The organism is Gemmobacter denitrificans, assembly GCF_036964905.1.
Classification (GTDB): domain Bacteria; phylum Pseudomonadota; class Alphaproteobacteria; order Rhodobacterales; family Rhodobacteraceae; genus Gemmobacter; species Gemmobacter denitrificans.
Window position 1 is genome coordinate 57,157 of record NZ_JBALHR010000011.1, and the last position, 57,232, is coordinate 114,388.

At 64.3% G+C, this 57,232-nt stretch carries 51 protein-coding genes and 5 pseudogenes (2 of these 56 running past the window's edge); 29 read left to right on the forward strand and 27 right to left on the reverse strand.

Annotated elements, in window-relative coordinates:
* The 3 genes in view from nikC to V6590_RS15780 are tightly spaced (at most 1 nt apart) and all read left to right on the forward strand, a layout consistent with a single transcriptional unit that may run on beyond the window.
* A protein-coding gene (gene nikC, locus V6590_RS15770; protein WP_335424644.1) for a nickel transporter permease crosses the window boundary here: on the forward strand, positions 1-576 show its 3' portion. 330 nt of this gene lie to the left of the window's left edge; only the last 576 of its 906 coding nucleotides appear in the window; the start codon falls outside the window, past its left edge; the stop codon is at positions 574-576.
* A complete protein-coding gene (locus V6590_RS15775) occupies positions 573-1,403 on the forward strand; it encodes an ABC transporter ATP-binding protein (RefSeq protein WP_335424645.1) in 831 nt (276 codons plus the stop codon). The genes nikC and V6590_RS15775 overlap by 4 nt, the downstream gene beginning before the upstream one ends.
* Before the next feature lies 1 nt (position 1,404).
* Complete coding sequence (locus tag V6590_RS15780; protein WP_335424646.1) at positions 1,405-2,151, forward strand: ABC transporter ATP-binding protein; 747 nt, start codon at positions 1,405-1,407, stop codon at positions 2,149-2,151.
* Positions 2,152-2,166: 15 nt separating this feature from the next.
* Here the strand turns inward: V6590_RS15780 and V6590_RS15785 are convergent, their stop codons facing one another.
* The 13 genes from V6590_RS15785 to ffh form a co-directional block, all read right to left on the reverse strand.
* Positions 2,167-2,874, reverse strand: coding sequence for a response regulator transcription factor (locus V6590_RS15785; protein WP_335424647.1), 708 nt, complete (start codon positions 2,872-2,874; stop codon positions 2,167-2,169).
* Entirely contained in the window at positions 2,871-4,778 is a 1,908-nt protein-coding gene (locus tag V6590_RS15790) for a hybrid sensor histidine kinase/response regulator (protein WP_335424648.1), read from the reverse strand. The genes V6590_RS15785 and V6590_RS15790 overlap by 4 nt, the downstream gene beginning before the upstream one ends.
* A 72-nt stretch (positions 4,779-4,850) precedes the next feature.
* Complete coding sequence (gene trmD / locus V6590_RS15795) at positions 4,851-5,669, reverse strand: tRNA (guanosine(37)-N1)-methyltransferase TrmD (RefSeq protein WP_335424649.1); 819 nt, start codon at positions 5,667-5,669, stop codon at positions 4,851-4,853.
* 69 nt (positions 5,670-5,738) lie between these two features.
* Complete coding sequence (locus V6590_RS15800; protein WP_335424650.1) at positions 5,739-6,668, reverse strand: hypothetical protein; 930 nt, start codon at positions 6,666-6,668, stop codon at positions 5,739-5,741.
* Positions 6,669-6,735: 67 nt separating this feature from the next.
* Positions 6,736-7,239 (reverse strand): ribosome maturation factor RimM, encoded by a 504-nt coding sequence (gene rimM, locus V6590_RS15805; RefSeq protein ID WP_335424651.1) that lies wholly within the window; start codon positions 7,237-7,239, stop codon positions 6,736-6,738.
* Between the two features lies 1 nt (position 7,240).
* Complete coding sequence (gene bluB, locus V6590_RS15810; RefSeq protein ID WP_335424652.1) at positions 7,241-7,873, reverse strand: 5,6-dimethylbenzimidazole synthase; 633 nt, start codon at positions 7,871-7,873, stop codon at positions 7,241-7,243.
* A 10-nt stretch (positions 7,874-7,883) separates the two neighbouring features.
* Positions 7,884-8,237, reverse strand: a complete 354-nt coding sequence (gene rpsP / locus V6590_RS15815; RefSeq protein WP_335424653.1) for a 30S ribosomal protein S16 — start codon at positions 8,235-8,237, stop codon at positions 7,884-7,886.
* A gap of 48 nt (positions 8,238-8,285) precedes the next feature.
* Positions 8,286-8,582 carry a chorismate mutase gene (locus V6590_RS15820; RefSeq protein WP_335424654.1) on the reverse strand — a complete coding sequence of 99 codons (297 nt, stop codon included), beginning with the start codon at positions 8,580-8,582 and terminating at the stop codon, positions 8,286-8,288.
* Complete coding sequence (locus V6590_RS15825; protein WP_335424655.1) at positions 8,579-9,085, reverse strand: GNAT family N-acetyltransferase; 507 nt, start codon at positions 9,083-9,085, stop codon at positions 8,579-8,581. The genes V6590_RS15820 and V6590_RS15825 overlap by 4 nt, the downstream gene beginning before the upstream one ends.
* A complete protein-coding gene (locus tag V6590_RS15830; protein WP_335424656.1) occupies positions 9,082-9,636 on the reverse strand; it encodes a GNAT family N-acetyltransferase in 555 nt (184 codons plus the stop codon). The genes V6590_RS15825 and V6590_RS15830 overlap by 4 nt, the downstream gene beginning before the upstream one ends.
* Positions 9,630-10,169: a GNAT family N-acetyltransferase gene (locus V6590_RS15835; RefSeq protein ID WP_335424657.1), complete on the reverse strand. Its 540-nt coding sequence runs from the start codon at positions 10,167-10,169 to the stop codon at positions 9,630-9,632. The genes V6590_RS15830 and V6590_RS15835 overlap by 7 nt, the downstream gene beginning before the upstream one ends.
* Complete coding sequence (locus V6590_RS15840) at positions 10,166-10,705, reverse strand: GNAT family N-acetyltransferase (RefSeq protein ID WP_335424658.1); 540 nt, start codon at positions 10,703-10,705, stop codon at positions 10,166-10,168. The genes V6590_RS15835 and V6590_RS15840 overlap by 4 nt, the downstream gene beginning before the upstream one ends.
* The gene (gene ffh / locus V6590_RS15845) at positions 10,702-12,207 is read right to left on the reverse strand and encodes a signal recognition particle protein (RefSeq protein ID WP_335424659.1); all 1,506 of its coding nucleotides are present in this window, start codon (positions 12,205-12,207) and stop codon (positions 10,702-10,704) included. The genes V6590_RS15840 and ffh overlap by 4 nt, the downstream gene beginning before the upstream one ends.
* Before the next feature lie 372 nt (positions 12,208-12,579).
* Between ffh and V6590_RS15850 the strand changes: the two genes are divergently transcribed.
* From V6590_RS15850 to V6590_RS15860, 3 genes are all read left to right on the forward strand, one after another.
* A complete protein-coding gene (locus tag V6590_RS15850; RefSeq protein ID WP_335424660.1) occupies positions 12,580-13,461 on the forward strand; it encodes a LysR family transcriptional regulator in 882 nt (293 codons plus the stop codon).
* Positions 13,462-13,481: 20 nt separating this feature from the next.
* Positions 13,482-14,363 carry a DMT family transporter gene (locus V6590_RS15855; RefSeq protein ID WP_335424661.1) on the forward strand — a complete coding sequence of 294 codons (882 nt, stop codon included), beginning with the start codon at positions 13,482-13,484 and terminating at the stop codon, positions 14,361-14,363.
* Positions 14,364-14,445: 82 nt separating this feature from the next.
* On the forward strand, positions 14,446-15,483 hold the full coding sequence (locus V6590_RS15860) for an LLM class flavin-dependent oxidoreductase (RefSeq protein WP_335424662.1): 1,038 nt from the start codon (positions 14,446-14,448) through the stop codon (positions 15,481-15,483).
* A 59-nt stretch (positions 15,484-15,542) separates the two neighbouring features.
* Here the strand turns inward: V6590_RS15860 and V6590_RS15865 are convergent, their stop codons facing one another.
* From V6590_RS15865 to V6590_RS15875, 3 genes are all read right to left on the reverse strand, one after another.
* Positions 15,543-15,917, reverse strand: a complete 375-nt coding sequence (locus tag V6590_RS15865; protein ID WP_335424663.1) for a hypothetical protein — start codon at positions 15,915-15,917, stop codon at positions 15,543-15,545.
* 10 nt (positions 15,918-15,927) lie between these two features.
* The gene (locus V6590_RS15870; RefSeq protein ID WP_335424664.1) at positions 15,928-16,704 is read right to left on the reverse strand and encodes a DUF6478 family protein; all 777 of its coding nucleotides are present in this window, start codon (positions 16,702-16,704) and stop codon (positions 15,928-15,930) included.
* Between the two features lie 118 nt (positions 16,705-16,822).
* A complete protein-coding gene (locus V6590_RS15875; protein ID WP_335424665.1) occupies positions 16,823-17,443 on the reverse strand; it encodes a cation transport ATPase in 621 nt (206 codons plus the stop codon).
* 157 nt (positions 17,444-17,600) lie between these two features.
* Between V6590_RS15875 and V6590_RS15880 the strand changes: the two genes are divergently transcribed.
* Entirely contained in the window at positions 17,601-18,065 is a 465-nt protein-coding gene (locus V6590_RS15880; RefSeq protein WP_335424666.1) for a heme-degrading domain-containing protein, read from the forward strand.
* 15 nt (positions 18,066-18,080) lie between these two features.
* Here the strand turns inward: V6590_RS15880 and V6590_RS15885 are convergent, their stop codons facing one another.
* From V6590_RS15885 to V6590_RS15900, 4 genes are all read right to left on the reverse strand, one after another.
* Entirely contained in the window at positions 18,081-18,713 is a 633-nt protein-coding gene (locus V6590_RS15885; protein ID WP_434063269.1) for a response regulator transcription factor, read from the reverse strand.
* Positions 18,710-22,666, reverse strand: coding sequence for a PAS domain S-box protein (locus tag V6590_RS15890; protein ID WP_335424667.1), 3,957 nt, complete (start codon positions 22,664-22,666; stop codon positions 18,710-18,712). Before V6590_RS15890 ends, V6590_RS15885 begins: the two co-directional genes overlap by 4 nt.
* Positions 22,667-22,730: 64 nt before the next feature.
* Positions 22,731-23,909 carry an FIST signal transduction protein gene (locus tag V6590_RS15895; RefSeq protein ID WP_335424668.1) on the reverse strand — a complete coding sequence of 393 codons (1,179 nt, stop codon included), beginning with the start codon at positions 23,907-23,909 and terminating at the stop codon, positions 22,731-22,733.
* A 347-nt stretch (positions 23,910-24,256) separates the two neighbouring features.
* Positions 24,257-24,784, reverse strand: a complete 528-nt coding sequence (locus V6590_RS15900; protein ID WP_335424669.1) for a hypothetical protein — start codon at positions 24,782-24,784, stop codon at positions 24,257-24,259.
* A 197-nt stretch (positions 24,785-24,981) separates the two neighbouring features.
* On the opposite strand from V6590_RS15900, the gene V6590_RS15905 reads away from it, so the two are divergent.
* From V6590_RS15905 to V6590_RS15935, 7 genes and pseudogenes are all read left to right on the forward strand, one after another.
* Entirely contained in the window at positions 24,982-26,010 is a 1,029-nt protein-coding gene (locus V6590_RS15905; protein ID WP_335424707.1) for a LacI family DNA-binding transcriptional regulator, read from the forward strand.
* Between the two features lie 66 nt (positions 26,011-26,076).
* Positions 26,077-26,286: pseudogene (locus V6590_RS15910) on the forward strand (hypothetical protein); the annotation flags it as partial.
* 145 nt (positions 26,287-26,431) lie between these two features.
* Positions 26,432-28,870, forward strand: coding sequence for a type I restriction-modification system subunit M (locus tag V6590_RS15915; protein ID WP_335424671.1), 2,439 nt, complete (start codon positions 26,432-26,434; stop codon positions 28,868-28,870).
* On the forward strand, positions 28,870-30,012 hold the full coding sequence (locus V6590_RS15920) for a restriction endonuclease subunit S (protein ID WP_335424708.1): 1,143 nt from the start codon (positions 28,870-28,872) through the stop codon (positions 30,010-30,012). The genes V6590_RS15915 and V6590_RS15920 overlap by 1 nt, the downstream gene beginning before the upstream one ends.
* Positions 30,013-30,043: 31 nt before the next feature.
* Positions 30,044-33,115 carry a type I restriction endonuclease subunit R gene (locus V6590_RS15925; RefSeq protein ID WP_335424672.1) on the forward strand — a complete coding sequence of 1,024 codons (3,072 nt, stop codon included), beginning with the start codon at positions 30,044-30,046 and terminating at the stop codon, positions 33,113-33,115.
* On the forward strand, positions 33,102-33,815 hold the full coding sequence (locus tag V6590_RS15930) for a M48 family metallopeptidase (RefSeq protein ID WP_335424673.1): 714 nt from the start codon (positions 33,102-33,104) through the stop codon (positions 33,813-33,815). The genes V6590_RS15925 and V6590_RS15930 overlap by 14 nt, the downstream gene beginning before the upstream one ends.
* A gap of 309 nt (positions 33,816-34,124) precedes the next feature.
* Positions 34,125-34,726: pseudogene (locus tag V6590_RS15935) on the forward strand (DNA methylase); the annotation flags it as partial.
* Positions 34,727-34,756: 30 nt separating this feature from the next.
* On the opposite strand, the gene V6590_RS15940 reads toward V6590_RS15935, so the two are convergent.
* From V6590_RS15940 to V6590_RS15950, 3 genes are read right to left on the reverse strand one after another with little or no spacing between them, the layout of a single operon-like run.
* Positions 34,757-35,692, reverse strand: a complete 936-nt coding sequence (locus tag V6590_RS15940) for a plasmid partitioning protein RepB C-terminal domain-containing protein (RefSeq protein ID WP_335424709.1) — start codon at positions 35,690-35,692, stop codon at positions 34,757-34,759.
* Positions 35,689-36,582 carry a ParB/RepB/Spo0J family partition protein gene (locus V6590_RS15945; RefSeq protein WP_335424674.1) on the reverse strand — a complete coding sequence of 298 codons (894 nt, stop codon included), beginning with the start codon at positions 36,580-36,582 and terminating at the stop codon, positions 35,689-35,691. Before V6590_RS15945 ends, V6590_RS15940 begins: the two co-directional genes overlap by 4 nt.
* Positions 36,576-38,153 carry a recombinase family protein gene (locus V6590_RS15950; RefSeq protein ID WP_335424675.1) on the reverse strand — a complete coding sequence of 526 codons (1,578 nt, stop codon included), beginning with the start codon at positions 38,151-38,153 and terminating at the stop codon, positions 36,576-36,578. The genes V6590_RS15945 and V6590_RS15950 overlap by 7 nt, the downstream gene beginning before the upstream one ends.
* A gap of 126 nt (positions 38,154-38,279) precedes the next feature.
* Here V6590_RS15950 and V6590_RS15955 point away from each other — a divergent pair, with 126 nt between their 5' ends.
* The gene (locus V6590_RS15955; RefSeq protein ID WP_074556212.1) at positions 38,280-38,666 is read left to right on the forward strand and encodes a hypothetical protein; all 387 of its coding nucleotides are present in this window, start codon (positions 38,280-38,282) and stop codon (positions 38,664-38,666) included.
* Positions 38,667-38,798: 132 nt separating this feature from the next.
* Positions 38,799-39,896, forward strand: coding sequence for a Fic family protein (locus V6590_RS15960; protein WP_335424676.1), 1,098 nt, complete (start codon positions 38,799-38,801; stop codon positions 39,894-39,896).
* 292 nt (positions 39,897-40,188) lie between these two features.
* Here the strand turns inward: V6590_RS15960 and V6590_RS20955 are convergent.
* The 3 genes and pseudogenes from V6590_RS20955 to V6590_RS15975 form a co-directional block, all read right to left on the reverse strand.
* Positions 40,189-40,734 (reverse strand): annotated as a pseudogene (locus V6590_RS20955) (hypothetical protein); the annotation flags it as partial.
* A 208-nt stretch (positions 40,735-40,942) separates the two neighbouring features.
* The gene (locus V6590_RS15970) at positions 40,943-41,899 is read right to left on the reverse strand and encodes an HNH endonuclease (protein WP_335424678.1); all 957 of its coding nucleotides are present in this window, start codon (positions 41,897-41,899) and stop codon (positions 40,943-40,945) included.
* Between the two features lie 479 nt (positions 41,900-42,378).
* Entirely contained in the window at positions 42,379-43,041 is a 663-nt protein-coding gene (locus tag V6590_RS15975) for a helix-turn-helix transcriptional regulator (protein WP_335424679.1), read from the reverse strand.
* A gap of 261 nt (positions 43,042-43,302) precedes the next feature.
* On the opposite strand from V6590_RS15975, the gene V6590_RS15980 reads away from it, so the two are divergent.
* The 7 genes and pseudogenes from V6590_RS15980 (at position 43,303) to V6590_RS16010 (ending at position 52,784) form a co-directional block, all read left to right on the forward strand.
* Entirely contained in the window at positions 43,303-44,565 is a 1,263-nt protein-coding gene (locus V6590_RS15980) for a site-specific DNA-methyltransferase (RefSeq protein WP_335424680.1), read from the forward strand.
* Positions 44,562-44,855, forward strand: a pseudogene (locus tag V6590_RS15985) (ParB/Srx family N-terminal domain-containing protein); the annotation flags it as partial. The gene V6590_RS15980 and the pseudogene V6590_RS15985, both read left to right, overlap by 4 nt.
* Positions 44,855-46,447 (forward strand): annotated as a pseudogene (locus V6590_RS15990) (DUF2793 domain-containing protein); the annotation flags it as partial. The pseudogenes V6590_RS15985 and V6590_RS15990, both read left to right, overlap by 1 nt.
* A 294-nt stretch (positions 46,448-46,741) precedes the next feature.
* Complete coding sequence (locus V6590_RS15995) at positions 46,742-47,422, forward strand: SOS response-associated peptidase (RefSeq protein WP_335424681.1); 681 nt, start codon at positions 46,742-46,744, stop codon at positions 47,420-47,422.
* Positions 47,412-48,014 carry an ImuA family protein gene (locus V6590_RS16000; RefSeq protein ID WP_335424682.1) on the forward strand — a complete coding sequence of 201 codons (603 nt, stop codon included), beginning with the start codon at positions 47,412-47,414 and terminating at the stop codon, positions 48,012-48,014. The genes V6590_RS15995 and V6590_RS16000 overlap by 11 nt, the downstream gene beginning before the upstream one ends.
* Positions 47,941-49,440, forward strand: coding sequence for a Y-family DNA polymerase (locus V6590_RS16005; protein WP_335424683.1), 1,500 nt, complete (start codon positions 47,941-47,943; stop codon positions 49,438-49,440). Before V6590_RS16000 ends, V6590_RS16005 begins: the two co-directional genes overlap by 74 nt.
* Complete coding sequence (locus V6590_RS16010) at positions 49,437-52,784, forward strand: error-prone DNA polymerase (RefSeq protein WP_335424684.1); 3,348 nt, start codon at positions 49,437-49,439, stop codon at positions 52,782-52,784. Before V6590_RS16005 ends, V6590_RS16010 begins: the two co-directional genes overlap by 4 nt.
* A gap of 1,195 nt (positions 52,785-53,979) precedes the next feature.
* Here the strand turns inward: V6590_RS16010 and V6590_RS20960 are convergent.
* Positions 53,980-54,144: a hypothetical protein gene (locus V6590_RS20960; RefSeq protein ID WP_434063273.1), complete on the reverse strand. Its 165-nt coding sequence runs from the start codon at positions 54,142-54,144 to the stop codon at positions 53,980-53,982.
* On the opposite strand from V6590_RS20960, the gene V6590_RS20965 reads away from it, so the two are divergent.
* The 6 genes from V6590_RS20965 to V6590_RS16040 all read left to right on the forward strand — a co-directional run.
* A complete protein-coding gene (locus V6590_RS20965) occupies positions 54,088-54,357 on the forward strand; it encodes a hypothetical protein (RefSeq protein ID WP_434063272.1) in 270 nt (89 codons plus the stop codon). The two genes, V6590_RS20960 and V6590_RS20965, sit on opposite strands and share 57 nt — an antisense overlap.
* On the forward strand, positions 54,315-54,569 hold the full coding sequence (locus tag V6590_RS16020) for a hypothetical protein (protein ID WP_434063270.1): 255 nt from the start codon (positions 54,315-54,317) through the stop codon (positions 54,567-54,569). Before V6590_RS20965 ends, V6590_RS16020 begins: the two co-directional genes overlap by 43 nt.
* Before the next feature lie 17 nt (positions 54,570-54,586).
* Positions 54,587-54,733 carry a hypothetical protein gene (locus V6590_RS16025; protein ID WP_169728723.1) on the forward strand — a complete coding sequence of 49 codons (147 nt, stop codon included), beginning with the start codon at positions 54,587-54,589 and terminating at the stop codon, positions 54,731-54,733.
* A gap of 68 nt (positions 54,734-54,801) precedes the next feature.
* Entirely contained in the window at positions 54,802-55,440 is a 639-nt protein-coding gene (locus V6590_RS16030) for an N-acetylmuramoyl-L-alanine amidase (protein ID WP_335424685.1), read from the forward strand.
* A gap of 23 nt (positions 55,441-55,463) precedes the next feature.
* Complete coding sequence (locus V6590_RS16035) at positions 55,464-55,658, forward strand: hypothetical protein (RefSeq protein WP_335424686.1); 195 nt, start codon at positions 55,464-55,466, stop codon at positions 55,656-55,658.
* A gap of 176 nt (positions 55,659-55,834) precedes the next feature.
* A protein-coding gene (locus tag V6590_RS16040) for a prohead protease/major capsid protein fusion protein (protein WP_335424687.1) crosses the window boundary here: on the forward strand, positions 55,835-57,232 show its 5' portion. The gene runs 537 nt beyond the window's last position; only the first 1,398 of its 1,935 coding nucleotides appear in the window; the start codon lies at positions 55,835-55,837; its stop codon lies beyond the right edge, outside the window.

Consider the following 57,232-nt stretch of genomic DNA (forward strand, 5'->3'; position numbering starts at 1 on the left):
ACGGCGCCGGTGCTGGGCCTGATCATCGGCACGGTGGCGGGCTATTTCGGCGGCTGGGTGGATGCGGTGTTGATGCGGGTGACCGATATCTTCCTCGCCTTCCCGCGCCTGATCCTGGCGCTGGCCCTTGTGGCCGTGCTGGGGCCGGGGATCGAGAATGCCGTGCTGGCCATCGCGCTGACCGCCTGGCCGCCCTATGCCCGGGTGGCGCGGGCCGAAACCCTGACCGTCCGCAATGCCGACTACATCGCCGCGATCCGCCTGCAAGGCGCCAGCGCCCCGCGCATCATCTGGGGCCATGTGGTGCCGATGTGCCTGCCTTCGGTCATCATTCGCGTCACGCTGGATATGGCCGGGGTGATCCTGATTGCGGCGGGCCTCGGGTTCCTCGGCCTTGGCGCGCAGCCGCCCTTGTCAGAGTGGGGCCTGATGATCTCGGCGGGCCGCAAATACCTGTTCGAGCAATGGTGGGTCGCCACCATGCCGGGCCTCGCTATCTTCATCGTCTCGCTGGGGTTCAACCTGTTGGGGGATGGTTTGCGCGACGTGCTGGACCCAAGGAGCAGCGGCAAATGACCCTTCTGTCGGTAAAGAACCTGCGCGTCACCTTTGATACCGAGGCGGGGAGGGTGGAGGCCGTGCGCGGCGTGTCCTTCAGCCTTGGGCGCGAGCGGCTCGGGATCGTGGGCGAAAGCGGTTCGGGCAAGACCATGACCGGGCGCTCGGTCCTGCGGCTGATCCGCCCGCCAGGGCGGATCGAGGCCGATGCGATGGAGTTTGACGGGCAAGACCTGATGAAACTCTCGGAACGGCAGATGCGCGCCTTGCGCGGGCCGCGCATCGCCATGGTGATGCAAGACCCGAAATACAGCCTGAACCCGGTGATGAAGGTGGGGGCGCAGCTGATGGAGGGGTTGCGCCAGCGCGACCGGCTGGGCCATGCGGCGGCGCGGGCCAAGGCCATCGCCGCGCTGGAGGCGGTGCAGATCCGCGACCCCGAGCGGGTGATGGAGGCCTATCCGCACGAGCTTTCGGGCGGGATGGGCCAGCGGGTGATGATCGCCATGATGCTGATCCCCAACCCCGATCTGCTGATCGCCGACGAGCCGACCAGCGCCCTGGATGTCACCGTGCAGGCCGAGGTGCTGAAAATCCTCGATGGTCTGGTGCGCGAGCGGGGCATGGGGCTTATCTTCATCAGCCATGACCTGCGGCTGGTGGCGCGGTTCTGCGACCGGGTGCTGGTGATGTACAAAGGCCGGGTGGTGGAGGAACTGGCGGCGGGCGATCTGTTGCAGGCGAAGCACCCCTATACCCAAGGCCTGCTGAACTGCCTGCCGCGGATCGGCGGCGACCGCCAGCCCCTGCCGGGGCTGGATCGCAATGCGGAATGGGCGCGCTGACATGGCTTTGATCGAAATCGAAAATCTCTCGGTGGTGTTCACTGCGCAAGGCCGTCAGGTGCGCGCGGTGGAGGGGGTGAGCCTGTCCGTTGACGCCCGCGAAAGCTATGGGCTGGTGGGCGAAAGCGGCTCGGGCAAATCCACCATCCTGCGGGCAATCTGCGGCTTGGCGCCGGTGTCAGAGGGCAGGATCCGCATCGGCGGCGAGGTGCTGCGGCGCGACCGCAGCTTTGCCGCCCGCGTGCAGATGGTGTTCCAGGACCCCTATGCCAGCCTGCATCCGCGCCACACGCTGGACCGCACGCTGTCGGAACCCCTCGCCATTCATGGGCTGGGCGATGCCGACCGGCGGGTGGTGCAGGCGATGGAGCAGGTGGGGCTGCCCGCCAGCTTCCGCTTCCGCTATCCGCATCAGCTTTCGGGCGGGCAGCGGCAGCGGGTGGCGATTGCGCGCGCGTTGATGCTGGAGCCGGAAATCCTGCTGCTGGACGAGCCGACCAGCGCCTTGGATGCCAGCGTGCAGGCCGAGGTGCTGAACCTTTTGTCGCGGCTGCGGGCCGAGCGCGGGCTGACCTTCCTGATGGTCAGCCACGATCTGGCGGTGGTCGATCACATGTGCGACCGGGTGCTGGTGATGCAGCATGGCCGCGCGGTGGAGGAACTGCCGCGCGCGGCCCTGGCGGCGGCGCAGATGCAGACGGATTACGCCCGCAGCCTGTTCGAAGCGAGCGCGGATCGGATGTTGTGACGGCCCGACAGCGCATCAGCCCCAGGTGACATCACCCAGAAAGATATACCCCGCGCCATAGATCGTCTTGATCAGCGTGGGGTTCTTCGGGTCTTCGCCCAGCTTGGTGCGCAGGCGCGAAATGCGTACATCCATCGCGCGGTCAAAGCTTTCGCCCGCCCCGCCGCCCAATGAATCCTGCATCTGCGCGCGGCTGATCAACCGTTTCGGGCTTTCCAGAAACAGCCGCAGCACCTCGCCTTCGGCATGGCTGAACGGGGTTTCGCTGCCATCGGCGGCGATCAGCAGGTAGCGATCAAACAGGGCCGTCCAGCCGTTGAAATGCGCCGTTTGCGCCGCCCGATCCGGCTCGGCCCGGGCCTTGCGCAGCCGGGCACGGACACGGGCCACCACCTCGGCCGGATCGAAAGGCTTGATGATATAGTCATCGGCCCCCAGCTCCAGCCCGGTCACCCGATCCTGCACCTGCGCCCGCCCTGAAATGATGATGATCGAAGCCCCGGATTCCAGCGCCAGCCGATGCACCACTGCCAGCCCGTCGCGATCGGGCAGACCCAGATCAACCAGACAGACATCCGGGGCCATCCGCTTGAGCGCCGCTTCGAATTCGGTGGCCCGGCCATGGGTCGTGACACGATACCCCGCCTCCTCCAGCGCATCGGCCAGCATGCGACGGATTTCGGGTTCATCATCCAGAATCGCGATATGGGGGGATTTTGTCATTTCAGCACAGTCTGCAGGGCGGCCGAAAGACCTGCCGCATCAAAGGGTTTTCCGATCACCGGCACGGGGGCGGTGGCGCGGCGCGGATCGGCCGCCGGCAGGGCCGACATCAGCAGGCAAGGCGGCCCCTGCCCCAGCAGATCGCGGACCAGATCGGCCCCGCTTTCGCCGCCCAGCTGGATATCCGACAGCACAAGACCAAGGCCCGGCAGGCTGACAAGCTGCCGCGCTTCGGCCAGACTGGCGGCCTCGACCACCGCATGACCCAGATCGCGCAGCATTTCGCGCACGGATTCGCGGATATCCGGGTCATCTTCCACCAGCAAGACCAGCAGCGGCGCGGGCGGGCTGACCACGGGCCGGAACGGCAGGCGCAGCGACACGACGGCCCCGCCACCTTCACGATTGGCCAAGCGCACCGATCCGCCTGCCAGGGTGATCTGATCATAGACCATCGACAGGCCAAGCCCCGACCCCTGCCCGCCTTTGGTGGTGAAGAACGGGTCCAGTGCCTTTTCCAACGCCTCGGACGAAAAGCCGGGGCCGTCATCCTCGGTCTGAATTTCCAGCCAGGTGTCCCGCAGGCTGCGGGCGCAGATGCGGATACAGCCGCCCTGCATGCCCATCGCATCGCGGGCATTCAGCACCAGATTGACCAGCGCATCCTGCAGCGCCCCGGCATCCAGCAGCAGATGCGGCAGATCGCCTTCGGTCCGGGTCTCCAGCCGGGTCTGCGGCGGCAGCGTGGGCCGGGCCAGCAGGCACAGATCATCCAGCAGCGCCTGAACATCGGTCGCCACCGGCTTCAGCGCGCGCTTGCCCGAAATCGACGCGATACGATCCAGCAGAACCCCACCACGCCGGGCTGCGGCAAGCGTGCCAGTGACCAATGCGCGGGCCTCATCCGGCAGCGGCAGGCGTTCCAGCCGCGATTGCAGGCCAAGGATGATCGTCAGCAGATTGGCGAAATCATGTGCCACGCCCGAGGTCAGCTGTGCCGCCAGCTCGCGTTTGCGCGTCTGGGTCAGTGCGGCGCGCGTCTGCGCCTCGGCCGTCACATCCGCCGACAGGATGTAGACCCCGTTCACCGGCCCGTCGCCGATCTGATCTGGCGTAAAGGCCGCCCGGATGCGCCGCCCGGAATCGTCATGGGTGAATTCAAAGACCGAAGGCCGCCCGGTCAGCGCCTGTTCCAGATAAGGCAGGATTTTCTGGAACGTCGCCTCGCCCAAAGCCTCGCGCCCGGTCAGCCCGATGATATCCGCCGACCGGCCCGGCATCACGCTGCCCAGACGCCGGTTGGAATAGGTATAGCGCAAGTCGCGGTTCACATGGGCGATATGGGCCGGCATCATTTCAGTGGTCAGCCGGGTGCGCGCCTCCATCTCGGTCAGTTCGCGCTTGGCCTCTTCCAGCGCCGCATTGGTGGCGGCCAACGCACGGTTGGCCTGGGCCAGCCGTTCGGAATTGGCCAGAACCTCGTGCGACAGCGCATCCGACCGGGCCCGCAACATGCGTTCCTGTGTCTTGACCTCGGTGATGTCCGTATAGACGGTAACCCACCCCCCTTGGGGCAAAGGCGCCCCTTCGACCGAGATCCAGTGCCCCGAGGGGCGTTCGCGTTCCATGTAATGCGGGCGAAAGGCACGGGCGGCCTGCACCCGGGCCTGCACGGCGGCCTCCGGGTCATCAACCGGGCCATATTCGCCGCGCAACACCAGATGGCGGATGGTTTCCTCGAATCCTGCGCCTTCGGATGCCAGTTCCGGTGGCAGATCGAACATTTCCTGAAAGCGGCGGTTCCACAGGGCCAGCTTCAGATCGCTGTCATAGATCGACAGCGCCTGCTGGATCAGGTTCAACCCGGCCCGCATCAGACCGGCATGGGCCTCGTCATTCGGCATCGCATCTTCTCCCCCGGCCCATGGCTAGCATCGGGGGACCAGCACGGAAAGGGCAAATGCCCTGCAGCCGGATCAGCGTTTGCGCGCCTGCCATGCGGCCCAAAGATCGGGGCGGCGTTCAGCCGTCAGCGCCTCGGCCTGCGCCCGGCGCCATCTGGCAATTTCGCCATGATTGCCCGACAGCAGCACCGGCGGGATTTCACGCCCCTCCCAGACCGGCGGCCGGGTGAACTGCGGATGTTCCAGCAGGCCATCGGCAAAGCTTTCCTCTTCGGTCGAGGCATGGTTGCCCAGAACGCCGGGGATCAGCCGCACGGTCGCATCAATCATCGCTTGCGCCGCGATTTCGCCCCCGGTCATCACGAAATCGCCCAGGCTGACCTCTTCGATGCCATAGGCATCGATCACCCGCTGATCCACCCCTTCGAACCTGCCACAGAGCAATGTCAGCCCATCCGCCGCCGCCCAGGATTGGGCGCGGGCCTGGGTAAAGGGTGTGCCGCGGGGCGAGAGGAATACGATCGGCCAGCGCGCCCGATCGACAGGTGCGCCACGCTGCGCCTGAGCCAACGCCGCCGCCACCACATCGGCGCGCAGCACCATGCCCGCCCCCCCCCCGGCCGGGGTATCATCGACATTGCGATGCTTGCCGATCCCGAAAGGCCGCAGATCGATGGTTTCCAGCGCCCAAAGCCCCATATCCAGCGCCTTGCCTGTGAGCGACAGGCCCAGGGTGCCGGGGAAGGCTTCGGGGAACAGGGTCACGATCCTGGCGCACCATGCGCCCTTGACCCGCTGCGGTGCCATCAGGTCGCGCGGTTGCAGGCTGGCCGAAATGGTCAGGCGGCCATGGCTTTTGGGTTTGGCGGGCGGGGCGATGTCATCGGTCATGGCCCGGGGTTCTACGCGAGGAAGCCACGCGCGGAAAGCCCCAAGCGCGGCAGCCCTGCGCGCGGATCATCAGGTCAGCGGGGCCAGCCGGGCGTTCAGCGCCAGAAGATCATCCAGCGCAGCCGCGACCGAGGCATCGGCGTCCATATCCACCTTTGCCCGGGCCGACCGCAGCGCCCCATCATTGGGGCAATCGCCCCAGGCATCGGCATCCTGTTCCAGCAATGCCACGCAGCGACGCGCCAGCAGTTCCAGCGCAGCCATGTCCTGCCCCGCCACCTGCAGCGCCTTGACCGGCGCGGCCTGCCCACGACAGATTTCAGCCACGCGCGGATCGGTCGCCTGCAGGATGAAAGCCAACCGCTCTGCCCGTGTCGGGGCGGGGGCACCGACGCGCTGATGCAGCACATCGAGCAATTCGTCCGCAGCCATGTGATTGCCAAGTGCAGAAAGGTGATCCTGCAACCGGGCCGGGGTGGTGCTGTCGGGCAGATCGGCCAAAGGCTGGGTCAGGCGTGCGGCCAGCAACTGGCGTTCGGTCCGGTCTTCCCGGCTTGCCGCCGTGGCGGACCGGGCGGCGGTTACCGGCATCTGCTCCAGCGCCTCGTCCAGAAAACCATCCAGCGCCGCGCCCTGATCCGGGTTCCAGATCAGCCGCGCCAGCGGCACCGACAGGAAGGACAGGCCGATGGGCAACATGCCGGGCATCGACGGGTTGAACCCCATCACGCCACCGATGCCGCGCCCGATCCCGAAACAGACCGTCACCAACAAGACCTGCACCAGAAGCTTGGTCAGAAACCCGATTGCAGCTTCGGGTCGCCCCCAATCGGCAAGACTGCGCGGCCAGTCGGCCGGACGCATGATGACCAGCCAGAGCAGGAAGATCGCGGCAAAGACCGGAACCACGCTCCAGCCAAATCCCCCCAGCCCCGCCAGCAGCGGGCCAAAGTACAACAGCGCCATTGCGCCCTGCAGCAAACGAAGGCGATTGGTCATGCGGAACTGCCCATCCCTGTGGCTTTTGCCATTCTTTCCTGACGGCAGACTGCCCTGCCTAGGGCCTTTAGTCCAGCGTTTCGGGCGGATTGACAACCACCAGACCGGCAGAAAGGTCAACTGTGGGTACGTTTGCCAGCGTAAAGGGAACCAGCAGGCTGTCCTTCAACCCTGGGCCAGTGATTTCCAGAATATCACCGGCACCATGATTATGCACCGCCGCGACCCGGCCCAATTCCACCCCACCCGGATCGCGCGCCGAAAGGCCGATCAGATCCGCATGATAGAATTCGTCATCGGGCAGTTTCGGCAGGCGGGCCTTGGCGACATAGAGATGCACGCCCTTCAGCGCATCGGCCTCTTCTTTTGTTGCGACGCCCGACAGACGCGCACCCAGCCCACCCGCCACGGGGCGCGTCAACTTTACCTTGAAACTGCGGCTACCATCTTCGGTGAACAGCGGGCCATAGGCGGCGATGTCGCTGGGTTCGGCGCAGAAGCTTTTCAGCCGCACCTCGCCCTGCACGCCAAAGGCTCCGGCAATCGCGCCCACGCAGATCATTTCGGTCATCTCAGCGGCTCTCCATCTTGAGGGCGGGGGCGCGGGCTTCCCAGCCCAGCCGTTCCAGTTCGGGGCAATCGGTGCTGTCTTCCGGCCAGCCGACACAGAGATAGCCGATCAGCCGCCATGTGTCAGGCACCTGCAGATCACGGCACAGCCGGACCGGATCAAGGATCGACACCCAGCCCAGACCCAGCCCTTCGGCCCGCAGCGCCAACCAGAACTGGGTGATGGCCCCAACCACCGAATAAGCCCGGGTCTCCGCCATTGTTGCCGCGCCAAGGCCCGCGCCCTTGGGCGTGGCATCGTCGCAGAACACCGCCAGATGCACCGGCGCCTCACGCAGACCCGCCAGTTTCAGGCCCGCATAAAGCCGCGCGCGGTCACCGTCATAACTGGCCAGCGCCTCGGCATTGGCGGTTTCGAAATTCTCGATTGCTGCCGCGCGGGCAGCGGGGCTTTCCACCCGCACAAGCCGCCATGGTTCGGACAGGCCGACCGATGGCGCAAGCGAAAAGGCAAGAAGGCAGCGGTCCAGAACCGCTGCCTCCACCGGATCGGTGCGGAAGCGGCGCACATCGCGCCGCCAACGCATCAGATCCCACAGTTCCGCCCGGAAATCCGGGCCATAGCTGCCCTGCATGGGCGGCCGATCACTCTTCCGCCGGGGCGGCAGCGCGGGCGGCTTTCTTCTTGGCGCGCTCGGCCATGGCCTTGCCCGGAACGGCGGCCTTCGGGTTGTTGCGGACCTTCTTTTCGATCAGGCCGGCAGCTTCCAGGAAGCGGGCCACACGGTCGGTCGGCTGCGCGCCGTGGCCCAGCCAATGCTTGATGCGCTCGGCGTTCAGGCGGATACGGTCTTCGCTGTCCTTGGCCAGCAGCGGGTTATAGGTGCCCAGCTTTTCGATAAAGCGGCCATCGCGCGGCATGCGCGAGTCAGCGGCAACGATCGCGTAGAACGGGCGCTTTTTCGAGCCGCCACGGGCCAGACGGATTTTCATGGACATGGGGTATCTCCTTCAGGTGTCCTAGGGAAGGCAGGGGTCAGCCCCGGCCTACTTTTGCAGTTTCTCGTGATGCCTGATGACTTCGGAAATGATGAAGTTCAGGAATTTCTTCGCAAAATCCGGATCAAGATCCGCCTCTTGCGAAAGACGCTCCAACCGTTCGATCTGCCGCGCCTCGCGCGCAGGATCGGACGGGGGAAGTTCGTGTTCGGCCTTCAGCCGGCCCACCGCCTGGGTGTGCTTGAACCGTTCGGCCAGCGTATAGACCAGGATCGCATCCAGCCGGTCGATGCTTTCGCGGTGTTCGCGCAGAATTTCCGCTGCGCGGGTGATGGCGTCGCTCATGCGGGTCTCCTGTGGCGAAAGACAAGATCGCTGGGATCGGGGCGGGGGGCATCGGCGTCCGGCACGGCACCGAGCCGCAGGGCCACTGCCTGCGAGGCCAGATTGTCGGCATCGCAATAGCTGACCAGCGACGGATAAGACAGTTGGGCAAAGGCCCAATCCCGCAGGGCGGCGGCGGCTTCGGTTGCGTAGCCCTGCCCTTCGAACCCGTCGTAAAGCGTCCAGCCCAGTTCGGGTTCGGGGAACAGCGGCCCGGCATTCAGCACGATTTCGCCCATGACAACGCCATCGGCACTGTGCGTGATCGCAAGGCCACCATGGCCATACAGCGCCCAGCCCGCGACATCGTGGCAAAACAGCGACCATGCGCCGAAACTGTCAAACGGCCCGCCCATGCCGCGCGCACGCGGGCTTTGCAGACAGGCGGCAAAGGCCGGATAATCGGCCAAGGTGAAGGGCCGCAGGGTCAGACGTGCGGTGGTCAGGATCGGTGCCGCAGTCATGCATAGGCCTCCGCACCACCATCAGCCAGCGCGTCAGGCGACGGATGCCGCCAGATGCCGCTTTCGCCATATTGTTCATGCAGGAAAGTGCCATCCGGCACACAGCCCATGCGCCGTGCCAGGGCCTGCGACCGCGTGTTGGTTGGCGCGATCAGACTGATGACCGTGGGCCAGCCCAGCACGTCATAGGCATAGGCCCGGCCCGCCAGCGCAGCCTCATGGGCCAGCCCCTTGCCCTCTGCCTCAGCCGCCCAGACCGACCAGCCGATTTCCGGCTCGGGCCAGCCTTCGGGGAACCACGGGCCGCTCATGCCCAATGCCGCACCGCTGGCGCGGTCGGTGAAGATGAACATGCCGTATCCGCGATGAACCCAATGCCCGGTGATATGGCAGAAGCCACGCCAGGCAAGGCCCCGGCTGATCGGCCCGCCGATATGGCCGGACCGCTCTGTCGCCATGAAGGCGGCGAAGACCTCGAAATCCGCCGTCACGGGCGCGCGCAGGATCAGCCGTTCGGTTTCCAGCACCGGGGTGGGACCATAGGTCAGCATGCCAGCCCCCGCAGATCGTGGCGGATCACCACATCGGTCGGATCACTGCCCGGCGCATCCACCTGCACGCCCCCCAGACGCAGGCCAAGCGCGATGGACCGCGCATTGCCCGGATCAATGTAATTGTCGATGTGATCCCAACCGAAGGTCGTTGCCGCCCAGACCATGACCGCGCGCGCACCTTCGGCGGCATAGCCCTTGCCTTCGGCTGCATCGGTCACAAACCAGCCGAGTTCGGGTTCCGGATAGCCCTCGGGCTGATAGATGCCGACCTCGCCCAGATAGGCACCGCTTTGGCGATCCTCCATCGAGAAGGGGCCAAACCCCATCAGCGGCCATTGCCCGACTTCCGAGGCGAAGATGCGCCATGCCTGTTCGCGGCTGAACGGGCCCCCTTCCCAGACCGACCGGTCCGAGGCGTAAAAGGCCAAACGATGCGCAAAATCGCCATGACAGGGCATGCGCAGACGCAGCCGTTCCGTCAGCAATTCGGGGGCCGTCGGATGCAGGATATGGATGGGTCGCGCGATCATGCCCGCCCCCCTGCATGATAGCGATAGACGATATCGCCTGCATCCTGCACCGGGGCCTCCGGGTCCAGCACACCGCCCAGCCGTTCGCAGAGCCGGTGCGACCGGTGATTGCGCGGATCGGTAAAGCTGATTGCGGTGGTATAGCCACTGTTGGCGAAGAACCAGTCGCGCGCCGCTGTGGCGGCCTCAAAGGCCAGGCCCTGCCCTTCGTCGGCGGCGTTCCACAGGCTCCAACCCAGTTCGGGTTCGGGATGGGTGTCGGGGAAGAAGGGGCCTATGCCGCCAATGCCTTCGTCCGATCCATGCCGGGTAACCGTGAACAGGCTGAACCCATGCTTGCGCCATTGGTCAAGCAGCGCCTGGGTTTCGACCGTCAGTTCCTCCAGCGACCATGGCCCGCCCATCAGCGCCGACCGGTCCGAGGCCCAGAACGGAAAGCTGATGGCCACATCCGCCATCACCGGCTTGCGCAGGCGCAAGCGTCCGGTCACAAGGACCGGATCGCCATATGCGTCCTGTTCAAGCCGATAGGTCATTTCTTCTTCATCAGCCCCGAAAGGCCCGCAGGCAAGGACAGGCCACGACCAAGGCCCGGCAAGCCACCGCCCATGCCGCCCATACCGGATTTCATGGCGCGCGCGGCTTCTTCCAGTTGCGCGGGATCCATGTTCTTCAGATCGGGCATGGCGCCGCCCTTGGCGCCCATCATCGCCTTGACGGCCTGTTTCATCATGCCGCCCTTGCCCATCTTCTTCATCATGTCGGCCATCTGCTTGTGCTGTTTCAGCAGACGGTTCAATTCGGCCACTTCAAGCCCGGCCCCTGCGGCAATGCGCTTCTTGCGGCTGGCCTGCAGCAGGTCGGGATTGGCGCGCTCCTTCTTGGTCATCGAATTGATCAGCGCGATCTGGCGGCGCAGCATGCGATCATCAAAGCCCGCCTCTTCAGCGGCCTTGGCCATCTTGCCCATGCCCGGCAGCATGCCCATCAGGCCCTGCATGCCGCCCATCTTCATCATCTGTTCAAGCTGGGACTTCAGGTCGTTCATGTTGAACAGACCCTTGGCAAAGCGCCGGGCCATCCGTTCGGCCTGTTCGGCCTCGAACGTTTCGCGCGCCTTTTCGACCAGCGCGACGATGTCGCCCATGCCCAGAATCCGGCCTGCCACCCGTTCGGGTTCGAAGGCGTCGATGGCATCCATCTTTTCGCCCAGACCCACAAAGCGGATCGGCTTGCCGGTGATCGCGCGCATCGACAGCGCCGCACCGCCGCGCCCGTCGCCATCCATCCGGGTCAGCACGACACCGGAAATGCCGACCTTGGCGTTGAACTCGGTCGCCACATTCACGGCGTCCTGGCCCGTCAGGCCATCAACCACCAGCAGGGTTTCGCGCGGCTGGGCCAGATCGCGCACCGCCTGCACTTCGTCCATCAGCACTTCGTCGATATGCAGGCGGCCTGCGGTATCGAGGAACACGACGTCATAGCCGCCCAGATTGGCCTGGGTCTTGGCGCGTTTGGCGATCTGCACCGCCGTTTCGCCCTTCACGATCGGCAGGCTGTCCACCCCGATCTGCGCGCCCAGAATTGCCAGCTGCTCCATCGCGGCCGGGCGTTGGGTATCAAGCGAGGCCAGCAGAACCTTCTTGCCGTTCTTTTCCTTCAGCCGCTTGGCAAGCTTGGCGGTGGTTGTGGTTTTCCCCGACCCCTGCAGACCGACCATCAGAATGGTGGCCGGCGGATTGTCGATCTTCAGTGCCTCGGGCTCGCCATCGCCCGCCAGCACGCGCACCAGTTCGTCATGGACGATCTTCACGACCTGCTGGCCCGGTGTCACCGATTTGGTGACGGCCTGCCCCGTGGCCTTGGATTTGACCGCCTTGATGAAATCCCGCGCCACAGGCAGCGAAACGTCAGCCTCCAGCAGCGCCACCCGCACTTCGCGCAGGGCAGTATCGACATCAGCCTCGGACAGCGCACCGGCCTTGGTCAGCCGGTCGAAGACACCGCCAAGGCGTTCGGAAAGGGATTCGAACATGGGTCTTCTCCTGTTGCCACACCAAGTTTCCCGGCTCAAATAGGATATGGCACCCGTGGGCGCAACGCGCTGACGGATGGCGATCCCCTCATGAGCGAAGGGACCGGAAGCGCAGGCCTCCGGGGAATTCTGTTGGGCGATACGCCTTCGGATCGCCAGAGTCAAGCGCAAGCCCTACCACAGCATGGGCTGACAGCACCAAGGGACGACGGGCGATGCGATCCTGTGCCAGACCGTGCGGCTGCCGAGGTGACCCGTGCCGCGCAGAAATCGCTTGCGGCCTGACGTCGGGCAATCCGCTTTGCATACAGGATTGCGACTTGTGGCCACCCACCATGAAGGTAAGCTGTCGCCATCAGGATGGAGGCGCGCATGGAGAACTGGGACGAAATCCGGACCGCCTTTCAAGTCGCCCGGCTTGGCACCGTGTCGGGGGCGGCAGAGGTTCTGGGCGTGCATCACGCCACGGTCATCCGGCATATCGACGCCCTGGAAAGGCGGCTGGGGGCCAAGCTGTTCCAACGCCATGCCCGCGGCTACACCCCGACCGAAGCCGGGCGTGATCTTCTGGGCGTGGCGCAAGCGACCGAAGATCAATTCAGCCAATTGGCCAGCCGCATCAAGGGCCAGGGCGAAACGGTGGCGGGTGAGTTGGTCGTCACCTCGATTTCCGGTCTGGCCGGTCTGCTCTCGCCGGTGCTGACCAGCTTTCAATGCCAGCATCCGGCGCTGATCGTGCGGTTCCTGACCGATCTGCGCCTGTTCCGGCTGGACTATGGCGAGGCGCATGTGGCGATCCGCGCCGGGGCCATTCCCGAAGAGCCCGACAATGTGGTGCAACCCTTGATCCGTGTGCGCACCGGTCTTTACGCCACCCGCGCCTATGTGGAACAGCACGGCAAGCCGGAAGGGCCGCAAGATTTTGCAGGTCACCGCTTCATCGGGGCGGATAACGCACTGAGCCGGGCCCCGTTCCACCGCTGGCTGCGCGATACCGTGCCGCTGGACCAGGTGGTCTATCGCGCCACAGAACCCGCAGCGCTGGAGGCTGCCGTGAAATCGGGGGCCGGGATCGGCTTTTTGTCGCATTACATTGCCGTCGAAGACCCGTCTCTGGTGGAAATCATGGCCCCGAGGGACGATTGGGCCGCGCCGCTCTGGCTGGTGACCCATGTCGATCTGCACCGCACCTTGAAGGTGCAAAGCTTCCTTGCCCATCTGAAGGCTGCAGTCACCGGCTGGACCACCGTATGACACCGATCCTGACGCGGAACATGGCCCCGGCATCCCGGCAGGGGCATCTGGCCATGCTGGCCTTTTCGGCGCTGGTTGCAGGGTCGTTTTCACTGGGGGCCATGGCTGCGCCGCATATCAGCCCTGCCGCCCTGACCGTGCCGCGCTTCGCGCTGGCAGGTGCCTTGGTGGGCGCGGCAGCCTTTGCCACCACCGGCATCCGGCGCAGCGCCTTTGTTGCCCCCTGGCGCTATGTGGTGTTGGGCGGGTTGCTGGCCTGTTACTTCGTGCTGATGTTCGAAGGGCTGAAAACCGCCGCCGCTGTTCCGGCCGCCGCCGTCTTTACCCTGACCCCGCTGATGGCAGCGGGATTTGGCTGGCTCTTGCTGCGGCAGGCCACCACCCCGCGCATGGCGCTGGCGCTGGCCATCGGGGCTCTGGGCGCGGTCTGGGTGATCTTTCGCGGCGATCCGGCCGCCGCACTTCGGATGGAAGTCGGGCGCGGCGAGGCGATCTATTTCATCGGCTGCGTGGCCCATGCGATCTATGCGCCCATGGTGCGCAAGCTGAACCGGGGCGAACCTGCGGTGGTGTTCACCTTCGGCATGATGGTCGCGGGTTTCGCGCTGCTGTGCCTTTATGGCTGGCGTGATGTACTGGCAACCGACTGGCCCGCCCTGCCCGCAATCGTCTGGGTCTGCCTGATCTATGTCGCGGTCGCTGCCAGTGCGATGACCTTCGTGCTGCTGCAATTCGCCACCCTGCGGCTGCCTTCGGCCAAGGTCATGGCCTATACCTATCTGGTGCCCAGCTGGGTGTTGCTATGGGAAATCGCGCTTGGCCGCCCGGTGCCCCCGCTGATCGTGCTGGGCGGGGTGGCGCTGACAGTTCTGGCCTTGGCCCTGCTTCTCAAGGACGAATAGCGCAGGCCTTGTGCATTCGCGCAGGGCGACAAATGCCGCCCTGCCCCCTAGCTTGGCCTGACCAAGACAGGAGAAAGGCATCATGGAATTCGGGCTCGATACTTTTGGGGATGTGACGCGCCGGGCAGATGGCAGCCTCAAGCCACAGGACGAGGTGCTGCGCGATGTGGTGGCCGAAGCCGTGCTGGCCGATCAGGTTGGCGTCGATGTCATCGCGCTTGGTGAACATCACCGCGACGATTTCGCCATTTCGGCACCGGAAATCCTGCTGGCCCATATCGGCGCGAAGACCAGCCGCATCCGGCTGGGCACCGGCGTCACCGTCCTGTCCACCGATGACCCGGTCCGGCTGTACCAGCGCTTTTCCACGCTGAATGCGCTGTCAGGGGGCCGGGGCGAGGTGATCCTTGGCCGGGGGTCATTCACCGAAAGCTATCCGCTGTTCGGGCAAGACCTGTCGGATTACGAAATGCTGTTCGAAGAAAAGCTGGACCTTTTCGCCGCGCTGAACCGGGGCGGACGGGTGAAATGGCAGGGCCAGCATCGTGCGCCAGTGAATGTACCGCAGGTCTATCCGCCAGCCGGCCCGGAAGGCATCGCCACATGGATCGGCGTCGGCGGCAGCCCAGACTCGGTGGTGCGCGCCGTGCGCTATGGTCTTCCCATGATGCTGGCGATCATCGGCGGCGATCCGCGCCGGTTCCGCCCCTTTGTGAACCTGTATCACGATGCCTGGCGCCAGATCGGCGGCACAGCCAAACCGCTGGGCGTGCATTCGCCTGGCCTGATCGCCGAAACGGACGAGGCCGCGCGCGAGGCTGCCTTTACCGGCTACAAGGCGCTGCATGACCGGATCGGCCGCGAACGCGGCTGGCCACCGATCACGAAACAAGCCTTCCTGCAGGAAGTGACACAAGGCAGCCAATATGTTGGCAGCCCCGAAACCGTGGCGCGCAAGATTGCTGCGACAGTGCAGGCCCTTGGGCTGCAGCGCTTCAATCTGAAATATTCGGCGGGCACAACCCCGCATGACGATCTGATGCGATCAGTCGAGCTTTATGGCACGCAGGTCATTCCACGGGTGCGTGAATTGCTGGCGGAAACGCGTCAACCGGCCTGACCCCGGCTGTCTTGCGAAAGGGGCGACCGACCGCTGGGTCGGGCGCCGCTGCACTGATGTCAGCCCATGGTTTCCAGACAATGCCGCCGGAATGCGCGCTTGAGCATGTCCAGCTCGGCGCGCAGCAAGTCGATTTCAGCGCGCAGGTCGTCTTCCATCGCCACCCCGGTGATGATGGTGAAATGCGCCAGCTTCTCTCCGCTGGCTGCGTTGCGGAACAGGAAGGTCTGTACACCTTCCGACAGGATGCTGGCCGGAATCGGCAGGCGCACCGCATGATGGCCCGGCTGGCCCGGGATCTCGGTCACTTGCAGGCCCGGCAGCTTCTGTTCCAGATGCAGCACTTCCAGCGCGGGCTTGGCCCCGGCCCCGGTCAACACCCCTTCCCAGACCCCGCCCCGGACTCTGGTTTTCGTCAGCTGCACGTCGCTCATACCTGCCCCCTTACAGATCGGCCCGCGGCCGGCGTGACAGGGTCACATCGCGCAGGATGATCTGGTTCATCTCCGGCCCTTCGAAGATCAGGTCGATCCAGAGCTTTTCGACCCGCTTTTCATTCATCTTGGTATAGGCAAGGTCGAATTCGACCATCACCTCTTCTTCGTTCAGTGGCAGTTCACGCACCACCTGTTCCACATTCGGGCCATGCTTGATGTTCAGCCGGGCAAAGATCTCCAGCGGCTTTTCCATTTCCACAATGGCATCCAGCCGGATGATGTGGCGCAGCTTCAACCCCTGCACCGCTTCGGGCGGCAGATCGACGACCAGCGACAGGAACGACCCGTCAAAGCGGAACACGTCCATCCGCAGGCCGAAAGGCGCAAGATCGGCCTCGCGCGCGTTGCGGATCTGGCGCACGGTCAGTTCTGACCGGCGGCAATCGTGAAAGACGGTGGCACCATCGCAGATCTGCTGGCGCGAGATGACCGATGAAAAGCCCGGAACCGGGATCTGGCCCTTCCAAAGGTCGGGGCGCCAGATCCAGTCGGACCCGATCGGGCGTTTCAGCGCATTCGACCCGATGACCGGCAGCGCCAGTCGGTGTTCGGCCACATGGATCACCCTGTCCAGTTGCCGCCGCGCCATGCGGGCGCGGGTGCGCAGATCGCGCAGACGTTCCAGCCCCATGCTTTCGGAAAGCTCTGCCCAGCGCTCCCAGCGCCGCAGAAAGCGGCGCTGAACCAGCCGGTCGAGATAGCTGTCGATTTTGTTGCCCGCCATTATGCTACTGACACTGCCCGATCTGAACCGCCCCAGATTGTCATGCAATCGGAAACGATTCGTTTATCACTGTAAATGGTTCAAAACGCTAGCCCACTCCGCCACTTCCGCCGGAAAACTAGCCGGCCTGCGCTTCAACCGTTGCGGCCACGAAGCTTTCGATCAGCGCCCTGCCCTGTTCCGGCGACATCGGGCTTTCTGCCGGGCCGGTCACGGTCAGCGTGACCAGCCGCCCGGCCAGTGGCAGCACCGCACGCCAACTGTCGGGCTGGGTCGGGGCTTGGCGCCCCGGGCCGCGATCGGTCAGATGCAGCAGAAAGGCCTCGGGGATGCCCAACACCTGATGCACCGTGACATCGGCGGCCTTGCCCCGGCGGCTGAGCGCCTGACGACCGGCTGACGACCGGAAGTATCTGGCCAGTTCGGGGCCTCCATGCGCCAGATCGATCCCCGCACCTGATCCTGAGGTGCCCACGATGGCCGTCAGTACCGCCGGACTGCGCACAGATTCGCCCGAACAGCGCCCCATCAGTACAAGGGCGGTATCGTCACGCTCCAGCAGCGAGGCCGGTTCCACGCAATAGCCCTGAGGTGCAACCATGGTCACTGCGCCGCCCAGCACCTTTTGTCGCGACAAAGCCTTGCCCCCCGCGCCCGGCAGCACACAGGCTGCCAGCGCGATGCAAAGCCCAAGGCCCAGCAGCCCACTTTGGCCAAGATGACGTGATCGCTGCCCCATTTACCCCACCCCGTGTCCGGCTCTCCGGTTTTCCCGGATGTCAGGTGCCAGCGTAATTGGCTGCACAGCCGGCAACAAGCTGTCGCGAAACGCGCGCTTGACCCTGTGGCCATCGGGGCGCAGGGTCACGCGCGAACACATGCGCGGAGCAAGACCCATGCAGATCGCAGAGCTTGAGGCCGAAGCCGCCCGTCTGGAACTGCCCGCCTTTGATGCCGAAACGGCACTGAAGCTGGGGCTTTCGGCGCTGCGGCTGGCCCGTTCCGCGGCGGCCCCGGTCGTGATTGACATCCGTACGCCGCTGCAGACCCTGTTCCATGTCGCCCTGCCGGGTGCCACGCCCGAAAATGACGCGTGGGCATTGCGCAAATCGAACACAGCGCTGCATTTCGGTGTGTCTTCGCTGCTGGTGGGGGAACGGCTGCGCGCCAAGGGGCGAACCCTTGGCTATCAGGGGCTCGATGCAGCGGATTATGCCGATCACGGCGGTGCAGTGCCAATCCGTGTGGCCTCGGTCGGTGTGGTTGCCGTGCTGACGATTTCGGGCCTGCCGCAGATCGAGGATCACCGTCTGGCAGTGGCTGCACTGGAAAGCCTGCTGCCGCCAAGAATTCAGTACTGACCGCAGGTCACCAGTTCAGAACAGCCCCGCCTCCTTGGCGATCATCGCAGCCTGGGTCCGGTTATTGGCGTTGATCTTACGATACAACGTCTTCATGTGCAGTTTGACCGTTGGTTCCTGAATGCCAAGCTCGCGGGCGATTTCCTTGTTGGCCTTGCCCTCGCACAGCTTTTTCAGCATGTCGAGTTCGCGCGGAGTCAGCTTTTCCGCCAATGGATTGGCGGCCTGGGGTTCGGCGGCCGCCGTCATGAAATCGATCGGGGCATATTGTTCCCCCATGGCCATGAACCGCACGGCATTGACCAGGGATCGGGCGGGCAGCGTCTTGGGCAGAAACCCGGCTGCGCCCATTTCCAGCGCCTTTTCGGCCACGTCCCGTGGGGCGATACCCGACATCAGCGCCACCCGCGCACCACGGCAGCTGGAAAGCGCACGCTGCACCCCGTCCAGCCCGTTCATCCCCGGCATACCATAATCCAGCAGCACAAGATCGAACGGGGCCTCAGCCTCGACCAGGGTCAGAACCCCGTCAAAATTGCGAGCGGTTGCAACCTCGATCTGCTCTTGCCGGAACCACAGTTCCAGAGTGTCCCGCAACAGATCGTGATCGTCGGCAATCAAGACGCGCATCATGTTCATCCCGCTCATCTTTTACGCAGTATGGCGGCTTCTGCCGACCTGACAAGGGCTTCGCGGTCCAGCGGCTTGGACAAAACCGCATCGAACAGACCTTCTGTCCGGCCCGCCAGCCCTGCCAGCGCCGTAACCAGGATCACCGGCAGGTCCGGTGCGATCTGGCGGGCGGTGCGGGCCAGATCGGCGCCGTTCATGCCGGGCATGTCATAGTCGGTCACCAGCAGGTCCCACACAGCCGGATCATCGGCCAGGGCACCAACCACATCCGACGGATCGCTGGAGGGTGCAACTTCGGCCCCTGCGGCCTCCAGAAAGGCGGCGAGCACCGAAAGCACTTCGGGCTGGTCATCGACAACCAGAACCGTGCGCCCATCCAACCGCCCTGTCAGACCTTCGGGCAAGGCAGAGCCATCCCCTTCTGTCGGGCCCACCGGCCAGAGCACCTCGAACCTTGTGCCTTGTCCCGGCGCGGTGATCAGCCGCACGGCCCCGCCATTGGCCGTAACCACCGAAGACACCACGGCAAGGCCCAGGCCACTGCCCCGATCCCCTTTGGTGGAAAAATGGGGCCGGAAGATCTGTGCCGCCAGTTCAGCCGACATGCCCGGCCCGGTATCGGTGACCGACAGGCAAATATAGTCGCGCGCAGGATCGGGCGTTCCGATGGCAAAGGGGCCGAGCAGCATTTCGAACGTCACCGGCCCCAGCGCGAGGGTGATCATGCCCGGCCAACCCTCCATCGCGTCACGCGCGTTGATCGCAAGATTGAGCACAACCTGCAGAATATCGGTCGGATCGGCCAGCGCCACCATAGGCCTGTCGGGCAGATCCAGCGTCAGGCGAAGCGGCAGGCGCAGGCTGGCGCGGACCAGTTCGGCAGCCTCGGCAAGGGGGCCACACAGGTCCAGCGGCTGCCGGTCGGAGGAGCGTGCCCCCAGTTTCATCATCCTGCGCACCAGCGCTGCCGCCTGATCGGATGCCGCAATGATGCGATGCGCCCCCTTTTCCGAACTGGAACCGGGTTGCGCCGCCTCGGCGATCAGCATCGCGCTGCCGGAAATCGCGGCCAGAAGATTATTGAAATCATGAGCCAGCCCCGCTGCCATCTGGGCGATGATCTCGCGACGCTGGGCCATTTCCAGCTCATCCTGCAACCGGTCGCGCTCTGCGGCCTCCTGCCGCCGGGCGCTGATGTCCCGGGTAATGCAGAGGATTCCGCCATCAGCTTTCAGCGTCAGCGACACATCCTGATCGACAGGCCGTCCATCCATGGCCCTGCCAAATATCTCCCCCGACCAGCGCCCGGCGGAGAAAAGTTGCGGCATGGCATTGGCCACAAGCCATGCAGCATCCTCGGGCGCATAGAGCATCGACCAGGGTTCACCAAGGACCTCGCTCTCTGCGGTCAGGCCGAACATCGCCAGATGCGCCTTGTTCATATACAGAAACCGACCCTCGGCATCGGTAATGGCAATGCCGTCCTGGCTGGCCTCCATCGCAGTAGCCCGATCGGTGAGTGCCTGTTTTTCGGCCTCCTTGAGCGCGGTGATATCGACCCTGAGTCCAACCCGCCCGCCATCCGGGGTCGCTTTTTCAAAAATGCGCAGCCATCGGCCATCGGCCAACTGCTGTTCGGTTTCGCTATAGGGCTTGCGGTGCTCGGCCAGCTGGTGCGCCAACCATTCCTCTTCACACCCCACCGCCTCGGCATATTCGCCGCAGGCTAGCCCGTGGCGCAGGATCGTCTCAAAACTGTTGCCGGGCTGGATCACCTCAGCCGATCGGGCATAGATTTCACGGTATCGGCTGTTGCAGATCACCAGGCGGTCACGGGAATCGTACAGCACAAAACCGTCCTGAAGGGTTTCAACGGCGGTCTCCAGCGTGGCCCGGGCATTGGCCGCAGCCTCGGCCGCTTCACGCAGCGCCTCGGCATGGCGGCGGTTTTCGGTCACATCGGTTTCGACCGCGACAAAGCCCTGAAGGTTGCCGTTCTCATCGCGCAGCGGCTGGACATCCAGCGCCACCCAATATTCCCGCCCGTCACGGGCCCGGTTGAGGATTTCCGCCTGCACCGCCTCGCCCGCATCAAGCGCCTCGCGCAGCCGCTGAACCGTTGCAGGGTCGGTTGCTTCATCCTGCAGAAAGCTGCCAGGGACCTGGCCGCGCACCTCATCCAGCGACCAACCCGTTACGGCTTCAAAGGCATTGTTCACCCATTCGATGCGGCGCTGCGCATCTGTCACCACAACAAGGTTGGTCGTCCGGCGCACGATTTCTGACAGGCGGCTGATTTCGGCCACCTGCGCCCGGGCATCGGTAATGTCCCGCAGCACAAACAGATAACCCTGACTGCCCACCGCCGATGCCGAAAGCTGCCACCACCTTGGCTTGCCGGGCTGGATGGCGAACTGGAAATCCTCGCTGACATTGCTGACACCTGCGGCAAGATCATCCAGCACCCGCCGCGCCAGTTGCGCCAGATCGGGCGACAGCACCTCTTCAACCCGGCGCCCCACAAAGGCCCGATACAATTCATCGGGCACCGAAATGGCCCCGGAATGCCACGCGACGAACCGTCCATCGGGATCAAGTTCAACCAGCAGGTCCGGCATCGCCGCCAGAACCGCGCCAGCCCGGGTTCGCTGCGTCATGGTTTCGGCATGGGCCATGACCAATTCCGATTCCGCATCACGGCGGGCCAGAATCGCGGCGATGACCTTGGCCACCGACCGGATCAGATGCACCTCGCCGGGCAGGAAGCTGCGCAGCGACCGGACGGCATCAAAGCCGACAAAACCGACAAAGCGGCCATCCTGCGTCATGGGCACCGCAAGCAGCGACCGGATGCCCTGTTCCAGCAGGATTGCCTTTTCGGGGGCGCTTTCGGGCAGTGCCGCTACGTCGGGAATGGCCACTTCGCTGCCGGTTTCGAATACGGCGCGCCAGTGATCGATCATCCCCGCAGGAATATCCTGCAACATCCCCCGCATCGGCGCGATGCCCGGGGCGCACCATTCATGGGTATTGTCGATGAACTCTCCTGATGGTCGCAGACGGAACACATAGGCTCTGTCTGTCGTGGTCAACTGCCCCATCTGGCCAAGTGCCCGTGTGATCGCAGCATCCACCTCGCGCAGGCTGGCCGACAACAGTCCGTCCTGAATACCGACCACCTGCCCTTGCATATGGGTCAGCCGGGTGAAGGCGCGGTGAACCGCCTCCAGGGGGGCATCCAGCACGCCGTCACCAGCCTCGACCGGCTTGCCCTCGACCAGAGACACCAACAAGGCATTGCGGCGTGCCTCTCGCAGGGCCAGCAAGGCCTGAGCAGCAAGCGCCGCGACCCGCTCCAGCGTCTTCTGGTCGCGGGCGGAAAACCGGTCGGCCCGTTTGCAGATCAGCATCAGGGCGCCCGACTCTTCGCCATCCAAGGCGAATGGCACGACAAGCGTTGCCAGAACGGCATCCAGTTCTGCAGGCAGCGGCCTTGCCAATGCGACGGCCGCAAGGCTGGCCAGGCGACGCGATCGCTCCAGCAAACTGGCTGATACGGGCAGGACCACACCCGCGTGTTCTGACCGGGCAGATGCAGAAATGCGGATCACCTCCCCCTGCGGCTGCACATAGCAGGCATCAAAAACCCCGAATTGTATGCGCAAGACCTGCAACAAATGGTGCATCGCCTCTGCCGCGCTGGATTTGCCGGACAGGGCCGTCAGCGCTTCGGCAAGGATCGAGCTTTCCTTCAGGGCGATACTTTCGCGCTGCCGCAGGGCTTCGGTACTGGCCAGGGCGGCACGCACCGCCTCGGTTTCCAGGATCAGGCGCTGATTGGTTTCGTACAGTTCACGGCTCTTGGCCTCGAGCACGGCCTCAGCCTCGGCCCGGGCGCGGCGTTCACGTTCATAGCGCCCGCGCGAGACGGGATTATCCGACGGAACGGGGGACTTTGGATCATTCATGCACAGCATTGCCTCGACAAGACGCGCGCCAGAAAGCCTGCGAAGAACCAACGTTTTTCATTCATCACCTCGCAAAAGCCGTACAGGAAATCATCAGGTTCCCATGGCTTGCCTGTCCGCCGCCCGACATGCCCTGCTCTCCGAAACTGAACAGGCCCAGCCAAGGGGCCCCACCCAGCGCCTCGGTGATGCCGCCGCAGACCTGTTCCATCCGGTCGCGGACAGCCAGCATGCAACCACCGCAATAGACGACAAGAGCACCCGCAGGCGGCGCGGCCAGATCGGCGCAGGCCGTGACTGCCACCTGGCTTGCCCGCGCCACCAGGCTGTCCGCCGATCCCCGCATCTGCCAGACCCGATCGCCCACTGCGAAATCGGCGAACAGGTCGAGCGAGCCGTCAAGATGGGCCACCGCCGGATGGGCCAGAAGGTGAAAGGGCACACCCGCGACATGCCGGGTGATGCGCCCCAAAGGCCAGAGCGTCGATGCGGCCAGGATGGATCGCGGCCCATCCACCGCCAAGGGAACGACCCCGTCAGTCCAGCCGTGATAGACAGCCGAGGCCGGCCGATGATCGATTTCGATGAGCTTTCGCCCCTCGACCCGGGTTACGATGCCTGTCTCGCCCGTAGGTGCGTAGCCGCCCTGATAAGACAGGGCAAAACCGGTCGAAGGAAACAGGACCGACACAACAACCCCGTCCCGATGCGTGGATGAAGGGCCGAACTGGGCCCATTGGCCGGTCACGTCATTGTCGGCGGCGCTGCCCCCCACAATCGTAGCATCTGCCCCGGTGACCGAGCGGACCCCTGCAATCACCTGTTCCTCACGGCCAGGCGCGGGTGTCAGCCAGACCAGAGGCGGGATTTCCCCCCCGCGCCCCGCCGCAGCCAAAGCCTCCAGCGTGGCAAGACGGGCAGCTTCTGCGGCATCCTGCCCCAGACATCGGGAGGCGCTGCCATAGCTGCCTGCAGCATCCCAGATCGCAAATGCACCGATATGGCCGCCTGTCGCAATGCCAAGCCCGGCCTGTGACATGATGCCCTGACAGGACGTGCCACCATGCAGGGCCTGCGAAAATGGCCGCGCTGCAGCGGCCAAAATCTCCGCGGGGACAGCGGCCCCGAAATGCAACGCCAGAAAATCGGGATGACCGCGCCGGTCAATCTGCAGAGCCGCCGCGATGTCGGCCATCGCAGCGTCGGGCAAAAGTGCCGCGGATTGCGCGGTGCTGATCTGCATGAAGGCCTCCATTTCGGGGACTTTAGCAGATATGTCTGAACAATTCGAAAGCGCGAAAGGCGAGGTACCCTCCCCCCTTGGATAGGGGAAAGGGTCCTGCCATGCGGTCGCATGCCCAAACAGGAGAGGCAGTTCCAGCACATTCTGCGCGGCCCCACCCTTGGCCCAACCTGCGCATTCTGCACGGCCCGGCCTCGGCCAAAGACATGCCATGACGCAGGTTCTTGTGCCACCGCCCGGTCGGACAGGCTGGCTCTCGCTTCCGCCATTATTGCACCAGATGGATAGGGTGCCTCGCCCTATTCGGGCCAAGCCCTGCCCTTAGGTCGGGCTTGCGTCAGAACAGCTCAAACCCGGCGGTCGGGAATCGAGTCGATCAGGGTCGCAACCTTGGCTAGGTAATCATCCAGCGGGACCTCAGATTCTCCGGTTCCTGCCAGTTCGGCCCGTGCCATTTCAATGATGGCGACCTCATGGTCGATCAGAAGTTGCACTGAGGCCCGTGCCTGATCCGGGGCAGTGGCCTGCATGGCCTGAAACTCGGCCAGATAACTGCCGGGGTAATCGCGAACGATGATCTCCATAGCCCCAACAAAGGGCAGGGCCTGCCACTCTGCCGCCTCGGCGCGGCCCGCTTGCCGCACGGCGCTTTCATCCTGCGGGGCCAACCCCAAAGTGTCTGCCAAAGGGCGCAGCGCGGCGACCGTTCGGTTTTCGATGCGGGCCAGCTTGGCCCAAAGAGCGGCCTGTCGCGGGTCCTGTTCGGCCTCGGCCAAGGCAGCAAAGAAGGTCTCGCCCGAGATTTCTTCCTCGAAGGCCATGCGGAAGGCAGCTTCGAAACTGTCAAACTTGCGGGCGCTGGCTGTCATGGTCATTCGCTCCCCTGCGAATCAAACGGCTTCTAGCAGCCTAGTGGGCTTGGGGGATCGCTTCGCGCCCGGCGGCGACACAGGGCTGCGGTCGCAGACTACGCAGAAGTCCGCCGCGCGGAGCGACACCATGCCGCTGCCCTATTTTCTGCAGGCAGAGCATGTATAGTGCCGCCCGATCAGGGAAAGAACGCAGGCAAGACATGGTGGTGACGCTGAAGGATGTGGCGCAACGCGCCGGAGTATCACGCTCGGCCGTGTCGCGAACCTTCACCGAAGGAGCGTCGGTTTCCGCCCGCACCCGTGCCAAGGTGGAACAGGCGGCCCGCGATCTGGGCTATGCGCCCAATGCGCTGGCCTCCAGCCTGACCACCGGTCGCACCAAGCTGATCGGGTTGATCGTCAACAACTTTCACAATCCACTGATCCTTGAGGTGTTCGATCTGTTCACCCGCGGCCTGCAGGATCGGGGCCTGCGCCCGCTGCTGGTGAATCTGAGCGATGCAACCGACCCGGCAACTTCGCTGCGTATGCTGCGGCAATATTCGGTCGATGGGGTGATCGTCGCCTCATCGACCCTGCCTGCCAGCTTTGCGGCCTCATTCCGCGATGCTGGCATCCCTGTTGTTCATGCCTTCGGCCGTGCGACACAGGCCCCCAAGGTGCATGTCACGGGGATCGACAATATCGCCTGTGGCCGGATGGCCGCCGAGACGCTGGTCGCGCGGGGCTACACCCGCCTCGGTTTTCTGGGCGGGCCCGAAAGCGCAACTTCGACCCAGGACCGCGCGACCGGCTTTCTGGATGCGCTGCGCGCCCACACCGCGATCACCGTCACCACCAGCTATGCCAGCGCCTACACCTATGATGCGGGGCGTGCCGAAATGGCCCGTCTGCTGATGCACGGTCCGGCGGATGCCTATTTCTGCGGCGATGACCTGCTGGCAGTCGGAGCCCTGAGCGCGATCCAGGAAGCGGGGCTATCAGTGCCAGGCGATATCGGGCTTATCGGGCTGAATGACATGGAAATGGCGCGCTGGCAGATCATCGGCCTGACCACGATCCGCCAGCCCGTAGCACAGATCATTGATGCGGCCATTGATCTGGTGGTGGCCACCATCGATCAGCCCGACCTCCCCCCCGAAATCCGTCTGTTCCATTGCGAGATGATCTCGCGACAATCGCTGCGCCATAGCATATCGGGGCCGACGGCTGATAGGCCCAAAGCTTAGCCCGCCTGTATCGTCTCAGCCATCCGCGTGCGCGGCCCGGGCGCGCGAGCCACATGGAAATCCATCGACATCCTCGCCTGCCCGGTCACCTTCTCTCCCCACCCGCAGCAGATCGAGGCCGCTCGGCGCGGCTATGACGACTGGTGGCAGGCGCTGGGCTGGGTCCGCGAGGGGGTGATCGCCGGTGGAATGCTGCGGGAGGTCGAAGTGACGGCGTCGATGCCGCGGGTGAAACCGTGGCTGCACGTCCAGCAGTCGCCGTTGTCGAAGCCCTGATCAGCGAACGGGTATCTTTGCCCTTCCAATTCAGTCGGCTTCTGACGCAAACATAATGCTGTTCCGGTTTAGCCTTCGGCTGTCATTATCGCGGGAGAACCCGTATCAATCGGGAAACAAGAAAGAATTCGAGCGGGAGCGATCCATGGCCATCAAGAAGAGCGACATTTACCGATCCCTTTGGGAAAGCTGCGACCAGCTTCGCGGCGGCATGGATGCCTCGCTCTACAAAGATTACATCCTCACCCTCCTCTTCGTGAAATACGTCTCCGACCGCGCGGGCCAGCCCGACGCGCTGATCGAGGTACCACCCGGCGCGTCCTTCGCCGACATGAAGGCCCTGCGCGGGTCCAAGAACATCGGCGAGGGGATGGACACGATCATCGCCCGCATCGCCGAGGAGAACGACCTCAGCGGCGTGATCGACCGGGCCTTCTTCAACGACGCAGAGAAGTTCGGACGCGGCCAGAAGATGATCAACACGCTGACCGCGCTGATCAACATCTTCAGCCGCGAAGAGCTGAACTTCTCGAAAAACCGGGCCGATGGCGACGACATCCTCGGCGACGCCTACGAATACCTGATGCGCAACTTCGCGACCGAGGCTGGCAAGTCCAAGGGCCAGTTCTATACCCCGGCCGAGGTCTCGCGTGTCGTTGCAGCCGTGGCGGGCGTCAGTCGCGCGACCAGCCCGAAGCAAACCGTCTACGACCCGACCTGCGGCTCGGGCTCGCTGCTCCTCAAGGCCGCCGAGACCGCCCGCGTGCCGATCACCATCTTCGGGCAGGAGATGGACATCGCCACTCGCGGCCTCGCCCGCATGAACATGATCATGCACAACCGCGCCACGGCCGAGATCGCGCAGGGCGATGTCATCGCCGAACCGCACTTCCTGGCCGACGCCCACACCCTGCAGACCTTCGATTTCGTCGTCGCCAATCCGCCCTTTTCTGCCAAGGCCTGGGCGGCGGGGCTGACCAGCGAAACCAAATACGGCCGCTTCGACGATGGCGAACCGCCCGCCAAGAACGGCGATTTCGCCTTCCTTCTGCACATCCTCGCCTCGATGAAGGCCACCGGCTCGGGCGCGGTCATCCTGCCGCACGGTGTCCTGTTCCGCGGCAACGCCGAGGCCAGGCTGCGCGAGAAGATCCTGAAACGCGGCTACATCAAGGGCGTCATCGGCCTGCCCGCCAACCTGTTCTACGGCACCGGCATCCCCGCCTCGATCATCGTGCTCGACAAGGCGCAAGCCACCGCCAACCGCCCCGTCTTCATGATCGACGCCTCGAGGGGCTTCATCAAGGACGGCAACAAGAACCGCCTGCGCGAGCGCGACATCCACAAGATCATCGACGCTTTCACCCGCCAGCAGACCATCTCCGGCTATTCCCGCCTCGTCCCCTTCGACGAGATCGCCCGCAACGACTACAACCTCAACATCCCCCGCTACATAGACGGCTCCGACCCCGAGGATCTGCAGGACATCACCGCCCACCTGCATGGCGGCGTGCCGGAGCGGGATATTGACGCGCTGGGCGAGTTCTGGGCCGTCATGCCCACGCTGCGCGCCACGCTCTTCGGACCGAACCCGCGCCCAGGCTATGCCGATCCGCTGGTCGCCCCCGACCAGGTCCGCGCGACCATCCGCAACCACACGGATTTCGCGGCCTTCCGCACGCAGGTCACCGGCATCCTGGACGGCTGGATCACCGCCAACACCCCCCTCCTGATGGGCATCAAGCAGGGTGACCACCCGCGCGAGCTGATCAATACCATTGCCGAGGATATGCTGACCCGCTTCGACGCCGCGCCCCTTGTCGACAAGTATGAGGCCTATCAGCGGCTTATGTCCTATTGGGCCGCCACCATGCAGGACGATGTGTTCATCATCGCTGGCGGCGGCTGGCTGGCGGCGCGTGATCTGCGCGAGGCACGCAAGGAAACCAGCGACGACGGCAAGGTGAAATGGCTGGAAGAGGGCGACCTGACGGTGAACAAGGTCCGCCTTGTCACCGACGTGATCCCGCCCGCCCTGATCACCGCGCGCTTCTTCGCCGACCTGAAGGCGGCGTTGGATCAGGCCAGTGCAAAGGCCGAGGAACTGGGGCGCGAGATCGAGGAGCTGGCCGAAGAACACGGGGCTGAGGGCGGGCTGCTCGAGGAACTGATGGCTGATGGGGCCAAGCTGACGGCGGGCGGGGTGAAGGCGCGGCTGAAGGACAGGGGCCTGGAGCCAGACGAAAAGGCCCTGCTGAAACAGGCAGCCGCGCTGTTCGAAGGGGAGGCCGAAGCGAAACGCGCGGCGAAAGAGGCCGAGGCGCGGTTGACCGAAGCCGTGCTGAAGAAATACCCCACCCTGACGATGGGCGAAATCCAGACCCTTGTGGTACAGGACAAATGGCTGGCCGACATCACGGCGGCCATCGGGGCCGAGGTCGAGGCGCGGACGGAGACGCTCACCGCCCGCGTGCGGGTGCTGACCGAACGCTATGGCCAGACCCTGCCGCAGATCATGCAGGATCTGGCCGGGCTGGAGGCGCGGGTGGCCGGGCATCTGGCGGCGATGGGGGTGGCGGGATGATGTCGCAAGTTAGCGATTGGCCCAGTGTGCTCCTCGACAGCGTCGCACGTAGAGGAAGCGGCCATACCCCCAAGAAAGGTTTGCCCGCATATTGGAATGGAGGCATTCCTTGGATCTCGCTCCAGGACAGCCAATCTCTCGACCGACCAGCCATCCACGAAACTTCGGTTAACATCTCTGCCCTCGGCCTTGCGAACTCCTCAGCGCGACTGCACCCACGTGGAACCGTGGTCTTGAGCAGAGATGCTGGGGTCGGAAAGAGCACGATCATGGCAACGGACATGGCAGTCAGCCAGCACTTTATTGCATGGACGTGCGGCCCTCTACTGAACAATATGTTCCTGTATTTTTTGTTGCAGCATCGAAAGCCAGAATTCGAAAGAATTGCTGTTGGCAGCACGATTCAGACAATTGGACTGCCGTATTTCAAAACCTATGAAATTCCCCTTCCCCCTCTCCCCGAACAACAGGCCATCGCCGCCGCGTTGTCGGATGCGGATGGGGTGGTGGCGGGGTTGGAGCGGGCTATCGCCAAGAAGCGCCTGATCAAGCAGGGCGCGATGCAAGACCTCCTCACCGCCCGCCGCCGCCTCCCGGGGTTCTCGGGGGAGTGGGAGGTGAAGCGGCTGGGAGAAGTTGCGCGTGTAGCGACGGGCGGACGGAACAACCAAGATAAGGACCCGATGGGCGAATATCCGTTCTTCGTGCGCTCTGATACCGTCGAACGAATCCGAAGCTTCTCATATGATTGCGAAGCCATCTTGGTTCCCGGCGAAGGGAGGATTGGGGAGATTTTTCACTACATCAACGGCAGGTTCGACGTTCACCAGAGGGTTTACTGCATTTCAGCCTTCTCGGAGAGGACAAGTGGCAGGTTCGTCTATTTCGTGCTGCGGCAGTTTTTCGGGGCTCATGCAATGATCAACACCGTCAAAGCTACGGTGGACTCGCTCAGGCGGCCGACCTTCACCGGGTTCGAATTTCGATGCCCGCCTTCATTCGACGAACAGCAAGCAATCGCCGCCGTCCTCTCAGACATGGACGCTGAAATTCAGACCCTCGAGTCCCGCCTCGTCAAGGCGCGGGCAGTGAAGGAGGGGATGATGCAGAATCTTTTGACAGGGCGGGTCAGGCTGGTCTGACTGGGGCACGAGTATTTCAGGGGGTATTTCCATGGCCATCGGCGATCCGGAACGCGCAACACAGAACCGCATGATCGCGCAGCTGTGCGGCGATACCTCTGGCACGGTCGGCGGCCTCGGCTGGCGTTACCTCGGCGACTGGCAGAAGCGCGAGGGCAACGCCAATATCGAACCCTCCCTGTTGCGCCCCTGGCTCTTGTCCCGTGGCCATGATCCCGAGGTGGCGACCAAGGCCATCGCCGAGTTGCAACGCGCCGCCCGGATGGACGGGCTGAAGCTGTATGAGGCGAACCGCGCCACCTATGACATGCTGCGCTATGGCGTGCAGGTCACCCCCGGCCCGGGCGAGGCACCGATCACCGTGCGCTTTGTCGATTGGGACAACCCCGCCGCCAATGATCTTGGCGTCGCCGAAGAGGTGGCCGTCACCGCCAAAAACCCCAAGGCCTATAACAAGCGCCCCGATCTGGTGATGTATGTGAACGGCATCGCGCTGGGCGTGGTGGAGCTGAAGAAATCCACCGTCGATCTGGGCGAGGGCATCCGCCAGACACTGGACAACCAGCGCCCCGAGTTCATCCGGCATTTCTTCACCACGGTGCAGATCACCTTTGCAGGCAACGACATGCAGGGCCTGCGCTATGCCGCGATCCAGACGCCACAGCCCTATTGGCTGGCCTGGAAGGAAGAGAGCACGATCACCAACCCGCTCGACCGCGATATGGCGCAGATGCTGACCCCCGCGCGGTTCTTGGAGCTGATCAACGATTTCATCCTGTTCGACGCAGGCATCAAGAAAGTCGCCCGCCCCAACCAGTATTTCGCCGTGAAAGCCGCGCAAGAGGCGGTGGCGGCAAGAAAGGGCGGGATCATCTGGCAGACCCAAGGCTCGGGGAAAAGCCTGATCATGGTGATGCTGGCCCGCTGGATCCGCGAGGCCCGCCCCGATGCGCGGATCCTCGTTGTGACGGATCGCAAGGAACTGGACGACCAGATCGAGGCGGTCTTCGGCAATACCGGCGACAAGGTGCGCCGCGCGAAATCCGGCGCCGACCTGCTGGCGGCACTGGCCGACCCGAAGGACCGCGTGGTGTCCTCGCTCGTTCACAAGTTCGGGCGGCGGGAAGAGGACGAGTTGGGCGCCATGATCGCCGACATCCAGCGCGGCCAGATCGGCGCACCGGTGGGCGAGTTTTTCGTCTTCATCGACGAGGCGCACCGGACCCAATCGGGCAAGCTGGCCCGCGCGATGCGGTCGATCCTGCCGGGTTCGGTGTTCTTCGGCTTCACTGGCACGCCGCTTCTGCGGTCGGACAAGCAGACCTCGCTCGAGGTTTTCGGCCCCTATATCGGCACACCCTACCGCTTCAACGAGGCGGTCGAGGATGGCGTCGTGCTGGACCTGCGGTATGAGGCGCGCGATATCGACCAACGTGTGGCCTCGCCCAAGAAGATCGACGAATGGTTCGAGGCCAAGACCAAGGGCCTGACCCCGGTGGCCAAGGCGACCCTGAAACAGCGATGGGGCACGCTGCAGCGCGTGCTGTCCTCGAAGGATCGCCTGGAACAGATCGCCAACGACATCATCATGGACATGGAGCTGAAGCCGCGGCTCAAGGCGGGCCGTGGCAATGCCATGCTGGTGGCGGGCTCAATCCCCGAGGCGTGCAGGCTGTTCGAAATCTTCCGCAATTCCGGCTCAGACCTTGCCGGGAAATGCACCATCGTCACGTCCTACACGCGGAACGCCTCGGAACTGACCGGCGAAGAGGCCGGGATGGGCGAGACGGAAAAGCAATACGTCTATCGCGTCTATGACCGGTTGATGACCGATCTGGGCACGGATGAAGAGGCCTATGAGGCCGAAGCCCTGCGGAAGTTCCGCAAGGAACCGGCGCAGATGAAGCTGCTGATCGTCGTCAGCCGCCTGCTGACAGGCTTCGATGCGCCGACGGCGACCTACATCTACATCGACAAGCAGATGCGCGACCATGGCCTGTTCCAGGCGATCTGCCGTGTGAACCGCCTGGACGGGGACGACAAGGATTACGGCTATGTCGTCGACTACAAGGACCTGTTCAAGAACATCGAGACGGCCGTCGAGGATTACACCTCGGGCGCCTTCGACGCCTTCGAGGCGGCCGATGTCGAAGGGCTGATTTCTTCGCGGGCCGAAAAGGCGGGCGAGGATCTGATGACCGCGCGCGATGCGTGGTTCGGGCTACTGGACCCCGTGGAGCAGCCCAAGGGCGACGACCAGGTGCTTGCCTATTTCTCCAGTCCCGGAGGGTGGGAGACCGATCCGCAGGCCGATGAAAAGGCGCGGCGGCGTCAGGCTCTCTACAAGCTGGCCGGGGCTTATGCCCGTGCATTCGCATCGGTAGCGGATGATCCCGCAGCCTCGGGGTTCGATGACCTGCAGCTAGCGCAGTACCGCAACGAGGTGGAACGGGCGATTTCTCTGCGTGATGCCGTGCGCCTGCACAGCGGCGATGCCGTGGACATGAAACAGTTCGAACCTGCGATGCGGCACCTGATAGACACCTACATCAAGGCCGAAGAATCCGAGGTGATTTCGCATCTGGACGACATCAGCCTGATCGATCTGGTGGCGAGCAAGGGGGCGGCAGTCGAGGGGGAGTTGCCGAGTTCCCTGAAGAAGAAGCGCGAGAACGTGGCCGAAGCCATCGAGAACAACGTGCGCAGGCTGATCATCGACGAAACGCCGGTGAACCCGAAGTTCTACGAACGAATGTCAGAGCTGCTGACCGATCTCGTCAAGAAGCGGAAGGACGACGCTATCGCCTACGCGGAATACTTGGAAAAGATCGCGGAACTGGTCAGGGCGGTAAAGGCGGGGCACGGCAGCGAATACCCGCAGTCCATGACCACGCCGGGGCGCAAGGCGCTCTTCGACAATCTCGGTCAGGATGAAGCCATGACCATGGCGGTCGATGAGGCGATCCGGAGCACAGCGCAGACGGGATGGCGCGGCAACAAGATGAAGGAGCGAATGCTGCGGCGAAAGCTGCTGGAGATCCTCGACACAGAGGATGCCGTGGACAACATCATCGAGATCATCCGGTCGCATGATGAATACTGAACTGATCGAGATCGCCGGGCTGTCGGTGGAACTGGTCCGCAAACCGATCAAGAACCTGCATATCGGGGTCTATCCTCCCGCCGGTCGAGTGCGTGTCGCTGCCCCTCCGGCCATCAGCGAAGACGCAGTCCGGGTGGCCGTCGTGACCCGTCTCGGCTGGATCAAGAAAAAGCAGCGCGAGTTCGTAGGTCAGGCGCGACAACCTGAACGCCAGTATGTCTCCGGCGAGACCCATTTTGTCTTTGGAAAGCCGCTAAGGCTTCTAGTCCAGCCGAACGATAAGAACCGCTGTGCAATCCGCCCAGACGCTTCGGATCGCCTAACGATGTTGGTGCCAGCAGGCTCAACGTCCGACCAGAAGGCACGCTGGATGGCGACGTGGTACAGATCGCAGCTGCGGGAAAAGGCCGTTCCCCGCATCGCCAAGTGGTCGGATCGGCTAAGCGTACCGATACCGCGGTGGGGCATCAGGTTGATGAAGACAAAGTGGGGCAGCTGCAACCCCGAAAGGGGGCTGGTGTGGCTAAACCTCGACCTGGCGAAGAAGCCTCTGGCCGCCCTCGACTACGTCATCCTGCATGAGATGGCTCATTTCGTTTCACCGCGACACGATGAGCTCTTCTTGAACACCCTCGATCGCAACATGCCGGGATGGCGGCAAATCCGATCCGACCTCAACGCGCTACCGCTCTCCGAGTAAGGGCTTGACCTTGCCGACCGCTCAGAAGGTGATGCCCCCCCCTCCTCTGGTTCCTCCCCGGCCCTGAACGTATGCGGGGGGGCGCAGCGCGGCGGTTCGCTAGCGTGAGGCATTTTCACCGGGGAAGCCAGGTAGCCGGAAGCCACCCCTGGAAGCTAATTCGTTAGAAGCCGTTGAATCCGCTTCACTTTTCGGGTTGACAGACCTGCCCCCATTGACCTACCCCTTGATCATCGAAGAATTGCGCCCGGAAGAACCCCCTCGCGGGCGCTTTTCATTTCCCCTCCCCCACATCTCGAGCCCCGCCCCATGGACCTCGTCTTCGCGCCGAGCCAGATCGAAACTTGGCCGATTGCCCGGCTGCCCCCTATGCCCGCAATGCCAAGATACATGGCGACGACCAGGTGGCGAAGATCGCTGCCAGCATGGCCAAGTTCGGCTGGACCGTTCCCTGCATGTTGGCCGACGACGGCGAGCTGATCGCGGGCCATGGTCGGGTGCTGGCGGCCACCATGCTCGGGCTGACCGAGGTGCCGGTGATCCGGCTCAGCCATCTCGACGAGGCCGAACGCCGAGCCTACCGGATCGCCGACAACAAGCTGACGGAGCTCGGCGAATGGGACGAAGCCCTGCTGCGCGACGAGATTGCGGGGCTGCTGGCCGAGAATTTCGACCTGACGCTGCTCGGCATCAGCGACGATGAGCTTGACGCGCTGCTGCGGGATCCCGACGCGCTGGGCGACGATGGTCCGGTCGAGGGCGAGGACGATGTGCCCGAACTTCCGGTCACGCCAGTGTCGGTGCCGGGCGACCTCTGGCAGCTGGGCGCGCATCGTTTGATCTGCGGCGACAGCACTGCGGCCGATGTGGTCGGGCGGCTGCTCGGTGATGTCCGCCCCCTGCTCATGGTCCCCATCGTCGAAAGAAGGAAAGTTGCCGAACTACTCGGTCTCGATCCTCCTCGCTTCCGTCGTGGACGCAGGCTGCGCGAGGCCCGCCACGATCTGGCGAAACTCGCCGAGGATTTCACTGTGGTTCTTGTCGAGGTAGCGGGCGAGACGGTCATTCTGCAAAAGCCGCTCGACATAGCGACCGGCCACCACCAGCCGAAGGTGATCGGGTCCGAGGGTGCCTTCGATCAGCTTTATGTTCTTTTGCAGGTTGGCCATCTCGGCCTTCATCCGCTCGGCCTGTTCGGGTGTCACGCCTGCAGGTGGCTTCTTTGCAGCCGGGTCTACCAGGTCAGCGGCGTCAGATGCTGCAAGGATCGCCTCGACATAGGGCACCGTGTAATTGTTAGCCGCGATCATCAGTTCCGCCGCCTGAATCTGACGCAGGGGCTTCATCTTTCGCAGGGACCGGAAGCTGTTTATCGGGCAGTGCCGGGCCTTCAGCAGTTCGGCCGCCTCGGGGCAGATGCCGTTCAGCAAGGTCCGCTTCTGCCGGATCACAGCGATATTCACATTCAAGGCTGCCGCGATGCGGGCCTCCGATACGCCGCGTTCGACCGCGCGCAGGATCATCTTGTGCTCCTGGATCGTGGCGAGGCGGCTGATGCGCTTGTTGTAGGTGAAGGATTCGTCATCGGTCGCCACCAGGCAGGTGACGGTCGTCTCGCCCATTTCCTTCAGAACATGCAGACGAACATGGCCATCCAGAAGGATGAAGGATCCGTCCTGCCCAGCCGCGCGGGCGACCACCGGTGGTTCGATCAGGCCGACCTCGCGGATCGACGCGGCGATCTGCCCATATTTCTGACTCTTGGGCACGGTGACTGGCAACTGCTTGACCGGAAGGATCGCATCAATCGGGATCGTGCGCAGGTTCGCCTCGAATCCCGGGCTCTTCGGCGGAGGCATTTTTCCTGTCTGTGTCATGCTCTTGGTTCCCGCAACCCGTCGATGATGATGCGCGGCAAGCTGTCGAGGCCCTCGGCACGGAGCAGCGTCAGAAAGTTCTCGTCCTTCAACAGAGACTGAAATGCCGCATCGAGAAACAGCAGGCTGCTGCGCGTCGACTGCGCCCTGCGGACCATGTCCTGCTGACGCTCGGCCTCGGCGCGATAGGCTTTGACCAGCGCGGCAGATGTCATTCGCGCGCGTGGCTGTTTGTTGCGCGCACCACCTCGCTGCTTGCCGTGGCGCTGGCGCAACTCAACCAGCCGCCGCGCCTCCAGCAATTTCTTTCCGCGCAGTTCACCCGAGGCATAAGCAGCCTCCAGTGCCTTCTGCACGTCCTTCTCCTCGGCACGCGTGATGTAGAGCGCGACGCTGAGCGGCATCTGCCCGGTCTCGACCGCGATCAGCAGGCGTTCTTCACCGTTGGCGATCAACTCACCGATTTCATGGACATAGGCGAGGGAAAGCCCCGTCTTGTCGGCGATCTGATGGTCCGTATATCCCCGGTCGCGCAAGATGGCGATGTCCTGCAACAGCTCGAGCGGCCGCTGCTGACGTCTGGCGATGTTCTCGATCACGCTGCGCAGAAGGCGCTCGGCTTCGCTCGCATCCACGACGATGGCCGGGATGTGGGTTTCCCCAAGAGCGACATAAGCCTCCATCCGACCCTGACCGCAGACAAGGCGCCAGGCGTCCCCTGCCTCACCATCAACCCGGGCGACGGTGATCGGCTTTTTCAGCCCGACCTTGCCGATACTGTCCACGAGCGCACGAAAGGTCTTTTCCGAGCGTTCGCGCGGGTTCTCCACCGTGATGGCGGAAATCGGGATGATCTGTACTTCGTCCCGTATCTCGACTTCGCTCACCATGGTGCCACCTCGGCAACCGGTACGCGGCGGGCCATGTCGAAGAAGAAATCCAGCGTTTCAAATCGGAAAGCGTCCAGCATCAGGCCATTCTCCTCGGCAAGCCCCAGGGTTTTTGTTCGCATCTCGAATTGGGGCAGCAGGTAATAGTCGAGCGCGGCGGTGTTCGTTCGGTCCATCCGGATGGCGATGGTGATGTCGGGCACGAGGCCGGTGTCGAAACGGATTTTCCAGCGCAGGCCGCCGGAGGAGGTTTCGCGACAGCGGGCGACAGCGACGGAAACGGTGAATTCGCCATTGATCGTCAACAGGTCAGTCGCCGGATTGCGCGTCACGGTGCCGCCGAGTCGGGTGATCTCGCGGATCACACGCTCCACCTCGTCGCCGTGGAACAGCCGCAGCAAGCGGTTCACTTCGATGTAGTGGTAGTCCCGGTCCGGTGTGAAGCCGACAAGGGAATAGGCCCGGATCAGGCTGCCGAACCGATGGGCATAGGCGCCGCTGGACGGCATTCCGTCGGCCTCGTCGATCACCAGACCGGATATGTAGCCGCGGCGCTGGAAGAGCCGGGTCAGCCGATCCAACATCTCGTCGTCCGAGAACCGGCGGTTGCGGGCGGCAATGATCGCCTGCACCTTTTGAAACTGTTTCGGCACGACGATGGCATCGAACGCCCCTTCCGACCGGATCCACATCTCCGGGCCATTCGCGACCCGCTTCTGCTTCAGTTTGAAGGAGCGCCGGTTGTAGACGTTATTTCCGATGTATTTCTCGTTGGTCAGGATCTGATGGACGGTGGCGCGGGTCCAGGCCCGGTCGAGATCGGTCAGTATCCCGCGCTCATTCAGTTCTGCAGCGATTTCGCTTTCCGAACGGCCGTGCTTGAGGAACCGGCTGTATATCCAGCGAACGGTTCTTACCTCGGTCTCAGGCCCGGGCATCAGGATCACCCGGTCTGTCTGCAAGCTCTTGTGCTCACCACGCTTCAGCTCGGCCTTCACCTCACCGCGTTCATCAAGCAAGACCCGGCGAAGGCCAAAACCCGCCGCACCGCCCTGCCGGAAGCCGTGTTCGATCAGGCGGCACTGTCCGATGAAGACCTTGTTGGAAAGTTCCCGGCTGTATTCCCCGGCCATCGCGCGCTTGACGCTCTTGACGATCGTGGCGACAGGGCCGCCATCATTTTCGAATTGCTCGGCGCAATACTCGACCTGCTTGTTGGCGCGACGGCAGATGTATTCGTAATAGGCGGATTCATCGGCATCCTGAAACCGGCCCCATCGGCTGACGTCATAGACAAGGATCACCTCGAAATCCGCGGTGCCGTCTTGTACATCCTGGATCAGCTGCTGCAGCGCCTCGCGACCCTCGATCCTGAGCCCACTCTTGCCCGCGTCAGCATAGGAACGGACCAATTCAAAGCCGCGTTCCTCCGCATACTTGCGGATCGCGTCCGACTGGTTTTCGGTCGAGTATTTCTGATGGTCCGTCGACATGCGCACATATTCAGCCGCACGGCGCCGTGGCGGGGAGTTCGCCGGATCGTTGCTTGAGGGCAGCTCTCTGCCTGCCATGCCCGTCTCCCGATCAGTTCATGCAGGCGTCTCCGTCTGGTCGGACCCGGGGTATTGGCTGGGGCGCAAAATGGAATCTGCCGCTGTGTTGTCTTCTCCACAGGTTTACCGGAGGAGGACGCCGCGATGCGGATCAAGATGGGCACATCTGTGCCGAAAATGGGCACAACTGTGCACCTGGACGCCGATCAGACCGCCTATCGCAAGGCCATTGCCGATGCCCTGCGCCGCGAACTGGGACCGACGCATCAGGCCATCAAGACGGTGATGCGCTGGACCGGAGCGAGTGAGCGGACGGCCAAGTATTGGCTGTCCGGCGAACGCGGGCCGAGCGGGGAGCATCTGATCCGGCTCGCGCAGCATTCCGATGCGGTGTTGATCACCATTCTGACCAAGGCCGAGCGACTGTCGGAGAAGCCGCGGCACAGATGTCCAAGCTGTCCGGAACGGCTTCTTGTGTTACAAAACCTCGGACAGGATGACCCAAAGTCCGAGGGATCATCACAGCCTTAAGTGCACCAACTGGTCAGGGCATAGCGGAAATGCGGAGAATAGGCCTATCATTCTCCGCATATCTTGCGGTGTTTTTACTTGCGCTTGCGGAGAATTCGGACAACAATCGCCGCACGTTATGCGGAGAATGTGGTGTACATCTGGGAGCAAGACGACTGGCCACGGCTGACCTGGCAGGATGGCAGCATTGCCGCGCTCCTGGCTGCCGTCCGTCACGAGCAAGGGCGATTGATCGGCCGTATGGAGGCGCTGGGCTTCAGTCTGCGCGAAGAGGCGGTTCTGCAGACGCTGACGCAGGACGTTGTCAAGACAAGCGAGATCGAGGGCGAGCTTCTGGACGCCACACAGGTGCGGTCATCCCTCGCCCGACGGCTCGGCATCGACATTGGCGCCCTGCCTCCAACCGATCGCAATGTGGAAGGCATCGTCGAGGTGATGCTGGACACAACGCGGAACTTTCAGGCCCCGCTCACCGCCGAGCGCCTTTTCGGATGGCATGCGGCGTTGTTCCCCACCGGCCGCAGCGGCATGACGAAGATCATCGTCGGGGACTGGCGCGATGACAGCACCGGCCCGATGCAGGTGGTGTCAGGGCCCTATGGCCGGGAGAAGGTTCACTACTCGGCCCCGCCCGCACCGCGGATCGCGGCGGAGATGGAAGCCTTCCTCACATGGTTCAACGCGCCCTTGGCCACCGACCCTGTGATCAAGGCGGCACTGGCGCATCTGTGGTTTGTGACGATCCACCCCTTCGAGGACGGCAACGGGCGCATCGCCCGCGCCATCGCTGACCTGGCGCTTGCCCGGTCGGAGGGGAGCTCGCAGCGGTTCTACAGCATGTCCGCGCAGATCAGGACCGAGCGAAACGCGTACTACGACCAGCTTGAGCGCACCCAGAAGGGCGGCACGGACGTCACGGCTTGGATCCTGTGGTTCCTCGACTGCCTCGGCCGTGCCATCCACGGCGCAGATGGTGTCTTGGCGGCGGTCGTCGCCAAGGGGCAGTTCTGGGAACGCACTGCAGGGCTGGCGCTGAACGAGCGCCAAATCAAGGTGCTGAATCGCCTGCTCGATGGGTTCGAAGGCAAGATGACCTCGTCGAAGTGGGCGGTGATCGCCAAGTGCTCGCAGGACACGGCGAACCGTGACATCGGGGCTCTACTGGACCTCGGTCTGCTCCGGAAGGGCGAAGGCGGCGGGCGCAACACGCACTACGAGTTGGTGCTGTGAGGGTCCCTTCGTTGACCGACTTGCGGCGCGCCTGAATGAAACTGCGGATGTTCGACTCCAGCAGTCGCGCGCCCCACTTATCATAAATGTCAGCCAGCTGTTTGCCACGGATGACAGCCAGATAGGATGGCAGTTCTGACTCCGGACCCGAAGCTCGAAGGGCTGGAAGGCCTCCGCCGAAGTCCTCGGCAAACTTGACGACGATCTTTTCCTTGGAGCCCGTGGTTTCGACCCTGTGCAGACGGGTCAAATCCCAGATGTTATAGGTCACGGGGATGTCGGAAATGCTTCCAGCAACGACGGCATCTGTCCGGGCGCTGTAGATCGCGTTCGTGACAAGGATCAATTTGACCTTGGTCACGGATGACCACGACTCGGCGATCATCGTAGCAACGCCGAATTCGGGTGACTCGATGTGCAGTTGGTCCCGAAACTCCCGCCGACGTGCGGCTGCGACGAAATTGATCAAGTGGCCAAAGAGCTTTTTGGCGCCGGCTGCGTTCAAGGTCGGGGGCTGTTCGTCTTCGAAGACTTCGCAGACAATGACGCTGAGGATGCCATCGGTTTCCCTACGGTCACCCCCATGGCCATCGATCCGAAGGGACTTTCCGGATGCAGCCCCTCGATAAGCACATCTGTCGGACGTCTCGATCTCGCCTTCGGCTTCCAGAGTTTCGCAGAGCCGTTCGAATGCGACGTCCTCGAGTGGCAGGTCAGTTTCCGCACACTCTTCCCGCAGCTCGGCAACAAGATCTTGGTTGAATTCGACAAGCTGGTTCAAACGGGGCTCCGAAGCGCAAGGCACAGAAAAGGCGGGGGTTCTCCCGCCACGCACCACAGTAGCCTACGCGCGGAGGTCAAGCCGACGCAATGCTGTTTCCCCGTGGCGATGTGTCCTGAAGTTTGTGCCGAACGAGGGCCTGACCAAGCCCAAAGCAACACGACAGAAGGCCGCGCATGAGAACCGTCCCAGCCCACCGACACCCGCAGCAGGCCACCCTTCCAACCAAGCTGACACTGATGGAAGGCGAACATTGAAGACCGGTCTATTCCTCATGGCCAATCAGCAGAGCCGTTCCCTGCACGACGACGATTGGAAAGTCTTTGAGTCGTCCCACAGACGCAATCAAGGTTTCCCGGATGGCGTCTCGTATCGGGTCAAGGTGGAGCTGTCGGTGACAGTTTGGACAGCAGGCGGCTGCATTGTCCGTAGTGTCCGGACCGCCTTCTCCCAAAGGGCGGACATGATGCACTTCGAGATAGGGCTCCCCACTGGCACGCAAGAATGGAGCGGCATCGCCGCAAACCTCGCAGTGTCCTGCCGCCTCGTTCAGCACCCACGCGATGACGTTCGGATCGCGGACAAATCGCGATGATGTACCGCTAGCTCTTTGCGGTACTGTCTGTCCTGCCGGAGGCGGCACATCTCCATGCTTGCCGGCAGCGCGAATGAGAGCCGTCGCTTTTTCGACCCGCTTCTGTAGTTCGTCCGGATCGCCGGTGGGTGCTTCGTTCGGCGTGCGAACGACGGGACGTATCGGACGGGCGAGTATGCGTTCGATGGCATCAGCAGTCATTCCCGGTGCCTCGGACCACTCCATTCGTAGCCGCATGCGCTTTGTCCGGTTGCCGCGGTCACTGCCATCCGTCCGGTTGAAGGCCGCCGACGCACGCCCGATCGAATGCCGTAACTCTTGAACATCGGATATTGTCCGCAGGGGCAAAGGCAGCGGAAATCTGTCGAGGCTGACCCTACGATCATCTTCCGCCAGCTTCATAGCAACGCGGCTGGCCACATGAAGTTCCTGCAGAACCATGCCGAGTGCTCCCATCCGGGAAAGGTGCAACTCCATTGCTGGAATATACGCACTGTTTCTGGCGGCGTTCGGGCCGTGGTCCGATCCGCCTCGGGATTCGAGGATCAGATCGAAACCATCCGGTCGAGGTTCAACGGAGTAAAGCGCATCCAGTTCACGACCGCTGTCATCAAAGGGCTTCAACATGTCACAATTTCTCGAGTCCGATCCGTTGCACACGAGAATGCTGAATCCGCTCAGCGGTTTGAAGTCCCTCCCTGCCATACTTGGGCAAAACAGGCGACATGGGCACTATTGGCCTTTCGCTCGTCGGGGACCGGTCGTCGCTGCACTTTCTTTTCAAGTGCAGCTGGAGGCAGCCCCCTCGTCTGGTTCCTCCCCGGCGCTGAACGTATGCGGGGGGGCGCAGCGCGGCGGTTCGCTAGCGCGAGGCATTTTCACCGGGGAAGCCAGGCGGAAGCCACCTTGCGACCTGATGCCGGAATTCATGCGTCAGATCAGCAACTTGCGGAATCACGATCTGGCCGGTGTGGATTCCCGGCGGGAAGCCAGGGAATCCACATTTAGGGAAGCCATCGGATCGGAAGCCACCTCGTCTCGCGGCTACGCGGCAACTCTTTGTCGGGCCGCCGCTGCAAGCCGCGCCGCAGCAGAGGCCAAAGGCGTCAGGCCCGCCCGGCTTCCTTCTCCAGAAGACCTTCCAGCAGCGCCAGACGATCCTCGCTGAAGTTGCCGGGGCGCGGGGTGAGACCGCTGATGGCACGGACGAAGAACTGGCGGAAGTCCTCGCGCTCCGCGCACCAGGCGAGCAGCTTCACTCCCTGCGGCGGATGCACCAGCGCCAGCGGCAGGACCGTCCGCGCAGTCTCGTTCCCCGACAGGTCGGTATAGTTGAACGACACCGGCTGGCAGGCCCGGATGGCGGCGTGCAGCGTGGCGAGGTCAGCGGCGGCCGCCTCTGGCACGTCCTCGGGCCAGTATTGCGCCGGGCGCACGTCGAGCATCTGGTAGAGGCGTGCCAAGAGCGCGCCCTCGGGGTCGGTCTGGGACAGGCGCTCGATGGCCGCATTGGCCGCGGCGGCAGTAACAGGGTCGCCGCGGTAACCTGCAAGTGCCAGGCCACGCAATGCCGCATCGCGCAGATCGGCGTCGAGGACAGGCGCCGGGGTCGCCATGGTGCTGGCCGCAGCGCCATTCCCGAAGCCGATCGCAGCGGCAGCACCGGCAAGCCGGGTGCCGAGAGCGCGGCGTGTCAGAGTCAGGGGCTGGGTGCGACCGGGTCGCATGGCGATTCCTCCTTGGGATTGAAAAGGCGTCCCTGATCGCACGGCGCGACCCTTTCGATCCAGCAATTTGAAGCCCCGCGCGTCATTCCATTATGGCGTGTTTCGGCTCTGCCATGCCTGCCCTTGTTGCATTCCCTGACCTGCCCATTTGTCTTTCAAGGAAGATATTGAATCCGCTTCACTTTTCGGGTTGACAGACCTGCCCCCATTGACCTACCCCTTGATCATCGAAGAATTGCGCCCGGAGGAACCCCATCGCGGGCGCTTTTCATTTACCCTCCCCCACATCCCGAGCCCCGCCCCATGGACCTCGTCTTCGCGCCGAGCCAGGTAGAGACCTGGCCGATTGCCCGGCTGCGCCCCTATGCCCGCAACGCCAAGATGCATGGCGACGACCAAGTGGCGAAGATCGCCGCCAGCATGGCAAAGTTCGGCTGGACCGTCCCCTGCATGGTGGCCGACGACGGCGAGCTGATCGCGGGACATGGCCGGGTGCTAGCCGCGACCATGCTCGGGCTGACCCAAGTGCCGGTGATCCGGCTCAGCCATCTCGACGAGGCTGAACGCCGGGCGTACCGGATCGCCGACAACAAGCTGACCGAACTGGGCGAATGGGACGAGGCGCTGCTGCGCGATGAGATCGCGGGGCTGCTTGCCGAGGATTTCGACCTGTCGCTCTTGGGCATCAGCGACGATGACCTCGATGCGTTGCTGCGGGATCCCGAGGCGCTGGGCACCGATGGCCCGGTCGAGGGCGAAGACGATGTGCCCGAGCTGCCGGTCACGCCGGTGTCCGTGCCGGGCGACCTCTGGCAGCTGGGCGCGCACCGCCTGATCTGCGGTGACAGCACCTTGGCCGATGTGGTCGGGCGGCTGCTGGGTGACGTGCGCCCGCTCCTGATGGTCACCGACCCGCCCTATGGCGTCGAGTATGACCCCTCCTGGCGCAACGCCGCGGGCGCGGCCAAGACAAAGCGCACCGGCAAGGTGCTGAACGACGACCGGGCCGACTGGCGCGAAACATGGACGCTGTTCCCCGGCGACGTCGCCTATGTCTGGCACGGCGCGCTGCATGCCGCGACCGTGGCCGACAGCCTGACCGCCGCAGGTTTCGCCATACGGTCGCAGATCATCTGGGCGAAGGACCGGCTGGTCCTCAGCCGCGGCGATTACCACTGGCAGCATGAACCCTGCTGGTATGCCGTTCGCGCCAAGGGCAAAGGCCATTGGGCGGGCGACCGCAAGCAGACGACGCTGTGGCAGATCGCCAACCGGGATCAGGATGCCGACACGGTGCACGGCACCCAGAAGCCGGTCGAATGCATGCGCCGCCCGATCCTGAACAATTCCAGCCCCGGCCAGGCGGTCTACGAGCCCTTCATGGGATCCGGCACCACGCTGATCGCGGCCGAGACCACGGGCCGCGTCTGCTTCGGCATCGAGTTGAACCCGGCTTATGTCGATGTGGCCATCCAGCGCTGGCAGTCGCTCAGCGGCCAAGAGGCTGTGCTGGCGGAAACAGGCGAGACCTTCGCCGTCCTCAAGGCGAAGCGGCTCGCGGCATGAACATGCCCCTCCTGCCCGGCCGGATCGAACACTGGCCCCTGGCCCGCCTGCGGCCCTACGTCCGCAATGCCAAGACCCACGACGGCGACCAGGTGGCGAAGATTGCCGCCAGCATGGCCGAGTTCGGCTGGACCGTCCCCTGCCTTATCGCCGCGGATGGCGAGTTGATCGCCGGTCATGGCCGCGTCTTGGCCGCGGCGCAACTGGGGCTGGCCGAGGTGCCGGTGATCATGCTGGGCCATCTGACCGAGGCACAGCGACGCGCCTACCGGATCGCGGACAACAAGCTGTGGTGGGCGAGCCGCGCGACGTGTCGGACGCCGTGTTCAGCCTGGTGAACGATGCGGACCCGACGAAAAAGGCGGCCTTCTCGCTGACGGGGATCAGCGCGGGCACGACGCGCAGCTTTACCCTCCCGAACACATCCTCGGAGCTGGCGATCCTCGCGGGAACGCAAACCTTCACCGGCAACAAGACGTTTTCGGGGACTCTGACGGCGTCCGGGACCGTGACTGTCTCGGCGGCCAGCGCCTCGATTGGGACGGCAACGACGACGGCCACCTACGGCATGGGCACTGGTGCGACGACGACCGGCGTGACCAAGACCGTGAACCTCGGCACCGGCGGTGCATCCGGATCGACCACCGTCGTGAACATCGGCTCGGCCAGGGCTGGCGCGGGCGGGACAACCGTAGTCAACACGCCCACGGTCACCTTCGCCAATGCGGTGACGCAGGTCGGCATGCCGCAAGCCAACCTGACCGCCCAGCTCTTGGGCCTCGGCGGGGCAACGGCCGACAGCTACAATCGGCTGTCGGTCAATACACCCGCCGTCCTTCTGAACAACGCAGGTGCCGGGATCGAAGCGACGGTCAACAAGGCCGCGGCCGAGAACGACGCCGCCTTTGCCTTCAAGACCGGTTTCTCCGCCCGCGCGCTGATCGGCCTTCTCGGCAACGACGATTTCAGCTTCAAGGTCAGTCCGGACGGGTCAGCCTTCTTCGACGCGATCCGGATCGACCGTACCAGCGGCCAGCTGGAGCTGCCGCAGCCGACGGTCCTGCCCGGCCTCAGCGCCGCGCCGACCCCGCCGCCCTCAGGGAAGGCCGCCGTCTATGCGCGCAGCCGTGCCGGGGCGCCATGAATCGACGTCATGCGTCCCTCGGGACGGGATTTCCCTTTGCAGCCGCATTTCGGGGTGAACCGGATCGCCACGTGGTCACCTTCGGTCACGACGACGATCACCACCGAAGGGATGCCGATCACCTCGGTCGGCACCGTTTCGCACCCGACGCTGGCCGCGACGAACCTGGCCGCCTCGATGCGGCGCTGGCGCCTGACTTCGGCGGCGGTGGTGGACTCGGTGGCCGATCAGCGTTCCGCAGGTTGGGCCTGCTGGCGCGGGAACGCGGCGGGCCTCGGCGGCTGGACCTTCGTGACGCGGATTTCGCTGACGACCCTGCAGGCGACCGGGATGGGGTTCTTCGGCCTCTACGGCTCTACCGCCGCGCTGGCCACCACCCTGACGCTGGCCGCGGCCATCAACTGCATCGGCATCGGCTTCCAGCGCGGGACGCACTCCCGTTGGCAACTCGTGGCCAACGATGGCACCGGCGCGCCGGCGCTGACTGACATGGGGGCGAGTTTCGCCAACGCGACGGGCGGGGTGCTGACCCTGTTCATCGCGGCCCCGCCGAACTGCAGTTCCGTCTGGGTCCGAGCAGTGAACGAGGTCACCGGAGCCATCTTCGAACAGGAAATCACGGCCGACCTGCCCGCGGCGACCCAGTTCCTGTCGCCGCGGCTGTTCCTGAACACCGGCGCCACGGCCTCTGCTGTCGCCTACGACTACGCTGGGGTCTACGTCGAGACGGATTTCTGATCCGGCTTCATGGAAAACCAACTCGCGTGAAGCCCGAGCCGGGCGACATCAAAACGGGAAGCGCAGAACGCCTCGACCGTGGTGTATCGCCCGGCCCGGATCACAGGTTCACGGTTTCAAATAGCGGCAGGGATTCGCTGCACCGGAATGGTGGCACGGCAAAGCGGCACCTGTCTCGTGCGGCGATGGGCAAAATTGTGCACCTTGGATCAGGCCGAAATCTGAACCACGCTTTCCCCAAAGCCGTTGTTCTGGAAGTGTTCCATCCTGTCTTTATGATTCCCGGACCTGCGCATGTGCAATATGTACTCCCAGACCAAGAGCCAGGACGCCATGCGCCATGTCTTTGACGACATGCGCGCGGATGACGAGGACGTGGTCGATCTGACCGGCAATCTGCCACCCATGACCGGAATCTTCCCCGACTATCGCGCGCCGATCATCCGGCACGGGGCGCAGGGTGGCTGGCAATTGACCTTGGCGCGCTGGGGTATGCCGACACCACAGGTGTTTCTGGCAGGCAAGCGCACCGATCCCGGCGTCACCAATATTCGCAATGTCGCTTCGGCCCATTGGCGACGCTTGCTCGGGGTGGAGCATCGCTGCCTCGTCCCCTTCACCAGCTTTTCTGAGATCGACAGCCGCCCGGGCACACCCCGCAACCATCCGATCTGGTTCGCGCTTGGCCAGCATCGCCCCCTGGCCTTCTTCGCGGGCATCCGCACCGAATGGACCTCGGGGCGCAAGCTGAAGGAGGGCGAGGTGACGGCAGAGCTGTTCGGCTTTCTGACCTGCCCCCCCAATGCCGAGGTCGCGAAGATCCATCCCAAGGCGATGCCGGTGATCCTGACCAGGCCCGAGGAGTGGCGGCGCTGGCTGACTGCACCGGTGGCCGAGGCCTTGCCGCTGCAACGCCCCCTGCCCGACGGCACGCTGCAGATCGTGGCGGAGGGAGTGCGGGAAGATGCCGCCTGAGAGCTTGCGCCCTGAACTGCCCCCCACCGACGCTTTCGATCTGCGCGGGCGACGTGTGCATGAGGCCGAAGGCCGCGGTCGCCGAACTTTTGCGCTGTTTCAGGCGGTGCGGCATCCCGGCCCGCTGGTCTGGATCCTGCCCGCCCATGTGCCGGAACTGCCGATGCTGCGCGGATTGCCGAAAGGTGTCGGCGAACGGCTGCACCTGTTCCGCGCCGAGGGCGAGACCGATCTGCTGTGGTGCATCGAGGAGGCACTGCGCTCGGCTCCCGTCGGCCTCGTCATCGCCGAACCGGAAAAGCCCCTATCGCTGACCGCCGGGCGTCGCCTGCAACTGGCGGCCGAGGCTGGGCGGACCACCGGCCTGATGCTGATCCGCGAAGGCGCGGGCAGCAATGCCACCGAAACGCGCTGGGCCTGTGCCCCCGTGGCAAGTCCGGCTGCGGACTCGACTCTGCATTGCTGGACCCTTAATAAGAACAAAAAGGGAACTTGCGGAAGTTGGATTGTGAACTGGAATGGCGCGACGGCTGCTGTCCATCTGGTTTCCGAGGCTGGCCAGCGACATCAGCCTGCGGAACCGCCCGGTTGAAGGGCCCCTTGCCCTGAGCCTGCGCTCGGGCAATGCCGATCATCTGCATTGCCTGAACCCCGCCGCCACGGCCCGCGGCCTGCATCGCGGCATGGCGCTGGCCGATGCCCGCGCGATCTGTCCCGATCTTGCCATACGCCCCGCTGATCTGGCGCGTGAGGCGGCGGCGCTGGCGTCCTTGCGCCGCTGGGCCAGCCGCTATGCCCCCATGATTGCAACGGATGGCGCGGACGGGCTGATGGCCGATATCTCGGGCGTGCCGCATCTGTTTGGCGGCGAAGCCGATTTGCGCGAGGACTTGCACGCGCGACTGACGCGGGCGGGCCTGCATGCGGAAAGCGCCATCGCCGGAACCCGTGGCGCCGCCCATGCACTGGCCCGTCACGGCGGCGGCATCGTGCCTGATGGGCGACTGATCGAGGGGATCGGTCGCCTGCCGGTGACAGCTCTAAGAGTGGATCCTGAAACGGCCGATGCGCTGGCGCGGGTGGGTCTCTCACGCATTGCCGATATGGTGCATTTGCCGCGCGCGCCTCTGGCCCGCCGCTTCGGGCAAGGGCTGGTTCTGCGGCTGGATCAGGCGCTTGGGCAGCGCGACGAGCCCGTGGCCGCGAAACCGGACGGCCCGCATTTCGGGGTGCGGATGACACTCCCCGAACCGATCGGGCTGCAATCCGATGTCATGGCGGGGCTGGAACGCCTGCTGGACCGGCTCTGCGCCAAGCTCACCCAACATCAGATGGGTGCGCGCCGGGTCCGGTTGGAGCTGCGCCGCGTGGATCGCCACTCGGCACAGGTCGAGATCGGCCTTGCCCGGCCGATCCGCGATCCTGCCCGGATTGCGACGCTCTTTGCCAAGGGCGTCGGCGAAGTGGATTCCGGCTTCGGCATAGATGCACTGCGGCTGACGGCGCCGGTGACCGAGGCGCTGGCCCCGGAACAGATCGGCGGCGGGCCTGCTATGCGGCATGAAGATGCGCTGGCCGACCTGCTGTCTTCGGTCGGCAACCGCATCGGCTTTGACCGGGTGCTGAGGCTGTTGCCTGCGACCAGTTTGATCCCGGAGCGCAGCTTCCTCCTGGCCCCGGCTGCCTATACCGCATCCGAACCGATCCCGCATCGCGGGGGGGCGGCGCGGCCGATCTCCCTGTTTCCGCCCGAGCCGGTGACCGCCGCCTCGGGCAACCCGCCCGCGAGTTTCCGCTGGCGACGCATGCGTTTCACCACGCTGCGCGCGCTGGGCCCGGAACGGATCACACCGGAATGGTGGTTCGACGATCCCGCCTGGCGGTCGGGCCTGCGCGATTACTGGCGGATCGAGACCCGGGAAGGGCCGCGGCTCTGGTTGTTTCACACCCCGCAAACCCCGGCCTGGCCCGCGTCCGGAGGGGCGCAGAACTGGCACGTACAGGGGGAATTCGCATGATTCCCTATGCCGAACTTTGCGTCACATCGAACTTCACCTTCCTGACCGGCGCCTCGCATCCCGAGGAACTGGTCACGCGGGCGGCAGAACTGGGGCTGAGTGCCATCGCCATTACCGACCGCAATTCGGTGGCAGGCGTGGTGCGGGCTTTCTCCGCGCTGAAGGAACTGGCGCGTCTGCGCGACGAGGCACGGACCATGGCGGCAGAGGCGGGCCCCCCCATCCGCTCGCAGCGCGTGACGGACCATTCCAGCCGCCAGACCGTGCCGCATTTCACCGGACAGACTGATGCCCCCGCCATGTCGGACGCGCCGCTGCCGAAACTGATAGCCGGGGCGCGTCTGGTGCTGACTGACTCCGCCGTGGAATGGCTGGCCCTGCCCACCGATCTTGCCGCCTGGTCGCGCCTGACCCGGCTTCTGTCGATTGGCAAGCGGCGCGCGGCCAAGGGCGAATGTCACCTGCAACGCGCCGATCTGGTCGAATGGGGCAAGGGCATGGTGCTGATCGCCCTTTCGCCCGACCCGCTGGACGATCCCGGCCCGAAAAGCACCCGCGGCGATCTTCGCGCCATCGGCCGCGCCTTTCCCGGGCAATGCTTCCTGGGCGCCGCCCCGCGCTATGACGGCCGTGATCAGATCCGTTTCGACCGGATTGGCATTCTGGCGCAAGAGGTGAGCCAACCGATGGTCGCGGTGGGCGATGTGCTGATGCACCGTTCCGCCCGTCGCCCCCTGGCCGATGTGCTGACCTGCATGCGCCTTGGCTGCACCATCGACGCCATCGGCGAACACCGGCTGGTAAATGGCGAGCGCCGCCTGAAATCCGGCGCCGAGATGGCGAAGATGTTTCACCGCCACCCCGCCGCGCTGCGCCGCACGCTGGAGATTGCCGACCGTTGCGCCTTTCGCCTCGGCGACCTGCGTTATCAATATCCCGATGAATCGGAGAACGAGCCAGCGCAGGACCGGCTGGAACGGCTGGCGCGCGAAGGTCTTCACTGGCGCTACCCTTCTGGTGCGCCGCCAAAGATCGTGCATCGCGTGGAAAAGGAACTGACCCTGATCCGCGAGGTGGACTACGCCCCCTATTTCCTGACCGTCCACGACATCGTGCAGTTCGCCAGATCGAAGGGCATCCTCTGTCAGGGGCGCGGCTCCGCCGCCAATTCGGTGGTCTGCTATCTTCTGGGCATTACCGAGGTGCCGCCCGAGTCGATCACCCTGATCTTCGAGCGTTTCATCTCCAAGGAGCGCGGCGAGCCGCCGGATATCGACGTCGATTTTGAACACGAACGCCGCGAGGAGGTGATCCAGTGGATCTATGCCCGCTACGGCCGCGAGCGTGCCGGGCTGACCGCCACGGTGATCCACTTCCGCTCGCGCGCCGCGATCCGCGAGGTCGGCAAGGTGATGGGGCTGAGCCAGGACGTGATCGCCCGACTTTCCGGGCAAATCTGGGGCTGGTCTTCCGCGGCGCCCGGCGAGGATCGCTTGCTCGACGCAGGTCTTTCCCTCGCGGACCGCCGCGTGCAACTGGCCGTGCAACTGATCGGCGAGATCATCGGCTTTCCCCGCCACCTTTCACAGCATGTCGGCGGTTTCGTCATCACCCGCGGGCGATTGGACGAACTTTGCCCGATTGAAAATGCGGCGATGGACGACCGCACCATCATCGAATGGGACAAGGACGACATCGATGCGCTTGGCCTCCTGAAGGTCGACATCCTTGCGCTTGGCATGCTGACCTGCATCCGCAAGGCCTTTGCGCTTCTGGAGGAGCATCGCGGGCAGCAGCTGACGCTCGCCAATGTGCCGCCCGAAGACCCGCCGATCTACGATATGCTCTGCCGCGCTGATGCCATCGGGGTGTTCCAGGTCGAAAGCCGGGCGCAATTGAACTTTCTGCCCAGGATGCGGCCGCGCAAATTCTATGACCTGGTCTGCGAGGTCGCCATCGTCCGCCCCGGCCCGATTCAGGGCGGCATGGTGCATCCCTTCATCAACCGCCGGATGGGGCGCGAAAAGGTCGAAGATCTCGGTCCCGCGATGATGGAAGTTCTGGGCCGTACATACGGCGTACCGCTGTTTCAGGAACAGGCGATGCAGATCGCCGTCGTCGCCGCAGGCTTCACACCATCCGAGGCCGACCGTCTGCGCCGGTCGCTTGCCACCTTCAAACGCATGGGCACCATCGGTTCGTTTCGCGACCGCTTTGTCAGCGGCATGCTCGCGCGCGGTTACGATGCAGATTTCGCGGCGCGCTGCTTTGCCCAGATCGAGGGCTTCGGCAGCTATGGCTTTCCCGAGAGCCACGCCGCCAGCTTTGCGCGGCTGGTCTATATTTCCGCCTGGCTGAAATGCCATCATCAAGCGGTGTTCACCTGCGCGCTTCTGAATTCGCAGCCGATGGGCTTCTATGCACCGGCGCAACTGGTTCGCGACGCCCGCGATCATGGGGTGGAGGTGCGGCCCATTTCGGTCAACCACTCGTTCTGGGACTGCACGTTGGAACCGCGCCCCGATGGGGCGCTCGCCCTGCGGCTCGGGTTCCGTCAGATCAAGGGAATGCGGGAAGAGGACGCCATCTGGATCGCCGCCGCGCGCGGTAACGGCTATCCCGATGTCGAAAGCCTGTGGCGCCGGGCGGGCGTGCACGCCGATGCGCTGGAACGGCTCGCTGAGGCCGATGCCTTTTCCGCCATCGGTCTCAATCGCCGAGACTCTCTGTGGGCAGCCAAGTCGCTGAAAGCCCCGGCGCCGCTGCCCCTCTTTGGTTCCGACGGCGAGGGAGCTGCCGAACCCGACGTCAAGCTGCCCCAGATGACCTTGGGTCAGGAGGTGATCGAGGATTACCTATCGCTGCGGCTCAGTCTTCGCGCCCATCCGATGGAACTGCTGCGACAGCGCTTGGCCGAAAGCCTGGCCCATGATCGCCTGCCACAGGCCAGTGGCCGCATCACAGTCACCGGCCTTGTCATCACCCGGCAGCGCCCCGGCACGGCGTCGGGCGTCATTTTCCTCACTCTGGAGGACGAGACCGGCACAGCCAATGTCGTGGTCTGGAAGCAGGTCTACGAGACCTTCCGCAAGGCCGTGATCGCCGGGCGGCTCGTGCGCGTGACCGGCCGGATCGAGCGCGACGGCCCGGTCACCCATCTGATCGCCGAGAGGGTCGAGGATGTTTCCCCCCTGCTGGCCACTTTGGGCCGCCCTGTCCTGATCTCGCCCAACGACGGTCGCGCCGATGAAACCATGCGCCAGACTGGCGGCAGAATGAGACCAACAGCGCGCCATCCCCTCGAACAGGCACGGAAGCTGTTTCCGAGTCGGGATTTCCATTGATCGGGAAAATGGAAGCATTCGGTCATCCGCTGGCCCGTGGATGGGGGGCTCGTAGAACGTTGACCATGCGTTGACAAGAATTCGCAACGCAAAAAACACGACGGTTTACGTCGGGATCTAAGCGTCTGATGTCTTTGGTAATTTTGGTTGCGGGGGCACGAAACCCTCGAGAGCGAACCGAGCTCAGGATGGCTGTCTAGGCTTCTCACATGCAACGCTGCCCAATTGAAACCAATGTCATTTACCGCCGTGCTACTATGTCGGCCAACCTCCTGAACCGAGCATCCGCCACGAGAGATAGGTCCGCTTCCCGGAGGGTCCAACCCTCCCGCTTGACCCGCTCACGTAGGTCATACCACCCCATGTCGTGGGGGCCGGTATTCTTCCCGTTTAGAACCTCCAGAATGATATTCCAGAGCCGCCTAGCATCATCCGTCAGATTGTCGGATTTACGAATTTCGTGGGTTAGATTCCGGAGTAACTGCGGGTGTATGCCGGACCACCGTGAAGCCCACCACGCCACGATGGGGCTGTCAGCGTTCTTCCCGATCCAGCGTCCCAGAGCATCCAAACGTGGGGGAAGTTGTTCGTATCCGGTGATGACGGTTCCACCCAGACGATGCTGGTCTGGCGGGTTTTCATCACCCGGCCTCCAGATGAGCAGATCATCATGAGCCATGGGAGACTTCGGACCCGTCTCTGGTTGACGCGGTGGGTCATCATCGAGGCCGTAGACGATGAGTGGATCAAAGGTCTCGGCATTTTCCCCATAGCTCGATGATGGCTTTGCGGTTCGACATGTGGCGTCGAACACACACAACCATTCTGGGGTGACCGGTGGTTCAGCGTTGGCAAACAGTTTCGCCCCGGGTTGGGTTCTGACCAGGTGGGCAACCATACCACGCTGATGGGCCTCAAGTTCCCGTGGGCCCCGTCGGGCCATCTCAACAATTGATGATCGCCAGATTCGAGGGTCGTCTGCCCGCACAGCCCATGCGGTGAGGGTATCCCAGAGGGCGCTATGATCGTGACCTTGGCCCGGGTAGCCGCTATCTGGCCCAGCTGGCCGCTGGCATCGAGGCCGATCTGGTGTTCAGCTGGTTAGTGTCCGCGGAGTTGGTGTAAATTCATCGCCGTTGGCGGTGTGATCCTGGGCGGCCATCGAGGTGTAGGATCGAGGTGGAGTTTGGCGACTTCAACCAGAGACCATACGGAGCCCCCGATGACCCAAACCAACATGGACCTGTCCGAGCTTCTGGCCAAGCACGATCAGGGTGACTTTCTTCGCGGCATAGCTGAGGCTGTGCTGCAACTGATCATGGAGACCGATGTCGAGGGCCTGATCGGTGCCGGTCGGCATGAGCGCAGCGGCGAGCGCACGACCTGGCGCAACGGGTATCCTCGGTCGCGGCCTTGGCGGTCACAACGACAATTTCGGCGCTTGTCGAGGCGATCGGGATCGGTTTCCAGCGCGGCACCCACACGAACTGGCAACTGGTCACCAATGACGCGACCGGCGCGCCGACCCTTGTGGATCTCGGTGCCGGGTTCCCGGTCGCCACAGCCGGGCTGATCACGCTGACGATCTGGTGCCCGGCGGCGGGCGCTTCGATCTGGCTGCGCGCCGTCAACGAGCTGACCGGCGCCATCTTCGAACAGGAGGTGACGACCGACCTGCCCCAGGCGGCAACCTTCCTCGCGCCGCGTCTCTTCCTCAACAACGGCGCCACCGCCGCGGCGGTCGCTTTCGAATGCACCGGCCTCTACCTCGAGACCGACTTCTGATCCTGAAAGGAGCCCCAATGTCCCCTGCCGCCTCATCCGCCTATGTCGCCGAACTGCGCCAGCAGATCGCGATCCTCTCCGAACGTTGCGCCCTTCTCGCCGCCGAACTGGCCGCCGCCCGGGAGGTGCACAGCCCGCCGCCGGACCCACCCGCTGCCGGTTGACTCCTGCCCAAACCGCCCCGCGCCCCGCCCTCCGGCGGGGTTTTTCTTTGCCCGAAAGGACCAAACCCATGAACGACCAGATCGATGCGCTGAAGGCGCTGCAAATGGCACTGGCGCGGCTCGGCTACTACACCGGCGCGATCGACGGCCTCTTCGGCCCGCGAACCGATACCGCCCTCAAGGCCGTGGCAGCCGAACGCGGCGCGATCCGCAACCTGAAGCCCTTGGCCGTCTCAACACCAACCGGGCCGATGATCTTCCAAGGCAGCGCCCGCTACCCCGTGGAAGAGATAGTCATCCATTGCGCCGCCACCCACCCGGACTGGATGCGTGGCCAGCCCCTCACCGCCAAGCGCAAGGAGATCGACCGCTGGCACCGCGAAGAGCGCGGCTGGCGCAAGATCGGCTACCACCATCTGATCGATCGCGATGGAGCTATCCTGCCCGGTCGCGCCGAAACCGAAATCGGCGCCGGGGTCGAAGGCCACAACCGCGGCGTGATCCACATCTGCCTGATTGGCGGCGCTGGGTCATCCGCGACCGATCCCTTCGATCGCAACTTCACCGCCGCCCAGGATCGGGCCCTGCGGGGCCTGATCGACGCCATCCGCGCCGAGACCGCCATCACCCGCATCACCGGTCACAACGACCACGCCGCCAAAACCTGCCCGGGTTTCGTCGTCCGCAACTGGATCAACCGGGCCTGAACCCCATCAAAGGAGAGACCATCATGACCCTGATCAATCAGCCCACCCTTCGCCCGACCCGCAAGATGGCCGCCGTCGGCTGGACGAGCCTTCTCGGCCCGATCGTGGCCGCGATCATCGCGCCCTGGCTGCCGGGGCTGCCCGGCGCGGCTACGACCCGCGCGAAGTCGTCGAGGAATGGCAGAAATACGCCGCCCTCTTCGATCAGCTGGGCCTGATCTTCGATGCCGATCCCCGCCGCGTCAGCCGCGCGGGTCTGGCGCAAGCCGTGGACGCAGGCGGCAGCAGCCCGCCCCCCGACGAAAGGTAACCCCCCATGCCCCCGGAAACCCTGAACCTCCCGCTGATCACGCGTGAGGCCTCGCTGCGGCTTGTCCGCGGCGAGGGAGACGACATGACCATCGACGTGATCTGGACCACCGGCGCCACGGTGCAGAGGCGGCGCTATGAGGGCTGGGATGATGTCGTCGAATATGACGAGGAACTGGTCGTCACGCCGGGCGCCGTGCGGATGGACCGCCTCAACGCAGGCGCGCCGTTCCTCGACTCGCACCGATCCTGGGGCCTCGAATCCGTGGTGGGCGCCGTTCTGCCTGGTTCCGCCCGCATCGAAGGCGGCCAGGGCGTTGCCCGGGTGCGGCTGACTTCGGCGCCCGATGCCGCGCCGATCGTGCAGCGGATCATGGATGGCACGGTCTCGGCGGTCTCCGTCGGCTACCGCGTCCACCGCTACGACATCACCAAAGCCCAAGGGCAGCGCGAGTTGTGGCGTGCGGTCGACTGGGAGCCGATGGAAATCTCTGCCGTCGCCATGCCCGCCGATCCGGGGGCGCATATCCGGGGTGCCGATGCGGCAAGCAGCACCGCCCGAACTGAAACCCTCACTCCCTGCCTCCTCACCCGGGCCGATGTGCCCGCTCCTTCCCCGAACCAGACGAGGACCACCATGCCCGAAGCCCAAACGCCTGAAACCGAAGCAGCCGTGGAAACCCGCGCCGCGCCCATCGCGCCACCTGCGGCCGATCCGTCCCTCGATGCGATCCGCACCGAGGCGAACCGCGCCGCGGCGGAGGTGCTGGCCCTTTGCGAGCGCCACGCGCTGGGCGCAGGCTTTGCCGCCGATCTGATCCGGCGCGGTCTGTCGCTTGACGCCGCCCGGGCCGCAATCCTCGACAAGCTGGCCGAAGCCGATGGACCGGCGGCCCGGGGATCGGAGCCGGTCGCAGCCACCGCTCGCGGCACCGGCGCGGCCGATGCGGCCTATCGCGACGCCATGTCCGAGGCCCTTCTGCACCGCCACAACCCTGGCCGGGCGCAGCTGACCGACCGCGCCCGCGAATTCCGCGGCCTGACCCTTCTTGAACTGGCGCGCCACGCGCTTGACCGGCGCGGGATCGCCACGCGGGGCCTGTCGAAGATGGAACTCGCCACCGAGGCCCTGATCGGCCGTTCTGGCCTGCATTCGACCAGCGACTTCCCCCTGATCCTGGCGAACGTCGCCAACAAGACCCTGCGCGCGGCCTATGACACCACGCCCCGCACCTTCACCGCCTGGGCGCGGCAGGCGGTCATCACCGACTTCAAGCCCGTGGCCCGCAATCAGCTCGGCGGCGCGCCGGACCTGCTGCGCGTGCCGGAATCGGGCGAGTTCACCTACGGCACGATCGGCGAAAGCCGCGAGGTCTATGCGCTGGTGACCTATGGCCGGATCGTCGGCATCACCCGCCAGACCCTGATCAACGACGATCTCGACGCCTTCACCCGCATCCCTTCGGCCTTCGGGGCCGCGGCC

Bases quoted from the DNA above. Each gene is read 5' to 3' on its own strand.
- V6590_RS15995 (WP_335424681.1), top strand. From the start codon at position 46,742: ATGTGCAATATGTACTCCCAGACCAAGAGCCAGGACGCCATGCGCCAT.
- V6590_RS15830 (WP_335424656.1), bottom strand. From the start codon at position 9,636: ATGCTGACCTATGGTCCCACCCCGGTGCTGGAAACCGAACGGCTGATC.
- trmD (WP_335424649.1), bottom strand. From the start codon at position 5,669: ATGACCGATGACATCGCCCCGCCCGCCAAACCCAAAAGCCATGGCCGC.
- V6590_RS15920 (WP_335424708.1), top strand. From the start codon at position 28,870: ATGTCGCAAGTTAGCGATTGGCCCAGTGTGCTCCTCGACAGCGTCGCA.
- V6590_RS20960 (WP_434063273.1), bottom strand. From the start codon at position 54,144: ATGCCGACCGGCACCGATCAGGCCCTCGACATCGGTCTCCATGATCAG.
- V6590_RS15885 (WP_434063269.1), bottom strand. From the start codon at position 18,713: ATGAGCGGGATGAACATGATGCGCGTCTTGATTGCCGACGATCACGAT.
- V6590_RS15785 (WP_335424647.1), bottom strand. From the start codon at position 2,874: ATGACAAAATCCCCCCATATCGCGATTCTGGATGATGAACCCGAAATC.
- V6590_RS15950 (WP_335424675.1), bottom strand. From the start codon at position 38,153: ATGGCAGGCAGAGAGCTGCCCTCAAGCAACGATCCGGCGAACTCCCCG.
- V6590_RS16035 (WP_335424686.1), top strand. From the start codon at position 55,464: ATGACCCTGATCAATCAGCCCACCCTTCGCCCGACCCGCAAGATGGCC.
- V6590_RS15780 (WP_335424646.1), top strand. From the start codon at position 1,405: ATGGCTTTGATCGAAATCGAAAATCTCTCGGTGGTGTTCACTGCGCAA.
- V6590_RS15840 (WP_335424658.1), bottom strand. From the start codon at position 10,705: ATGACCTATCGGCTTGAACAGGACGCATATGGCGATCCGGTCCTTGTG.
- V6590_RS16005 (WP_335424683.1), top strand. From the start codon at position 47,941: ATGGCGCGACGGCTGCTGTCCATCTGGTTTCCGAGGCTGGCCAGCGAC.
- V6590_RS15955 (WP_074556212.1), top strand. From the start codon at position 38,280: ATGCGGATCAAGATGGGCACATCTGTGCCGAAAATGGGCACAACTGTG.
- V6590_RS15800 (WP_335424650.1), bottom strand. From the start codon at position 6,668: ATGACCAATCGCCTTCGTTTGCTGCAGGGCGCAATGGCGCTGTTGTAC.
- V6590_RS15940 (WP_335424709.1), bottom strand. From the start codon at position 35,692: ATGACACAGACAGGAAAAATGCCTCCGCCGAAGAGCCCGGGATTCGAG.
- V6590_RS15860 (WP_335424662.1), top strand. From the start codon at position 14,446: ATGGAATTCGGGCTCGATACTTTTGGGGATGTGACGCGCCGGGCAGAT.
- V6590_RS15865 (WP_335424663.1), bottom strand. From the start codon at position 15,917: ATGAGCGACGTGCAGCTGACGAAAACCAGAGTCCGGGGCGGGGTCTGG.
- V6590_RS15825 (WP_335424655.1), bottom strand. From the start codon at position 9,085: ATGACTGCGGCACCGATCCTGACCACCGCACGTCTGACCCTGCGGCCC.
- V6590_RS15915 (WP_335424671.1), top strand. From the start codon at position 26,432: ATGGCCATCAAGAAGAGCGACATTTACCGATCCCTTTGGGAAAGCTGC.
- V6590_RS15900 (WP_335424669.1), bottom strand. From the start codon at position 24,784: ATGACCATGACAGCCAGCGCCCGCAAGTTTGACAGTTTCGAAGCTGCC.
- V6590_RS15895 (WP_335424668.1), bottom strand. From the start codon at position 23,909: ATGCAGATCAGCACCGCGCAATCCGCGGCACTTTTGCCCGACGCTGCG.
- V6590_RS15880 (WP_335424666.1), top strand. From the start codon at position 17,601: ATGCAGATCGCAGAGCTTGAGGCCGAAGCCGCCCGTCTGGAACTGCCC.
- V6590_RS15945 (WP_335424674.1), bottom strand. From the start codon at position 36,582: ATGGTGAGCGAAGTCGAGATACGGGACGAAGTACAGATCATCCCGATT.
- rimM (WP_335424651.1), bottom strand. From the start codon at position 7,239: ATGACCGAAATGATCTGCGTGGGCGCGATTGCCGGAGCCTTTGGCGTG.
- V6590_RS15890 (WP_335424667.1), bottom strand. From the start codon at position 22,666: ATGAATGATCCAAAGTCCCCCGTTCCGTCGGATAATCCCGTCTCGCGC.
- V6590_RS16025 (WP_169728723.1), top strand. From the start codon at position 54,587: ATGTCCCCTGCCGCCTCATCCGCCTATGTCGCCGAACTGCGCCAGCAG.
- rpsP (WP_335424653.1), bottom strand. From the start codon at position 8,237: ATGTCCATGAAAATCCGTCTGGCCCGTGGCGGCTCGAAAAAGCGCCCG.
- V6590_RS15930 (WP_335424673.1), top strand. From the start codon at position 33,102: ATGATGAATACTGAACTGATCGAGATCGCCGGGCTGTCGGTGGAACTG.
- ffh (WP_335424659.1), bottom strand. From the start codon at position 12,207: ATGTTCGAATCCCTTTCCGAACGCCTTGGCGGTGTCTTCGACCGGCTG.
- V6590_RS15905 (WP_335424707.1), top strand. From the start codon at position 24,982: ATGGTGGTGACGCTGAAGGATGTGGCGCAACGCGCCGGAGTATCACGC.
- V6590_RS15980 (WP_335424680.1), top strand. From the start codon at position 43,303: ATGGACCTCGTCTTCGCGCCGAGCCAGGTAGAGACCTGGCCGATTGCC.
- V6590_RS15790 (WP_335424648.1), bottom strand. From the start codon at position 4,778: ATGCCGAATGACGAGGCCCATGCCGGTCTGATGCGGGCCGGGTTGAAC.
- V6590_RS15850 (WP_335424660.1), top strand. From the start codon at position 12,580: ATGGAGAACTGGGACGAAATCCGGACCGCCTTTCAAGTCGCCCGGCTT.
- V6590_RS16030 (WP_335424685.1), top strand. From the start codon at position 54,802: ATGAACGACCAGATCGATGCGCTGAAGGCGCTGCAAATGGCACTGGCG.
- V6590_RS15875 (WP_335424665.1), bottom strand. From the start codon at position 17,443: ATGGGGCAGCGATCACGTCATCTTGGCCAAAGTGGGCTGCTGGGCCTT.
- V6590_RS15775 (WP_335424645.1), top strand. From the start codon at position 573: ATGACCCTTCTGTCGGTAAAGAACCTGCGCGTCACCTTTGATACCGAG.
- V6590_RS16010 (WP_335424684.1), top strand. From the start codon at position 49,437: ATGATTCCCTATGCCGAACTTTGCGTCACATCGAACTTCACCTTCCTG.
- V6590_RS15835 (WP_335424657.1), bottom strand. From the start codon at position 10,169: ATGATCGCGCGACCCATCCATATCCTGCATCCGACGGCCCCCGAATTG.
- V6590_RS15925 (WP_335424672.1), top strand. From the start codon at position 30,044: ATGGCCATCGGCGATCCGGAACGCGCAACACAGAACCGCATGATCGCG.
- V6590_RS15855 (WP_335424661.1), top strand. From the start codon at position 13,482: ATGGCCCCGGCATCCCGGCAGGGGCATCTGGCCATGCTGGCCTTTTCG.
- V6590_RS15870 (WP_335424664.1), bottom strand. From the start codon at position 16,704: ATGGCGGGCAACAAAATCGACAGCTATCTCGACCGGCTGGTTCAGCGC.
- V6590_RS15970 (WP_335424678.1), bottom strand. From the start codon at position 41,899: ATGTTGAAGCCCTTTGATGACAGCGGTCGTGAACTGGATGCGCTTTAC.
- V6590_RS15820 (WP_335424654.1), bottom strand. From the start codon at position 8,582: ATGAGCGACGCCATCACCCGCGCAGCGGAAATTCTGCGCGAACACCGC.
- bluB (WP_335424652.1), bottom strand. From the start codon at position 7,873: ATGCAGGGCAGCTATGGCCCGGATTTCCGGGCGGAACTGTGGGATCTG.
- V6590_RS16000 (WP_335424682.1), top strand. From the start codon at position 47,412: ATGCCGCCTGAGAGCTTGCGCCCTGAACTGCCCCCCACCGACGCTTTC.